The following is a 56,694-nucleotide window of genomic DNA, read 5'->3' as shown; positions in this document are numbered from 1 at the left end:
TGCTGACCCGCATCACGGTGATCGGCGCGGCCTATTTGATCATCGTCTGTATTCTGCCCGAAATTCTGATCGCTCAAACCGGCGTCCCGTTCTACCTTGGTGGTACTTCGCTTTTGATCGTGGTTAGTGTTACTCTGGATACGGTTGCGCAGATCCAGGGCCACCTCATCGCGACCCAGTATGAGGGGCTCATCAAGAAATCGAAACTCCGGGGAGGGAAGAGGGGATAATGAGGCTTATTCTGTTGGGGCCTCCGGGGGCCGGCAAAGGCACCCAGGCCCAGCGTATCGTCGAGAAGCACGGCATCCCGCAGCTTTCGACGGGGGACATGTTGCGGGCGGCCGTCGTTCAGGGGACCGAAGTCGGCAAGCGCGCAAAGGCTGTGATGGACGCCGGCAATCTGGTGTCCGACGATATCGTCAACGCCATCGTTTCGGAGAGGATCGACCAGGCCGATTGCGCCAGGGGTTTCATCCTCGACGGCTATCCGCGCACGCTGGTGCAGGCCGATTCCGTCGATGCGATGTTGTCGGCCAAGGGCATGAAACTCGATGTCGTCATCGAGATGCAGGTGGATGACACGGTGCTCGTCGAGCGCGTGTCTGGTCGTTACACCTGCGCCACCTGCGGCGCGGGCTATCACGACAAGAATCACCAGCCGAAGGTGGAGGGCGTCTGCGACAAGTGCGGCGGCCATTCCTTCAAACGTCGCCCCGACGACAACGCTGAGACCATGACCACCCGTCTTCAGGACTATTACAAGAAGACGTCGCCGCTCATCGGCTATTATCACGCCAAGGGATTGCTCAAGCCGGTTGACGGCATGGCTCCGATCGATGAAGTAACGGCAGCGATCGAAACGATTCTTTCGCGCGTGTGACATCCAAAAAACTTTTAGCGGAAGGTTGCCTTTTTAAGGCTTTTCCGCTAATGACGCGCCAACTCGCGAAAGATTTAAAGCGATCGGCGCGGATTTCCCCTGAAGTGGGAAAACCCGTTACGGTCGTTTTTGACATGAAGCGAACCGGATAAAAGGCAACAGGCGGCCGTACGCGGTCGTGAAACAACAACCGATTGCCGGATGGCAAGCGGAATGCAAGGAGAATAGGTGTGGCCCGTATCGCTGGCGTCAACATCCCGACTCAGAAGCGCGTCGTCATCGCGCTGACCTATATTCACGGGATCGGTCCGAAATTTGCTCAGGAAATCATCGAGAAGGCCGGCATCGCTGCCGACCGTCGCGTGCATCAGCTCACTGATGCGGAAGTCCTGCAGATCCGTGAAACGATCGACCGCGACTACCAGGTCGAAGGCGACTTGCGTCGCGAGACCTCGATGAACATCAAGCGTCTGATGGACCTCGGCTGCTATCGCGGCCTGCGTCATCGCCGCTCCCTGCCGGTGCGCGGTCAGCGCACGCACACCAACGCCCGCACCCGCAAGGGTCCGGCCAAGGCGATCGCCGGCAAGAAGAAGTAATTCCTCCTTGCCGCAGCCGATAGGCGGCGGATGCCGGTTCCCGGCGTCCACCGCCTAAATGCTATGGCGAGGATGGTGTAGCCGCTGGTGTTACGGCGGTGAAGAGATCAACGAAAGGACTAAAAATGGCCAAGGAAGCCGCTCGCGTTCGCCGTAGGGAACGCAAGAACATCTCGTCGGGCGTCGCCCACGTGAACTCCACCTTCAACAACACGATGATCACGATCACCGATGCCCAGGGCAACGCGATCGCCTGGTCGTCTGCCGGCGCGAAGGGTTTCAAGGGTTCGCGCAAGTCGACCCCGTTCGCCGCTCAGGTCGCCGCTGAAGACTGCGCCAAGAAGGCCCAGGAACACGGCATGAAGTCGCTGGAAGTCGAAGTCTGCGGCCCCGGTTCGGGCCGTGAATCCGCGCTGCGCGCCCTGCAGGCCGCCGGTTTCACCATCACTTCGATTCGCGACGTCACGCCGATCCCGCACAATGGCTGCCGTCCGCGCAAGAAGCGCCGCGTCTGATCATCAATAACGGCCGGTTCGGGTTTTGGCCCGGGCCGGTTTTCCTCGATGTCGATCGCCACGATTGGATGGTGGCGCGAATGGAAGGTCACATCACATGATTCAGAAGAACTGGCAGGAACTCATCAAGCCGAATAAGGTCGAGTTCACCTCCTCGAGCCGCATCAAGGCGACCCTGGTCGCCGAGCCGCTCGAGCGTGGTTACGGCCTGACGCTCGGCAATGCGCTCCGCCGCATCCTGCTGTCGTCGCTGCGCGGCGCCGCCGTCACGGCGGTGCAGATCGACGGCGTGCTGCATGAATTCTCCTCGATTCCCGGCGTTCGCGAAGACGTCACGGACATCGTGCTCAACATCAAGGAAATCGCCATCAAGATGGATGGCGACGATCCCAAGCGTATGGTCGTGCGCAAGCAGGGTCCGGGCGTGGTCACCGCTGGAGATATCCAGACGGTCGGCGACATCGAGATCCTCAATCCGAGCCATCCGATCTGCACGCTCGACGAGGGCGCTGAGATCCGTATGGAATTCACGGTCGCCAACGGCAAGGGCTATGTTCCCGCCGACCGCAACCGTGCGGAAGACGCGCCGATCGGCCTCATCCCGGTGGACAGCCTGTTCTCTCCGGTCAAGAAAGTGTCCTACAAGGTGGAAAACACCCGCGAAGGCCAGGTTCTCGACTATGACAAGCTGACCATGACCATCGAGACCGATGGTTCCGTCACCGGCGAGGACGCCGTCGCTTTTGCGGCTCGCATTCTTCAGGACCAGCTCTCCGTGTTCGTCAACTTCGACGAGCCGCAGAAGGAAGCCGAAGAAGAGGCGATCACCGAACTCGCGTTCAACCCGGCCCTCCTCAAGAAGGTCGACGAGCTCGAACTGTCGGTGCGTTCGGCGAACTGCCTCAAGAACGACAACATCGTCTATATCGGCGATCTCATCCAGAAGACCGAAGCCGAGATGCTCCGCACTCCGAACTTCGGTCGCAAGTCGCTGAACGAGATCAAGGAAGTTCTCGCCTCGATGGGCCTGCATCTCGGCATGGAAGTGCCTGCATGGCCGCCGGAGAACATCGAAGAGCTCGCCAAGCGCTACGAAGACCAGTACTGAGAAACAAAAAGGCAGGCTCGCTTGCCTTTCCCAGACAAACGGCAGGACTTGTTCCTGCTTGTGCCAGGAAACGGCAGGCTCGCAAGATCTGAGACCTGCGCTTAAAGGAGTATAGCCATGCGCCACGGAAATTCGGGCCGCAAGCTCAACAGAACCGCCAGCCACCGCAAGGCGATGTTCGCCAACATGGCGGCTTCGCTGATCGAACACGAACAGATCGTCACCACCCTGCCGAAGGCGAAGGAAATTCGCCCGATCGTGGAAAAGCTGGTGACGCTCGGCAAGAAGGGCGACCTGCACGCTCGTCGTCAGGCCATCTCGCAGATCGGCAGCTCGGAACTCGTCGCCAAGCTCTTCGCCGCGATCGCTCCGCGCTACGCCAACCGCAACGGCGGCTACCTTCGCATCATGAAGGCCGGCTTCCGCCACGGCGACAACGCGCCGCTGGCCGTGATCGAATTCGTCGATCGCGACATTTCGGCCAAGGGCGCCGCTGACCTGCAGCGCGTCGAAAACGAGAAGGCCGCCGAAGCCGCTTGATCGGTTTTGGACTGGTGTCATTCGAAAGCCGGGCCTCGCGCCCGGCTTTTGTCGTTGAGGGAGACGGATGATGATCGCCACCGAACGGCTCGTGCTGCGACCGCATGCGCTAGAGGATTTCGACGCCTATGCGCCGATGTGGTTGACGCAATCGATGAGCGGCGACATCAAATCGCCGCTGCCGGTGCTGAACGAAGAACAGGTGTTCGCCCGGTTGTTGCGATGGATAGGCCATTGGCAGTGCTTTGGTTTCGGCCCGTTTGTGGCCGTGGATCGTGAGACGGGCGCAATCTGCGGCGAAGTGGGTTTCGCCTATTTCAAACGTGGTCACGGACCGCTTTTCGATCAGGCGCCCGAAGCGATGTGGAAGATCGCCAACGGTTTTCAAGGACAGGGGCTTGCGCGCGAAGCCAAACAGGCGGCGCTGGCCTGGATGGACAAACGCCCGGAAGGAAACCGTGTGGTCTGCATGATCGACCCCATCAATACGCCGTCGATTGCGTTGGCTCAAAAGCTGGGATTCCGGGAGTTTGGCGGTAGAGATTATCATGGCGTCAATCTGGTGTTGTTCGAGCGCGTTCTGCGCTGAGCAATGACCGTAAGAGCGGCGGATGCTGATGCTGGGGAGGAGGAAGTTCAACGTGACTGTTCCGCATCGTCCGATCCGTCCTCGATGTCAGGCGTGATCTGCGGCATTCGGCCGTGGCGGATCGCCAGGATATGGCCGTTCCCTGCCCACGCTGATAATCGAAAAGATAAGCGTCCACGACGAGAGTACGCCCGCCCTTGATCTGAAGCCCGTGCATCCGATTTCCGGCTTCGTCGAAGGTCGCCGACACAGTCTTGGCGCGGCGGATGATATCCAGAAAACTCTGGGCGGCGTGTTTGTTTCGGCGGCGAAGATATACGGTTTCATTCCGAACGAAATCGGCCGCTTCTCTCGAAACCTTGATCCGGTCCCGGCGATTTCGTCATGAACGTGCTCCTCGTTGAATATGTAAGACAATGTAAGACGCAGGTCTCGCTGCGTCAGCTTGGTGATGTTTCTCGATCGCGCGCAGCTTGCCACGGCGCCCCTGCGAATGCAGGTCCGGATCGTAAATTCTCTTGTGGCGTTACGTCCCCCTCTTTCTCCGCGGCTTTATCCTCTATCCGTTCCGCCACCGGAGTGTTTCGCGAGACTTTGCGGGCAGGCGGAAACGAAGCGGTCGTTTCGGCGGGTCCTCGCCAAAGCCGAGATGACTTCGAAGCAATCGACGCCTCTGCTGGCGGCGTCGGCTGCGTCAGGTGAGCCGGTTCCCAACACGGTTCATGCTTCGAGGCCGCGCGGAAGCAAAGCCTGACTACAGACTACCAGGAATGCCCGCTTTCGCGCGGCTCTCCTTCATCACCCCGGCGGATTTCTCCGTGCGGGATTTTCGTGTTGGCGCGTTCGCGACAAATCAAAACGCCGGGGTCGTGAGACCCCGGCGTCTTAAAAAATCGGTCGATCGTCGCAGCTCAGTACACGACCACGCCGCGCACGCTTTCGCCCGAATGCATCAGGTCGAAACCCTTGTTGATGTCTTCGAGCGGCATCACATGGGTGATCATCGGATCGATCTGGATCTTGCCGTCCATGTACCAGTCGACGATCTTCGGCACATCGGTGCGGCCGCGCGCGCCGCCGAAGGCGGTGCCCATCCAGGTGCGGCCGGTGACCAGCTGGAAGGGACGGGTGGAAATTTCCTGGCCGGCGCCGGCGACGCCGATGACGACGGATTTGCCCCAGCCGCGATGGCTGGCTTCGAGCGCCTGGCGCATCACCTTGGTGTTGCCGGTGCAGTCGAACGTGTAGTCGGCGCCGCCGATCTGGTCGGCTCCGCGCTTGGTCATGTTGACGAGATAGGGGACGATGTCGCCCTCGACTTCCTTCGGATTGACGAAGTGGGTCATGCCGAAGCGCTCGCCCCAGGCCTTCTTGTCGTTGTTGATGTCGACGCCGATGATCATGTCGGCGCCGGCGAGGCGCAGGCCCTGGATGACGTTGAGGCCGATGCCGCCGAGACCGAAGACGATGGCGGTTGCGCCCATTTCCACTTGCGCCGTGTTGATGACGGCGCCGATGCCGGTGGTGACGCCGCAGCCGATATAGCAGATCTTGTCGAAGGGCGCGTCTTCGCGCACCTTGGCCACCGCGATTTCCGGCAGCACGGTGTAATTGGCGAAGGTCGAGCAGCCCATATAGTGATGGATCTTGTCCTTGCCGATCGAGAAGCGGCTGGTGCCGTCGGGCATCACGCCCTGGCCCTGGGTCGAGCGAATCGCGGTGCAGAGATTGGTCTTGCGGCTGAGGCAGGAGGGGCAGGAGCGGCATTCCGGCGTGTAGAGCGGAATGACGTGATCGCCCTTCTTCACCGAGGTCACGCCCGGGCCGACATCGACGACGACGCCGGCGCCTTCATGGCCGAGAATAGCGGGGAACAGGCCTTCGGGATCCGCGCCCGACAAAGTGAAGTCGTCGGTGTGGCAGATTCCAGTCGCCTTGACCTCGATCAGCACTTCGCCGGCGCGCGGGCCTTCGAGCTGAACGGTCATGATTTCGAGCGGTTTGCCGGCTTGCACGGCCACGGCGGCGCGAACGTCCATGGGAATCCTCCATTGGCGGATGACAATTGTTTTGCGGCTAGAGAACATATCGGAGGCCGGCCGGGCAAGCCTGAAAGCGTAAAATAACGGCGCGTCTGACGCCGCCGTCGTCACGCTGTCAAGAAGCGGTTGACCTTTACGTAAGCGAGAACAATTCTAGGGCCGGGGAGGATCACGTCATGGAGTTCGACTATGTCATCGTCGGTGGAGGATCGGCGGGTTCCGTGCTTGCGGCGCGGTTGAGCGAGAGGCCTGAGGTGACCGTTTGCCTGATCGAGGCGGGCGGCGAGGGCCGCGATCTCGCCATCCGCATGCCGCTCGGCATTGTCGCCATGGTCAGCGGCAAGCCGAAATACAACAATTGGGCGCTGTTCACCGAACCGCAGGAAAAGCTCAATGGCCGGCGCGGCTTCCAGCCGCGCGGCAAGGCTCTGGGCGGATCGAGCGCCATCAACGCCATGCTCTATGTGCGCGGCCATCCCACCGATTACGATCGCTGGGCGGAGCTCGGCTGCGCCGGCTGGTCCTGGCGCGAGGTGCTGCCCTGGTTCGTGAAGACGGAGGGCAATCAGCGCGGCGACAGCCGGCTGCATGGCGGCTCTGGTCCCTTGCAGGTGGGCGAACAGCAGACGCCGCGACAGATCTCCGCCCGCTTCATCGACGCCTGCCGGCAGGCGGGCCTGCCGCTCAACGACGATTTCAACGGACCGGAGCAGGAAGGAGCCGGCCTCTATCAGGTGACGCAATTCTGGGACGGGCCGAAAAAGGGCGAACGCTGCTCGGCGGCGGCGGCCTATCTGCATCCGGTCATGGGACGGGGCAATCTCAAGGTCATGACGGGCGCGCATGCCGAACGATTGCTCCTCGAAGGACGAACCGCGCGCGGCATGGTCGTCAGGCGCGGCGGCCAGAGACACGAAGTGAGGGCGCGGCGCGAGGTGATCCTGTGCTCCGGCGCCTTCGGCTCGCCGCATCTGCTGCTGCTGTCCGGCATCGGCCCTGGGGCCAAGCTCAAGGGGGCGGGAGTCGAGGTCGCGCATGACCTGCCGGGAGTGGGCGAAAACCTTCAGGACCATCTCGACTATGTCCACGCCACCCGCTCCAACGGCGCCGACACGGTGGGGCTGACGCCGTCAGGCCTGATGACCATCGGCCGGGAAATGCTGCGCTGGCGGAAGAATGGTGCCGGGCTCTGCGCCTCGCCGGTCGCCGAAGTCGGCGCCTTTCTCCGCTCTTCGCCGGAGGTCGCCATTCCGGACCTGCAACTCCATTTCGTCATCGGCCTCTTGGAAAATCACGCCCGCAAGCTGCATCTGCCGCAGGGCTATTCCGGCCATGTCTGCGTGCTCCGGCCGTTCAGCCGCGGCGAGGTGGGGCTGCATGGTCCCGATCCCAGACTGCCGCCCAGGATCGATCCGCGCTATCTGAGCGACGCCCGCGACGAGGCGCTGCTGATCACCGGCATCCGCCGGATGCTCGACATCATGTCCAAGCCGGCGCTCGACGCCGTCAGGGGCCGCGATCTCCATCCTTTCGCGAATCTGAGCGATGCGGAGATCCTCAGACAGATCCGGGCGCGGGCGGATACGATCTACCACCCGGTCGGCTCCTGCCGGATGGGCGTCGATGCGCTGTCGGTCGTCGATCCCGAAGCGATGAAGGTCAGGGGCATGGAGCGGCTGCGCGTCATCGACGCCTCAATCATGCCGACGCTGATCGGCGGCAACACCAATGCGCCCACGATCATGATGGCCGACCGCATGGCGGCGCGGATCGCGGCGGGGAGGTGAGGCGCGGCGGCGGTCGTCAGGCGTGATGAAGATCGGCTGATTCTGAGATTGAGGACTATTCAACGCCAGGCCGCTTTTATCGCGTGTGTCAGGCCACGGCCTTCGCTAGATTGCGCGCACGAATCCGGTTCGAGTCCCTCATGACCTCCATCACATCGTCGCCGCCAAACTCCTCCCTTATCCGCGGGCTTCTCATCATGGCCGGGGCCATGATGATCCTGCCCTGCATGGACGCCATCGCCAAATATATGGCCAATGTGCAGGCCATGTCGCCGGGACAGGTGACCTTCTACCGCTTCTTCTTCCAGACGGCGCTGACGCTGCCGCTCTTGGTGACGGTGGCCGGGCGCGGGGCCTTCGTGGCCAAGCGTCCCTGGATGAACCTGCTGCGCGGAGCCCTGCATGCCGCCGCGACGCTTCTGTTCTTCACCGCGGTCAAATATATGCCGCTCGCCGACGTCTTCGCGATCTATTTCGTTGAGCCCTTCATGCTGACGGCGATGTCGGCCTGGATCCTCGGCGAGAAGGTCGGCTGGAAGCGTTGGGTCGCAATCCTGATCGGCTTCGGGGGCGCTATGATCGTCATCCAGCCTAGCTTTCGGCTGTTCGGCCTGACGGCGCTGCTGCCGGTCGCCTGCGCCTTTCTCTTCGCGCTCTATCTGTTCCTCAACCGCGCGATCGGCGAGGCCGATCCGCCGCTCACCATGCAGACGCTGTCGGGCGTCGGAGGCTCGCTGTTCATGGGGGCCGTGCTCGTGCTCGGGGACACCGCCGGCTGGGGCGATTTTCAGATGGCGCTGCCGGATGGGCTGTTCAGTTTCGGGATTCTACTCCTGCTCGGGGGCCTGTCGGGCTATGGCCATCTGCTGGTCGTCAAGGCCTTTCGGCTGGCGCCGGTATCGGTGCTGGCGCCCTTTCAATATTTCGAAATCATTTCGGCCACCGCGCTCGGTTATCTGCTGTTCGGGGATTTTCCCAATCTCTCCAAATGGCTCGGCGTCGCCGTGATCATCGGATCGGGCCTCTACATCATCTGGAGCGCGCGACGCGACGAGATCCGGGTGGCGGTTCAGGATTAACCGAAGGTTCACCCTTTCGATTGGGTTCAAATTTACCTTCGGCTGCGAGATTGCTCGCGCTTCATGATGAAGCGGGAGCTGCTTCGATGTTGGAGTTGACGTTGCGTTATCCCGCCTCGGCGCTCGCCGGGAAACCGCGGCTGACGCGAGACGATGTGCAGATGCTGCGCAGATGGATGTTTCCGGCAGGCCTCCAGAGCGAGACGGACGCCTGGCGCATATTGTTGATTCACCGCTCCGCCCAGGAGAAGAGCCTCGATTGGAGCCGTTGGTTCGTCGAGGTCATGGCCGGATTTTTTACACGAGGCGGCGATTTCCGCCGCAATCCCGACGCCGACCGCGCCGACTGCCTGATGGCGATGATCGCGCCGGAAGGCGTGATCGGCGACGCCGACGAACTCGATCTTCTGCTGCATACGATGGAACTCGCCGGCGCTCGTGCGGACAGCTTGGCGGCGCTTGCGCTCGACCAGTTGCGCCTGGCGTTGGAAACCGGCGAGGGCGCTTACGCCGCGCAGCGCTCAGCCAAACGCAGCGGCATATCGGTCGATGACCTCGACTTCGTCTACCGCATCGTGAGAGACAGGCTGGAGCGCGGCCGTCTTTGCATGACGGAGCGTGAAGCCGCGGCCATGAGCCGGATCGACGCCGTCGTTCGCGGCCGGATGAACCATCCGGGCTGGCGTCGCCTCGTCGACAGCCTCGTCTTGAGCGACGACGACAGGCGGGCGGACCGCGGCTGGCTTCGCGTTGCGCCGACCGACGGTCTCATCCTAGAGGACGCGGCCTGATTGGCCCTTGTCGATCGCGACGCGGAAACAGACGCCGGGTCCGTCGACATCCTCGATCGTCACCGATCCGCGATGCAGCCGAGCGATTTCCCAGACCAGCGACAGGCCGAGGCCCCAGCCGCCATCCGCCTCGCTGCGGCCGGATGGGCGATAGAAAGGTTCGAACACCCTGGCGCGATCTTCGGGCGCGATGCCGGATCCATGATCGCGAACCCGCAGGATTGCGGCGTTGCCTTCGACGCCGAGCGTCACCGACACCGGCGAAGCGCCATGGCGTTCGGCATTCTGCAGCAGGTTGCGGATCAGCCGGCGCAGAAGTTTCTCGTTGCCTATCGCAATCTCGGCGTCGCCTTCCACGGCGGCGCCCGTCACGGCCGCTTCTTCGCTGACCAGCGCCAGGAGATCGACCGATTGGTCGAGCGGCGGCGGGCGCTCGCCGCCGAGACGACTCTTCAGCAGGATTTCCTCGACGATGTCGTCGAGTTCGGCCAGATTGCGGATGATCTCGTCGCGGGTCTTTTCGGTTCGCGCCAGCTCCTGCATCTCGACCGCGAGCCGGAGACGGGCGAGCGGCGAGCGCAGCTCGTGGCTGGCGTTGGCGAGCAGGCTCTTTTGCGATGTCACCAGCGCCTCGATGCGATCGGCGGCGAGATTGAAGGTGCGGGCGACGGCGGCGACCTCGTCGCGGCCATGCACCGGCGCGCGGACGGATAGGTCGCCATTGCCCCAGCTGTCCATGCTGCCCCTGAGGTGGTCGAGCCTGCGGGTCAGGTGACGGACGACGGGATAGGCGCCGAGTCCGACCAGCAGGGCGGTCAACAGAAACAGCCCGACGAGATGGCCGCGCGGCGGCGCGAAGCGGCGGGGCACATAGGCGATCAGCGTTGCGCCCTCGGGCAATTCGATCCGGAAGGCCCGGAAACGGTCGGTCTTTCGGCTCCAGGCGTCATCGGAGTCGAGCCTGGCGATGCGCTCGCCAGCCCCCTGCACGAAGCGTCCCCCGGCGTCGAAGATGGCGATATCGGCGTCGAAGGCGCGGGCGAGGCGATCGAGCATGGCCTGGCGCTGGGCAAGCGGCACATCGGCGCTCAGCACCGAAGCGGCGAGCTTGCTGACGCTCTGTTCGAGCGGGCCGCGATTGGCGTCGAGCCGGCCGAGAAAGGCCAGCGCGCTGAGCGTCACCACCACCAGCGCCAGGCAGCCGAGCACGGTCAGATAGATCTTGAGAAACAGGCGGGAGGCGACCAAGGTTCAACCCTCGTCCTGATTGCGGGCGAAGAGATAGCCCGAGCCGCGCAAGGTGAGAATGCGTCGCGGATTTTTCGGGTCTTTCTCGATCGCCGCCCGGATGCGGGAGATATGCACGTCGATGGAGCGATCGAAGGCTTCGAGTTCCTCGCCCTTGACCATCTCCATCAGCCGATCGCGGCTGAGCACGCGTCCCGCGTTTTCGGCGAGAACGACGAGCAATGAAAACTGATAGCCGGTCAGCGCCGTTTCCTGGCCGTCTATGGTGGCGATCCGGCGGTCGCGGTCGATCTCCAGTCCGCCGAAACGGAGCAACTCCATCTGCTGGACGGAGGAGCGGGCGCGGCGCAGCAGCGCCTTCAGCCGCGCCGCCAGTTCGCGCGGGCTGAAGGGTTTGCCGAGATAGTCGTCGGCGCCGATTTCCAGCCCGACGATGCGGTCGGTCTCTTCGCCACGCGCGGTGAGCATGAGGATCGGGAGGTTGGAGCGGGCGCGGATCTTGCGGCAGACGTCGAAGCCGTCGGTGTCGGGCAGCATCACGTCGAGCACCACGGCGTCCGGCGGGCGGCGGGCGATCTCCTGGAGGCCCGAAGCGCCCGTCGCCGCCGTCCGTACGGCATAGCCTGCCGATCCCAGATAGTCCGACAACATGGCGGACAACCGTGTGTCGTCGTCGATCACCAGAATTTCATCCGCCATGTCGTCGTCCTGCTGTTTGCTCGTTCAGGGAGCTTTCGGCGTCATGTCGTCCATCATGCCGGGCGGATGGTCGCCGTCCATGCCGCGTCCGCGGCCGAAGCCCATCTCGTCGAGCTCGTCGACGAGTTTCTTGCGCTGGTCGGGGTTCAGCACATCTGCGGCATCGGCGACGGCCTTGGCAATGATTTTCGACTTGGCGTCGAGCTTTTCGATCTGCTGCGCCCGGAAGGATTCGATCGCGGCGCGGTCGATGGTCGGGGCTTCCAGCAGGTCGAGAGCGCCGTCGCGCATGGCGCGACGTTCCTGTCGGTCGGGGCGAACCTGGTCCATCGCCGTCTTCAGGATCGTCTTGATCTTGGCCTTTTGCGCGTCGTCGGCGCCGGCGTCGTCCAGCATTCGGTCCATGCGATACTCCATGTAGCCGTGCATGAGCCGTTGGCGCATGCCGCCGGGCCCGAAGCCGTCCTTGCCGTCGGCGAAGGCCAGCGCGCCCGCGCCGAGCACGACGGCCGTGGTGGAGCCGATGATGACGATGCGGCGAAGCCAATTCGATTTCGGCGCTTCCACGATGCCCGTCTCGAGGTCTTGCGTCATGGCTTGGTCCTTTCTTCGCTCTGTTTTCGATGGAGCCAGAATGAACGGCGGATGTTGCGCGGTTTTTGCCGGCGCATGAAGAAATGTAAAGTTGGCGGCAGGGCGCGAAGATGCGCTGCATCAATTTGATTTCGCACGGAAAATTAACGCGGCCTCGACTAATGTTCCCGACGGGATTTTCGGTGGACCGCGCTTGCGAATTCGTCTAGCACCGTTCGGCGGCCATGGATTTGTCGGAAAGAGAAACCGTTCATGCTCAACAGCTCCTGTGCGCCGGAAGGCGCGCGCGGGTGAAGAAGGACAGGACAAGGGGAAGGGGGCGGAGCGATGTCGAAAGACAGCGAACAGGACGTTTTGGACGCCCTCGAACCGGCGGAACGCCCGGAACTCTCCGACATCTACACTGAAGACGGCTCGGTGCGGCACGATTTTCTCGCGCTGGTCGGCGCGGCGATCGCCGATCGCGACGTCATCTTTCTCCGTCGTCATGTCGGCCGCCTGCATATCTCCGAACTCGGCGACGTGCTCGAGGCGATGATGCCGGAACAGCGCATCGCGCTGATCCAGCTGCTCGGCGACGATTTCGATCTCGCGGCCCTGACCGAGGTCGATGAAGCGATCCGTCTCGAAATCGTCGAGCAGATCCCCAACGACGCCATCGCCGCGGCCATCGGCGATCTCGATTCGGACGATGCGGTCTATATTCTCGAAGACCTCGACCAGGAAGACCGGGAAGAGATTCTCGCCAAGCTGCCGTTCACCGAGCGCGTGCGGCTGCGCCGGGCGCTGGACTATCCGGAAAGTTCGGCCGGCCGGCGCATGCAGTCGGAATTCGTGGCCGTGCCGCCTTTCTGGACCGTCGGTCAATGCATCGACTATATGCGGGAGGAGGAAGATCTTCCCGAGACCTTCACACAGATCTTCGTCATCGATCCCACCTTCAAGCTGTTGGGGGCTGTCGATCTCGACCGCATCCTGCGCACCCAGCGCGGCGTCAAGATCGACGAGATCATGCGCGAGACCAGTCACTCTATCCCGGCCGACATGGACCAGGAGGAAGCGGCGCAGCTCTTCCAGCAGTATGACCTCTTATCCGCCGCCGTCGTCGACGAGAACGACCGGCTGGTGGGCGTGCTGACCATCGACGACGTGGTCGACGTCATTCACGAGGAAGCGGAAGAGGACATCAAACGCCTGGCCGGCGTCGGCGACGAAGAACTGTCCGACAATGTGCTGTCGACCGTGCGGTCGCGCTTCCTCTGGCTGTTTATCAATTTCGGCACGGCCTTCCTGTCCTCGACCGTCATCGGCCTGTTCGACGCCACGATCGAACAGATGGTGGCGCTGGCGGTGTTGATGCCGATCGTCGCCTCGATGGGCGGCAATGCCGGCACGCAGACGATGACGGTGACGGTGCGGGCGCTGGCGACCCGTGATCTCGACATTTACAACGCCGGCCGCATCATCCGCCGCGAATTGGGAGTGGGAACGACCAACGGCCTGATCTTCGCGATCCTGGTGGGTCTCGTCGCGGGCTTCATGTATCACGACATCCATCTGGGACTGGTGATCGCCACGGCGCTGTTCATCAATTTCCTCGCCGCCGCGATGGCGGGCAATCTCGTGCCGCTGCTGCTTAACCGGTTAGGGGCCGATCCGGCCGTGGCGTCGTCGGTCTTCGTCACCATGATCACCGATCTCACCGGCTTCTTCGGCTTCCTTGGCCTCGCGACGCTCTGGTTCAGCATGCGCTGAGGAAAATTGACTTTTACGTCAAGGTCAATTAATCTCACGCCGATCCTGAATCTGGCGGCGAGCATGGCAGTGAACAAGTTTTACAGTATAACCGAGTTGACGCGGGAATTCGATATTTCCACGCGCACGCTCAGGTTCTACGAGGATGAAGGTCTCATTCATCCGGAACGGCGCGGCCGCACCCGGCTCTACCGTCAGGCGGACCGGCACCTGATCGCGCAGATCCTGCGCGGCCGCCGCATCGGCTTCACCATCGCCGAGATCCGCGAGATCATTCATGTCTACAAGGAGCCGCCGGGAGAGATCGGGCAGTTGAAGTTGCTGATGCGAAAGGTCGACGACAAGCGCGACGATCTCCGGCAAAAACGCCGCGATATCGACGAGACCATCGCCGAACTCGACAGCATCGAGGAGTCCTGCCTCAACCGGTTGGCGGAAATCGGCGTTTCCACCTGATTTTCATCAAGTTATGTGAAGTCGTCCGCGGCGATCAGAGCCAGGGGCGGGTGCGCCGGCGGTAGCGTTCGAACTCGTAGCCGAATCGCGCCTGCAGGAATTGCTCCTCGCGCTTGATGACCCAGAGATGGGTGGCAACGGCGGCGCAGACCGCCAGACCCGCCGTCCAGAGATTGTTGGCGGCCAGCGCAACGCCGAGCGCGGCGATCATGTAACCCAGATATATTGGATTGCGCGTCAGTCTGAATGGTCCCGACGTCACCAGTCGCGAGGTGTTCTTCATCGAGCCGAGCGCCGTGTGGTGGCTCTTGAGCGCCACGATGGCCCAGACCGCCAGGAACAGGCCGGCTCCGATCATCAGGCTCGACGCGGCGATGCGCAGCAGCGGGACCCCGTTCAGCATATGCATGGGGGCAAACTTGTAACACAGCATGGAGAGTGGAAGGATTATCAGGAAAAACGCAGTCGGCCACGGATAGGTCACCGGTCTTGCGCGATATACATTCATCTCGTCCACCCGCCATTGTGCCCCTATTCGGAGCGAATGCTGCACTGGAATGCGATATCCTTGATCCGATCATCGCTGACCGAGATTGCGCCAGACTGGAATCGCGACAGCAAATCCGTCTTTGAAAGCTGTTCCAGCGTGCAGTCGCAAAAGGACTGGCAAAAGCCGGGCGTCTGGTTTCGTTCGCAACTGGGTCGGCAATTCTGAATATAGGCCTCGCGCGCATCCACCGCCGGGGGTGGGGCGACGAGACTGATCCCATAGAGAATCGCAATCAGCACCGGTTGGTGCGCGAGATAAAAGACGAGACTGTGTCGCCCGATTGCGGCCAGATAGGTTTTCCAACGGTTTTCGCGAGTTTTCCCCAGGTTATTGGCCGGCGTCCATCCGCGGGAACTGACGAATTTGCTGGCGGCCAGCCCGGTCAGAAACGGCGCCAGCCAGGGCAGCATGGGCACGAAGTCGAAAGAGGGACGGTTCTGGTCGGCAAGCCCCAGCCACCACAGCCAGGGCTGGTTGAAGACTCCTCCCAATGGGATGACATGCGGGGCGGCGAAGAAGGCGGCGGCGGCCGCGAGCGTCAACGCCACGGGCGCGCGAAGAAACGCCAGGCCGAAGATGCTCGCGGTCGCCATGGCGTGCAATATGCCGAAATAGATGAAACCGCCCGGCATCCAGAGATAGGTGCCCAGAGAGACCGCGCCGGCGGCGAGGCCGATCACGCCGAGGCGCTTCAGGAAATTCGTCGCCTTGAAGCCGGAGCCATGCGCCAGATAGAGCGAATAACCGGCGAGAAACAGGAATGTGGAGGCGATGGCGCGCGCATAGATCTTCGGCCAGCCGGAGGTGGGAAAGTCTGCCGCGAGATAGCCGAAATCGGCGAGGTCCCACATGAAGTGATAGCTCGCCATCGGAAACAGCGCCAGGCCGCGGGCGATGTCGAGCCAGGCCTGCCGTCTTTTCGGCGGCGCGGCTTCATGAAACGTGTCTGGATTCAAGATTCAATGCCTCGGACAATGGCGTCGCGCGCTTCGGAGAAGAACTGACGGCGGATGAGAACGAAGATGACGAAGGTGCTCATGGCCATGAAGGCATAGGCGTTGACGAACCATCCTAGGTAACCGATCGACAGAAATATGGCGCGCAGCCCGGCGTTGAAGTTCTTTGCGGCGATCACGTTCATGGCGATGACCGCCTCGGCGGCGCGGCGCGCGCCCTCCGGATCCTTCTCGGCCTCGGAGTGCATCGGCAGGCCGCCGAACATGATCGAGCAATAATTGAACAGCCGGTAGGACCAGCCGAACTTGAAGAAGGAATAGGCGAACATCGCGGCGAGCCCGCCGACCTTCATCTCGAATGCGGCGCGGCTGCTGTGAAATACGGCGGGAAGGTCGGCGAAGATGGCCTGCACCTGTTCTGTCTGGCCGAGCAGGGCGAAACAGCCGCCGAGCGCCAGAATAGAGGTCGAAGCGAAAAAGCCTGTGCCGTTCTGCAATCCCGCCATGATCTGGGTGTCGATCATCTTGAGGTCGCGATTGAGCGAATTGCGGATCCAGTTGGCGCGGTGGATAGCCATGCCGCGCGTGACGCTCATACGGCTGAAATTGCGCGAAACGCCGGTCAGCCAATTGAACAGCGCCCAGAGCAGCACGAAATAAGCGATCGCGATGTAATCAAGATGGGTCATAGGGCGGCGTCTGCCTTCGAAGTCTGGAAATCATGCCGCGTCATGGCTGGCGGCGCCGGCGCATGAAACGACGTCATGTCGCCCCCGTGCCAGTGACTGGCGGAAGTTCGGAGGCGACAAACGTCAAAACCATACTAATGTCCAGCATAAAGCTCATGACAGGCGGAAGGCGATAATTCATGTTTCTTTCGGTATTCGACGTTTTCAAGATCGGCATCGGTCCGTCGAGCTCGCATACGATGGGGCCGATGACCGCGGCCAATCTGTTTCTCGATCTCATCCTGTCGCCCGACTGGCCGCGCCCGACCGGCGCGAAGGTCGCGGCGATCAAGGTCAGCCTGCACGGGTCGCTCGCTCACACCGGCATCGGCCATGGATCCGATCGCGCGGTGATCCTCGGACTGACGGGGGCGAAGGCCGCCAGCGTCGACCCCGACAGAATGGACGCGCTCGTCGCCGAAGTCGAGACCTCGGGCCGGATTTCGCCGCCGGGACATGAGGGCTACGCTTTCCGTCCCAAGGACGACCTCGTGCTCGACAAGAAGACGCCGCTCACCGGGCACGCCAACGGCATGTTGTTCCAGGCCTTCGACGGCTCGGGCCGGTTGCTGCTGAAGCAGATCTACTATTCGATCGGCGGCGGTTTCGTCGTCACCGATCTCGAGCTCGAGAAGATGCGCGCCGCCGCCAAGAAGCCTGAGGCGATCAAGGTTCCCTATCCCTTCGCCACCGCAAAGCAGATGCTCGACATGGCGGCCCGATCCGGCCTCACCATCGCCCAGATGAAGCGCGCCAACGAAGAAGCGACGATGAGCCGCGAGGCGTTGGACGCCGGGCTCGACCGGATCTGGGACGCCATGCGCTCCTGCATCGAACGCGGCCTGCAGGTGGACGGCATCATGCCCGGCGGGCTGAAGGTGCGCCGTCGCGCCAGGCAGATCCACGACAAGCTGCAGGAGGAGTGGCGCTCCAACAAGTCCAATCCGCTGCTGGCCAATGACTGGCTGTCGGTCTACGCCATGGCGGTGAACGAGGAAAACGCCGCCGGCGGCCGCATCGTCACCGCGCCGACCAATGGCGCGGCGGGCGTCATTCCCGCCACCATCCGCTATTACGAGCATTTCCATGAGGACTGGGACCAGGACGGCATCCGCGACTATCTGCTGACGGCCGCCGCGGTCGGCGGCATCATCAAGCACAACGCCTCGATCTCCGGCGCCGAAGTCGGCTGTCAGGGCGAAGTCGGCTCCGCCGCCGCCATGGCGGCCGCCGGTCTCGCCGCCGTGATGGGGGCCACGCCCGAGCAGGTGGAAAACGCCGCCGAAATCGCGCTCGAACACCATCTCGGCATGACCTGCGATCCCGTCGCCGGCCTGGTGCAGGTGCCCTGCATCGAGCGCAATGCGCTCGGCGCGGTCAAGGCCGTCACCGCGGCGTCGCTGGCGCTCAAGGGCGACGGCCAGCATTTCGTGCCGCTCGACGCCTGTATCGAGACCATGCGCCAGACCGGGCACGACATGAGCGAGAAATACAAGGAAACCTCGACCGGCGGCCTCGCCGTCAATGTGGTCGAGTGCTGATCCGACCATGCAGTCCGGCGGACGCGGTTGTTGATGCTCCGCGTCCCGCCATTGACGCGGCGGCCTTGCTGACGGAGAAGGGGCCATGGCTCTTCATCTCATCAAACTCTGCGTCGGCGCCGAATCGATCGACGATCTCCGCGAATGGGTGGACGAGCGCGCCCGCCTCGCCGTCTCCGCCGGCCTGGAACCCCATTCCGCCCATGTCACGCGCATGGTTCCCAAACGCATGGCGGACCTGCTGGACGGCGGTTCGCTCTATTGGGTGATCAAGGGCGTGCTGTCGGCCCGCCAGCAGCTGCTCGGCATCGAGGAATTCACCGACGCCGACGGCATCGGCCGCTGCCGCCTGCTGCTCGCGCCCGAGGTGATCGAAACCATGCCGCAGCCGAAGCGGCCGTTCCAGGGGTGGCGCTATCTCGAAACCAAGGATGCGCCGGCCGATCTGATGGCCGGCGGCCAGGGTGAGATGCCGGCGGATCTCAAGCGCGAACTGGCGGAACTGGGCCTGCTCTAAAATCGAAAAAAGGCGGAGCCTCGCGGCCCCGCCATGTCTGGTCGATCCATGTTTTCCAGTCAGCGCATTCGCAACCTGACCGGTGCTTTGCCGCGCGGCGAGCGCACATGCAGGTGCAGGGCGACATGCGGTTGGTTGGCGCGCCAGGCGCGGGCGCCGTGGCTGAGCAGCATCGCCACCAGATCCTTGGTCTTGTCATGGGATCGGTTCAATCCCATGCCGGCGAGCTTGAGCGCGGCTTCGTGTAGCGGCAGAAGGCCGAGGCTCTTGCCATAGGCTTTCCGTTGCGGTTCGTCGCGCAGGTCTGAATGCGGCGTGTTGGACATGAGGGGCCTCGTACGCAATACAAAATCGAGGTTTCCGTGCGACCGCGGCGAAAACGCACGCCGCGGCCGAATTCTTCAAGCTTATTGCATGGCCGCCCAGCAGCTGACGCCCTTGCGCTTCAGCGCCTTGCAGGCGTTGACGGCGGCGTCCTGGTCGGCGAAGCCGCCGAACCGGGCGCGATAGACCTGTGCGCCGCCGTTCGAGAAGGCCATGGCGAAGGGGGTGGCGGCGCGGAGCGAGCGACCGCCCTTGTCCTTGACGCGATCGAGGATGTTCATGGCTTCCTGGCGTTCGGACGCGGTTCCGACCTGAATGACCCAACCCTTCGCATAGGATTCGGACGGGCCGGTGGAGGCGGTGGTCACGGTGTCGACCTTCTGCGCTTCGGCGACCGGACGCTGCGGAATCTCCGAGAGGCCGCTGGTGTCGGGCGCGCCGACGGAGCTGTCGAGCGAAGCGGTCTTGGTGATCTTGACGGTCTTGGCGCGGATCACCGGCACGGTGTCGGCGGCGTCGGCCTGCAGTTCCTGCGCCTGGGCGCCGTCGTCGTATCGGGCCTGCGGCACCGGACCTCTGTGCGGCAGGTCGAGGCTGTGATCGGCCGAAGCGACCTGCATGGCCGGCGCATCGTCCGAGGACGAAGCGGCGTAGGCGGTCTCCACGGCGTTTTTCGACGCCATCGACACGAAGGCTTCGCCATTGCCCTTGCGCGAGGCCTTGGGCAGATAGGCTTCCACCAGACGGCGCATTTTGGCGTTGCGGGCGCCGCCCGAGGGGCTGCCGAGCACGACGCCGACGATGGAACGGCCGTCGAGCTGCGCCGAGGTGGCGAGGTTGAAGCCGGCGGCGCGGGTGAAGCCGGTCTTGATGCCGTCGACGCCGCGGACCACGCCGAGCAGACGGTTGTGGTTGCCGATCACGCGCTTGCCATAGGTGAAGCTGCGGGTCTGGAAGTAACCGTAATACTGCGGGAAATGCTTGCGCAGCGCCAGGCTGAGACGCGCCTGGTCGCGGGCGGTGGTCACCTGGCGGGAGTCCGGCAGGCCGTTAGCGTTGACATAGATGGTGCGGCTCATGCCGAGGCCGCGGGCCTTGGCGGTCATCATCTTGCCGAAGCGCGGCTCGCTGCCGCCGAGGAATTCGGCGAATGCCGTGGCGCAGTCATTGGCGGACAAAGTCACCAGCGACAGGATGCCCTGTTCGACCGTAAACGAGCGGCCGGCGCCGATGCCGAGCTTGGTCGGCGACTGCGACGCGGCGTGTTTGGACATGGTGATCTTGGTTTTCAGCGAGATGCGGCCGGATTCCAGCGCATCGAACACCATGTAGAGCGTCATCATCTTGGTCAGGGACGCAGGGTAGCGCAGACCATCGGGGTCTTCCTGATGCATGACCTTGCCGTTGCGGGCGTCGATCACGATCGAGGCCGGCTTGGGGCCGGCGACGGTTTCAGAGGCGTTGGCGAAAACGAGGGTTGCCGCCAGAGCCATTGAGCAAACGGTTTTTGCGAGAAGGACGCATTTCCCCCTGAGGGAGGGCAACGAGAATGTGGGCTTCGACACTAGGCTACTCTTTGCTTCTGTTGCGCTGACCTGAAAAGGCCGAGAGTTCGAAACCGCAAGATAGGTCGTTAGCGTTACCAAACCGTTGACGCGTTGTTCGAAACCGGGTCCGAACGCGAGAAACGCCGCATTTTGGGACGTTTCGTGAACATTTGCGAGAGTCCGTTTTTCGGCCGGGTTCAAGGCGACGGATCGAGCCGGCGATCGGAGAATTCCCTGACGGCGCGGTCGAGGTTGCGCCATTCGGGCAGCAGTCTCGAGGAGAACCGATAAAGAAGCGTGAGATCGCGTCCGACATGGATGTCGCGCTGGCAATCGCTGGACGTCGCGTCGCCGGCGTTTTGAGGAAGGATGCAGCGGGTGACGAACGGCATGGGGCTCGTTTCGTCGCCGGTCAGGATGACCTCGGCGCCATAGCCGGCGTTGGGATCGAGCCGGTGCAGCGAAAGCCCGCCCGGGCCGGGTTGCGGCTCGCCCGAAAACAGCCGCCTGTAGATCGGCTCGAGCCGGCCGGACATGTCCCGCGACATCACGCTTTGGCTATATTGCAGGAAAAGAAGGTTGCCGCCGTCGTCGGCCTGGTTGAAACGGTCGGCGGTCGCCGCCGAATAGCCCGCCATCTCCGGCCAGGCGACGACGATGTCGACCTGATCGGCGTCGCCGCTTTTCCGTTGTTCCGGGAAACGAAACATGTTGGCTGGAAGCGCCAGCGTATCCTGGCCGATCGTCACCGCGAGAAGCTCCTCGGAGTCGGTGCGGCCGTCCTGGGCGAGCCAGGCTCCATAACGGGCTGCCCCATATGACAGCACGAGAGACGCGACCGACAGCGCCGCAAGCGCCCCGACGACTTTCCACAGGAACGAGGTCGACAGAAGCGGGGCTTCGTCAGCGTCCGAATTGTCGTCACGCATAGGGTCTCTCCAGGCGCTGGCGGATCACGCCAAGTCTCGGACCGAGTGCTAGCGCCGCAGCCCTGCGCCTGGCTGGATGCGGCGTCTGGCCCGGAATTTGCTGCGGGTCTGGAAAAGCGTCTGCAATGGATGGAAGTGGCACATGTTGGAAGCGAGCGACGTCGTCGTCAACCTGGTCATCGGATTGGCGACGCCTCTGGCGATCGTGGATTCAAGTCGGCTGATCTTCAACGGACCGCGTCCCGAGCAGGAGACGGGTGCGGGCCGATCCGGCCGCCTGTTTCGTCTTCTCCTGGCGCTGGTGGCGGGTCCCGCTCTTTTCGGCGAGCGGATCATCACGGAGATCCGCTCCGGCGGGCTGCGCGGCGCCCAGATCGGTCTGTCGATCGCCGCCGTCCTCGCCTGGTCCTGGCTCTACGGCCTGGCGCTGCTCGGACTGCTCAGGCAGGTTCATGGATAAGAAAAAGCCGGTCCCGGGGACAACGGGACCGGCAAATTGGGCTCGGTCGGACGGGGATTGGGGACGTGACCGGCCCTTGGAGGGTCATTCTGCGGCGTTGGCCGCAATCAGTTCAAGCTGCCGACCACCGGTGCGCGATCATCCTCGATCTTCACCCATTTGGCGGCGCTCAGCGTCGATTGGCGCTTGAGATAGGTATATTCGGTGTCTGCCCAAAGAAGGACCTTGTTGCGCATATTGTCGAGCACGAAGTCGCCGCGGTCCGTGCGGACCGTCAGCACGGCATGGCCTTCGCCATTCGGCTGCAGCACGACGGTGATCAGCAGGTCGGCCGGCGAAAAGCCCTTCTTGATCAGCAGTCGCTGCTTCAGAAGCACATAGTCTTCGCAATCGCCGACGTCGGTGGGATAGGCCCACTTCTCTTCGACGCCATAGATTTCCTGGTCGGTCAGCGGCTGGACCTTCGTGTTGACGTCGTAGTTCACCTTCAGGATCGTCTTCCACGCCGCCTCGGTCAATTGCATCGGTCCGGGGTCGTCCTGCTTCGCGGAGCAGGCGTTGGGGTTGTCGCGGCAGAATTCGTAATGGCCGATCGGCGGATTGGTCTTTCCGAGCGTCACCATGTTTGGCGAGTAGGCCAGAGCCGCGCCCGCCGCCGCCGTGATCGCCGCGGCGGTGATGATCGTTTTGATGCTTCTTGTGTCGAACATGTTTTTGTCTCCCCGTGTTGAGAAGACAATGGCACAAGCATTTTTACCGCTCGCGAATATACGCGGATGAATTCGATGTAAAAACGAGTAAAAAGCAAATTCATTTCGAGGTAAATCGAGTTATTGTTTGATTTATACTTGAGTAAAATGCAAATAGATTTAAACTAAAATAAGCATCGATTTCGCGCCAAATGCGCCGAAAATTTTATCGAACCTGTCTTAGGCTTTTGAAAACACGGAACAAATTTCCTGGGTCAACGCGCACTGGAAGAGCATTGTCGCCTCGATGACGTTGCTGTGCCAGGACGAAACAATCTGTCCCGCTCTGGGGCAGGGGCGTTTTCTGGACCGACCGGCGCCTCCCGCTCGAGATCTGGACCGGCTAGCGGCGAAAAAATAATTTTTCTTTTTTTGAGGCGAAAAAACCGCGCCCCGAACAATTCGGAGCGCGGTCATCCGGCCAGCGCGCGAGGGCAACGAGAAAGGCCGGGCGTCTGGCCCGGCCTCGCGTAAATCCGTCTGATCTGGGTTCTTACCGGTAGGACTCGAAATGCTCGCGGCTCAACATGCTCGCGAATTCGATCGCCACGCCTTCCTGAAACTGGCGCACGACCTTGCCGCGCATGGTGCCGAGCCGAACAGGCGTCCCGAGCGCCGGACGCACCTCGATTTCGATGGCGCAGCCGGACATCGACAGGTCGATGATGCGGCAGGGATAGGAACGGCCGTCGTCCAGGGCCAGTTCCGAACGGGCCGAACGCGGCGTGATGCGCTCGTGGCGGCGATCTTCGGGCAGGCCGAGCGCGGTCTTGTTGGCGAGCCAGGTCAGCTGCGCGGCGAGTTTCTCGCGCTTGCGGTCGGTGGCGTTGATGGTGGTGACGAAACCATGATCGACGAGTTTGATGACCGAGCCTTCGATCCGGCCGATATGATCGACATAAGCGATGATCCGGTCGCCGATCTTCGGCAGCGCGGCGCAATGGAAATGAATATCGCCCGGCGACATATCGACGGCTCTGCATTCGAGCTCGGTATAGTCCGGCAGCATCAGGCGGCCGGCCAGGCTCACGACCACGCGCTGAAACGAGCGTGCGTCGATCGTAACCGGTGATACGGCGGTTTGCGAAGCTGGCATTCTGAAACCCAATCGTTCTTGAAGCGAGAAGAATAGCCTCCCGCACCTTAACAATCTGTGTCGGTGCGGCTCACGAGAATGGGCAATCTGATTAAATGTCCAGATTTTCTGCGAATTGCGCCCGCTCCTGGATGAAGCGGAAACGCGCTTCGGGCTTGGTGCCCATGAGAGCGTCGACCGCGCCGCGCGTTCCTTCGAAATCCACCTCGTCGATATCGACGCGCAACAATGTCCGCGTCGACGGATCCATGGTGGTCTCCTTCAACTGCGGCGGCGACATTTCGCCGAGACCCTTGAATCGGCTGATCTCGATCTTGCCGCGGCCGGTGAATTCCGTCTCCATCAGCGCCATGCGATGGGCGTCGTCGCGGGCGTAGAGCACCTTGGCGCCCTGGGAAATGCGATAGAGCGGCGGCACGGCGAGGAACAGATGTCCCTTGCGGATCATATCCGGCATTTCCTGATAGAAGAAGGTGATGAGCAGCGAAGCGATATGCGCGCCGTCGACGTCGGCGTCGGTCATGATGACGACGCGTTCGTAGCGCAGGTCTTCCTCGCGATATTTCGTGCGCGTGCCGCAGCCGAGCGCCTGGATCAGATCGGCGATGGTCTGGTTGGCGCCGAGTTTCTCCTTGCCGGCGCTGGCGACGTTGAGGATCTTGCCCTTGAGCGGCAGGATGGCCTGGTTGGCGCGGTTGCGCGCCTGCTTGGCCGAGCCGCCGGCCGAGTCGCCTTCGACGATGAACAGTTCGGCGCCTTCGGCGGAATTCTGCGAGCAGTCGGCGAGCTTGCCGGGCAGGCGCAGCTTGCGGACCGCCGTCTTGCGGCTGACTTCCTTTTCCTTGCGCCGGCGCATGCGCTCTTCCGAGCGCTCGATCACCCATTCGAGCAGCTTGTCGGCTTCGTTGGGATTGTCGGCGAGATAATGGTCGAAGGGGTCACGGATGACGTTCTCGACGATGCGCTGCGCTTCGACGGTGGCGAGGCGATCCTTGGTCTGGCCGACGAATTCCGGTTCGCGGATGAAGACCGAGAGCATGCCGGCGGCCGAGATCATCACGTCGTCGGTGCTGATATTGGCGGCTCGCTTGTTGTTGGTCAGTTCGGCATAGGCCTTGAGGCCCTTGGTGAGCGCAATGCGCAGGCCGGCCTCATGCGTGCCGCCTTCGGGCGTCGGGATGGTGTTGCAATAGGAATGCAGCATGGCGTCGCCGCCATACCACGTGACCGCCCATTCGACCGAGCCATGGCCGGTCCGCTCGGTCTTGCCGGCGAAGATGTCGCGCGTGACGGTAAAATCCTTGCCGATCTGGGCGGCGAGGTAATCCTTGAGGCCGCCCGGGAAATGGAAGACGGCCTTGTCTTCATATTCCGTGCCGGCCACGAGTTCGGGCGCGCAGGACCAGCGGATCTCGACGCCGCCGAACAGATAGGCTTTCGAGCGCGACATCCGGTAGATGCGGCCGGGATCGAACTTGGCGTGGGCGCCAAAAATCTGCGGATCGGGATGGAAGCGCACGCGCGTGCCGCGGCGATTGTGGACATCGCCCAGTTCTTCCAAGGGCCCCTGCGGAATGCCGCGCGAAAAGCGCTGGCGGTAGAGCTTGCGATTGCGGGCGACCTCGACTTCGACGAAATCCGAGAGCGCATTGACCACCGAGACGCCGACGCCGTGCAGACCGCCCGAGGTCTCGTAAGCCTTGCCGTCGAACTTGCCGCCGGCATGCAGCTTGGTCATGATCACTTCGAGCGTCGACTTGCCGGGCACCTGCGGATGGTTCTCGACCGGGATGCCGCGGCCATTGTCGCTGACGGTGAGGAAGCCTTCGGCGTCGAGATGCACATCGATGAAATTGGCGTGGCCGGCCACCGCCTCGTCCATCGAATTGTCGATGACTTCGGCGAAGAGGTGATGCAGCGCCTTCTCATCCGTGCCGCCGATATACATGCCGGGACGCATGCGCACCGGCTCCAGCCCTTCGAGCACGCGGATGGCCGAGGCGCCGTAGTCGTCGCCGGACTTGGCTGCAGGCTCCTGCGGCGCGGCTTTTGGCGGCGCAGCGGCGGACCGCTCCGGCTTCGGGCTCTCGGGCATGTCGTCGAATAGGTTCAGGGCTTGGCTCATAGTGTCCTGTTCGGAAGTGATTGGTTCCGCGAATCAGCAGATTCTGCCAGAAGCCGCGGACAGGCGCGATCGGCCGAGATTTGCGTCCGAAAGCGCCGAAAGGCAAGCGCGCATGCGAAATGCAGGCGAGGGGGAAGGCAATGTCCACAGTTCAGTTGCTGAAAAGCGTCGCAATCGCTGCGATCTTCACGGTTTTTGCGACAGGATCGGCCTCTGCGCTGGAACTGAAGCCGTTCAAGGACTCGTTGTTCGCTTATCCCGCAATCCTCTCTTCCGAGGACGATGGCGACTTCGTCACCGTCGATTATCAGGAGATGCGCGACATCAACGGCCGCGATCGCGTGCCCGAGCGCGAGGTGAAGGGCGACTATGTCTCGCTCGGCGTGCGCTGGAAACAGGATTTCGAGACGAGCGAGGCCGGCGGCCGCGAAATCGAGGTTTTCCGCGCCGGCAAGCTGAAAAATGCGGCATTCGCGGTGATCTTCATCCATGGCCGCGGCGGCGATCGAAAGCTCGGGGCCAACGACAAGCGCTTCGGCGGCAATTTCAACCGGCTCAAGAATCTCGCCGTCGACAATGGCGGCGTCTATATCGCGCCGTCGGTGAAGAGCTTCGACGCCGATGGCGCGGACGAAATCGCCGCGCTGATCGGGGCGGTGAGGGCGAGCGCCCCGAAAGCGCGGATTGTGCTGTCTTGCGCGTCCATGGGCAGCTTCATCTGCTGGAACATCGCGCGGGATGCGCGGACGGTGGCTGAATTGAGCGGCATGATGGTGATGGGCGGCGTGACCGATCCCGATTACAAGGCAAGCGCCGCGCATCAGGCGAAATTGCCGCTGTTCTTCAGCCATGGCTCGCGCGACAGCGTTTACGCGGCGGAGCAGCAGGTCGCGGCCTATAAGGCGCTGAAGAAGGAAGGTTATCCGACCCGCTTCGTGCTGTTTCAGACAGGATCGCATGGCACGCCGGTGCGCATGACCGACTGGCGCGACAGCCTGAACTGGATCTTCGCGCGCTGACGTCCCTCTTGCCACAATTCGCTTGCCGGGTTTTCCCCGCCTCTGATAGAGCGGCGGTTACAATATCGGGAGAGACGAGATGACACCGGACGTTCGGCCGCTCGTGGCGGGCAATTGGAAGATGAACGGGCAGCGTGAGCAGCTCAACGAACTCAAGGCCATGGGCGAGGGCGCGCTGGCGCTCGCCGGCAAGATCGACATGCTGATCTGCCCGCCGGCTACGCTTCTCTATGTCGCGACCGCGCTTCTGACCGACAGCCCGCTGGAAATCGGCGCCCAGGATTGCCACACCGCGCAATCCGGCGCCTATACCGGCGACATTTCCGCAGACATGATCGCCGATTGTTTCGGCACGCATGTCATCGTCGGCCATTCCGAACGCCGCACGCTGCATGGCGAAAACGACGCGCTGGTGCGCGCCAAGGCGGAAGCCGCGCATGCGGCCGACCTCACGGCCATCGTCTGCATCGGCGAGACCGAAGCCGAGCGCAAGGGCGGCCAGACGCTCGACGTGCTGGAAACGCAGCTCGCCGGCTCCGTGCCGGATGCGGCGACCGCCGAGAACACCGTGATCGCCTATGAGCCGGTCTGGGCGATCGGCACCGGGTTGACCCCGACGGCGGCTGACGTGGCCGAGGCGCACGCCTTCATGCGCAAGGAGCTCGTCGCGCGCTTCGGCGACGAGGGCGGCAAGATGCGCATTCTCTATGGCGGCTCCGTCAAGCCGTCCAACGCCGCGGAACTGATGGCGGTCGACAATGTCGACGGCGCGCTGATCGGCGGGGCGAGCTTGAAATCATCCGACTTCCTCGCCATTTGCGGCGTGTATGAGACGCTGATCTCCTGATCCGCATCTGCCTGATCGCGGGGCGATCCCCGCATTTCGCTCGCCGGGGGCTTTCAAATCGGCGTGCGCTCGTGTAAGAGCGCCCGCGAAACTGGGCTTTTTCCGGAAAGAGCCCAAACAGGATAGGACTTATGCAGACCGTATTGATCGTGATCCATCTGATGATCGTGCTGGCGCTTGTCGGCGTGGTGCTCATCCAGCGTTCCGAAGGCGGCGGCCTCGGCATCGGCGGCGGCTCGGGCTTCATGAGCGCCCGCGGCGCGGCCAACGCGCTGACCCGCACCACGGCGATTCTCGCCGCGCTGTTCTTCATCACGTCGCTCGGTCTCGGCCTGCTGGCCCGGTATGAGGCCAAGCCGACCGACATCCTGAACCAGCTGCCGACCAGCACCTCGGGCTCCAACCCGAACGGCCTGCTTGACTCGCTCGGCGGCAACAAGCCGGAAGCCAAGCCCGCCGATCCCAACGCAATCCCGACCGGCGGCGACAACACCAATGCGGCGACGCCCGCCCAGAACGGCGCTGCGGCTCCCGCCGTCACTCCGGCCCAGCCGGCGGCGACCCCGGCCCAGCCCGCGGCGACGCCCGCCGAGCCTGCCGCGACCCCGGCCCAGCCTTCGGGCGCGGCCACCGCGCCGGCCGCCGGCGGGCAGCAGACGCCCGCGCAATAACGAGGCCTTCGATGGCTGACAGAACCGGCAGGCTGGACCTGCCGGTTTTTTGTTGGGAATGCGCGAGCAGTTCCAATTTCGCATGAAGTTGAAATCAGGACTGGCGGAATCAGCCGGGACGCAGTAACGGATAAAGCCCATGGCGCGATATGTTTTCATCACTGGCGGTGTGGTATCCTCTCTCGGCAAGGGGATCGCGGCCGCAGCACTGGCGGCATTGCTACAGGCGCGGGGCTACAGAGTCCGGCTTCGAAAGCTCGACCCCTATCTCAACGTCGATCCGGGCACGATGAGCCCGACCCAGCACGGCGAAGTCTTCGTGACCGACGACGGCGCGGAAACCGATCTCGACCTCGGCCATTACGAACGTTTCACCGGTCGTTCGGCCAACAAGGCCGACAACATCACCACCGGCCGCATCTACAAGAACATCATCGACAAGGAACGCCGCGGCGACTATCTCGGCGCGACCGTGCAGGTCATTCCGCACGTCACCAACGAGATCAAGGATTTCGTCGTCAGCGGCAATGACGGCTATGATTTCGTGATCTGCGAGATCGGCGGCACGGTGGGCGATATCGAGGCGATGCCGTTCATGGAAGCCATCCGCCAACTCGGCAACGACCTGCCGCGCGGCACCGCCGTCTATGTGCATCTGACGCTGATGCCCTATATTCCGGCCGCCGGCGAACTCAAGACCAAGCCGACCCAGCATTCGGTCAAGGAATTGCAGGCGCTCGGCATTCATCCCGACATCCTGCTGGTCCGCGCCGATCGCGAGATCCCGGAAGCCGAACGCCGCAAGCTGTCGCTGTTCTGCAATGTGCGCGCCTCCGCCGTCATCCAGGCGCTGGACGTCGCCTCGATCTATGACGTTCCGATCGCCTATCACAAGGAAGGCCTCGACGACGAAGTGCTGGCCGCCTTCGGCATCGAGCCCGCGCCGCAGCCGCGCATGGACGCCTGGGAAGAAGTCTCCCGCCGCATCCACAATCCGGAAGGCGAAGTCACCATCGCCATCGTCGGCAAATATACCGGCCTCAAGGACGCTTATAAGTCGCTGATCGAGTCGCTCTATCACGGCGGCATCGCCAACCAGGTGAAGGTGAACCTGGAATGGATCGAATCCGAAGTGTTCGAGAAGGAAGATCCGGCGCCCTATCTTGAAAAGGTCCACGGCATCCTGGTGCCGGGCGGCTTCGGCGAGCGTGGGTCTGAAGGCAAGATCCGGGCGGCGCAATTCGCCCGCGAGCGCAAGGTGCCCTATTTCGGCATCTGCTTCGGGATGCAGATGGCGGTGGTGGAAGCCGCCCGCAATCTCGCCGGCATCGAGCATGCGTCCTCGACGGAATTCGGCAAGACCAATGAACCGGTGGTCGGCCTTATGACCGAATGGGTCAAGGGCAACGAGCTTCAGAAGCGCTCGGCGTCGGGCGATCTCGGCGGCACGATGCGCCTCGGCGCCTATCGCGCCGCTCTCAAGAAGGGCACCAAGATCGCCGACATCTACGGTTCGACCGAGATTTCCGAGCGTCATCGCCATCGCTATGAAGTGAATGTCGACTACAAGGATCGTCTGGAAAACTGCGGTCTGGTGTTCTCCGGCATGTCGCCGGACGGCGTGCTGCCTGAGACGGTTGAATATCCCGATCATCCCTGGTTCATCGGCGTGCAGTATCACCCCGAGCTCAAGAGCCGGCCTTTCGAGCCGCATCCGCTGTTTGCGAGCTTCGTCGAAGCGGCGTTGGTGCAGAGCCGCCTGGTCTGATCGTCCAAGAGCAGAATTCAAAAAGGCCCGGAAGCGACGCTTCCGGGCCTTTCGTTTTGCATCAGGCGTAGGCGCCCTTGCGCAGGACCTTGTCCTTGGCGCGCACAGCGTAACCGGCCTGCGGCGCATGCAAGTCATAGGCGCCGTCGCTCGGATCGAGCGCGACTTTGGCGTGGGCGGCGAAATTGGGATCGTCGAGCGCCTCGCGGGCCAGCGCGACGAGATCGGCCTTGCCTTCGGTCAGCAAGGCTTCGGCCTCGCGCGCTTCGGTGATGAGGCCGACGGCGGCGGTGGGAATGTCCGATTCAGTGCGGATGCGGGCGGCGAGATCGGCCTGGTAGAGCGGGCCGGGCTTGATCGACGCGCCGTCGAAGCCGCCTGAGGAGACGTCGATCACATCGACGCCGCGCGCCTCGAGTTCGCGGGCGAGCACGATGCTGTCCTCGATCGTCCAGCCGTCCGGATGCCAGTCGGTGGCGGAGATGCGGCAGAACAGCGGCTTGGACGCCGGCCAGGCGGCGCGGACGGCCTGGGCCAGTTCGAGCAGCAGGCGCATGCGGTTTTCGCGCGAGCCGCCATACTCGTCCGTGCGCTTGTTGGCGAGCGGCGAAAGGAACTGGTTGAGAAGATAGCCGTGCGCGGCGTGGATCTCGACCACGTCGAAGCCGGCTTCCTCGGCCCGGCCGACGGCGGCGACATAGGCTTCCTTGAAGCTCTGGATGTCCTCCAGCGTCATTTCGCGCGGCGTCTTGTAGCCGCGTGCGGACTCGGAATGGATGACCGGGCTCGGCGCGATCGGCTCCCAATCCTCGTAACCGATCGACAGCTTGTCTTCGTCCCTGACCTCGGGACGGAACGGCACGGGAGACGAGGCCTTGCGACCGGCATGGGCCAATTGAATGGCGGCGGCTGCGCCCTGGCTATGGATGAAGGCGACGATGCGTTCGAGCGGCGTGATCTGGAAATCCGACCACAGGCCAAGATCGGCGTAGGAGATGCGCCCCTCGGGCGAAACGGCGGTCGCCTCGACCATGACCAAGCCGAAACCGCCGATGGCGAAGCGGGCGAGATGGGCGAAATGCCAGTCGTTGGCCGCGCCGTCGATGGCCGTATATTGGCACATCGGAGCAACCATGAGGCGGTTCTTGAGCGTCAGACCGCGCGCCTGGAAAGGAGAAAAAAGCATGCTCATCGGAAGATCCTTGTAAAGCTCCGCGCCCCTTTCGGTCCGAGACCACAGCGCGGCTCCCGGCATATCGGCGCCATGGTCGAAGAATGCAAGGCGCTTAAATGTGGACGCGGTCGGATTTTATCCGCGCCGAGCAAGACAATGTCGCAAACGAACTCGCCGTGTCGCATGAGCCGTGGTGATATCCGGACATCGAGGCGCCTCGCGGTCTAGGCCAAGGGGTTAAATGGGAAGCCGGTGTTCGAACCCGGCGCTGCCCCCGCAACGGTAAAGACGCTGAATTCGCGACGGGAGCCACTGGGCCATAGGCCTGGGAAGGAGATCGCGAAAGTCCTGGAAGGGACGGCGTCTGAGCCCGGACACCAACCTCGACGACATAACCCGACTGATCGCGGTGGGCGATCAAAGGAAGACCGGCGGATCGTCCGCGCTTTCGCGCGCGGCGTTTGGCGGTATTCCGCGCGCGTCCACCATGCCCAGCCCTTGAATTGACGAGGATCGACCATGGATATTCGCGCCGACATGCTCTCCAGACTCCGCGCCCGCAAACCCGGTTACAGCCTGGACCAACCCTTTTATATCGATCCCGACTATTTCAAGCTCGATCTCGAAGAGATCTGGTATCGCGACTGGCTTTTCATCGGCCATGATTGCGAATTGACCACGACCGGCGCCTATATGACCGTGCAGGTCGGCGCCTATCCGGTGGTGATCGTGCGCGGCGAAGACGGCCGCATCAACGCCTTCCACAATTCCTGTCGCCATCGCGGCAGCCGCGTCTGCACCAAGGAGCGGGGACAGTCCAACAAGCTCGTCTGTCCCTATCACCAGTGGACCTATGAGCTCGACGGCTCGCTGGCCTTCGCGCGCCAGATGGGCGAGAATTTCGACACGACCAATTTCGGCCTGAAGCCGGTGGCCTGCGAAACGGCGGGCGGCTACATCTTCATCTGTCTCGCCGACCAGCCGATGGATTTCGCGCCGTTCCGGGCGATGATGGAGCCCTATTTCCTGCCGCACCGGCTGCGCGACGCCAAAGTGGCCTTCGAGAGCACGATCATCGAAAAGGGCAACTGGAAGCTCGTCTGGGAAAACAACCGCGAATGCTACCATTGCGCCGGCAATCATCCCGAACTCTGCAAGACCTATCCGGAAGCGCCGACCGCTTCGGGCGTCAGCGGCGCAGAGGATGATCCGGAGATCACCGAACATTGGGCGAAGTGCGAAAACATCGGTCTGCCCAGCAAATTTGTGATCGACACCGACGGCCAGTACCGCACTGCGCGCATGCCGCTGCTCCGCGACGCCGTCAGCTACACGATCTCCGGCCGCAAGGCGGTGCAGATGCGACTGTCCGACAATGTCAACATGGACCGGATCGGAACGCTGCTGCTGTTCCATTATCCCACCACCTGGAACCATGTGCTGAGCGACCACGCGATCAGCTTCCGCGTCATGCCGATCAGCGCCACGGAAACGGCGGTCACCACCAAATGGCTGGTGCACAAGGATGCGGTGGAAGGCATCGATTATCGTCTCGACGAATTGACGCATGTCTGGACCGAGACCAACGACCAGGACCGCCAGATCGTCGAGGAAAACGCCTTTGGCATTCACTCGCCGGCCTATGAGCCCGGCCCCTATTCGGAAATGCATGAGGGCGGCGTGGCGCAATTCGTGGACTGGTATTCGAGCTTCATGGAAAAGCGGCTGACGGATGCGGGCAAGCCCGCGCTGCGGTCCGTGGCCTGATCGGAGGACGCGCGCGATGATGCTGATGGGCGCAACGCCGACCCCGCTTCCGCTCGACGAGCTGAAGCCCTGGAATTCCGCAAGGCAGATGCTGGTCTGCACTGGCGTCACCGACGAGGCGCCGGAGGTGAAGACCTTCACCTTTGCGGTTGAAGGCGGCGGCTGGTTTCGCTACCAGCCCGGCCAATTCATCACGGTCGAGTTGCGCGCCGAGGGCGGCGATCTGCACCGCACCTACACCATCTCGTCATCGCCTTCGCGCCCCTACGCCATTTCGATCACGGTGAAGGCGCAGCCCAACAGCGTCGGCACGCGCTGGATGTTCGAGAATGTGAAGCCGGGTTCGCGCGTCCGGGCTTACGGTCCAAGCGGCCATTTCACGCTGGGGCGGGATCTCGGGCGGAAATTCCTGTTCGTCTCGGCCGGCTCCGGCGTGACGCCGATGATGTCGATGCTGCGCTGGCTCGCCGATTGCGCTCCAGGCACGGATGTCGTCTTCGTCAACAGCGCCCGGCGACCGGAAGAGATCATCTTCCGGGAGGAGCTCGAACTGCTCGCCACGCGGATGCCGAATCTCAAGCTGGCTTTCCTGCCGGAGCATCGTTCCGGAGCCGCGCCCTGGGCGGGGCTGATGGGGCGCATCGACATGCGCAAGCTCGAAATGCTCGCGCCTGATTTCCTGAAGCGCGACATTTTCTGCTGCGGGCCGGATCCGTTCATGAAGCTGGTCAGCGACATGGTGCGCGGCGAAGGCTATGACATGAACCGCTATCACCAGGAAAGCTTTGGCGCGGCGGCTGTGACCGACATCGCCCAGAAGCCGGCCAATGACGATGGCGAAGCGTCGGTTCGCGACGAGACGGCGCTGGACGTCGCCTTTGTCGGCACGGGCGAGACGGCGTCCTGCCAGCCGGGCCAGACCATTCTGCAGGGCGCGCGCTCGGTGGGCGTGCGCATTCCGGCGGCTTGCGAGTCGGGCCTGTGCGGCACCTGCAAGGTGAAGAAGCGGGCCGGCGAGGTGGCGATGAGCCACAATGGCGGCATCAGCGAGGCCGAGATCGCCGAGGGCTTTGTGCTCGCCTGCTGTTCGCGGCCATTGAGCCGGGTCGAAATAGAGGCCTGAGCCGCTTCAAAGATAGCCCGCCGCCTGGAGACGCTCCCATGTCCAGGCGGCACCGGCCGCTGCGATCGCCAGCGACAGCGGCGATACGACCCAGGCGCGATACCAGCGCCGGCTGCGGGTCCAGAAGCCGACCAGCAGGATATAAAGGCCGATCACGGCCATCTGCCCAAACTCCACACCGAGATTGAAGCCGATCAGCGCCGGGACAAGATCGGCGGATACGGGCGCCGCCTCGCGCAGCGCGCCGGCAAAACCCATGCCGTGCAACAGGCCGAAGGCGAAGACGATCAGCGGGCGCCGGGCCGTTGCCCGCGGCTGGGCGAGGTTTTCGACCGCCACATAGGCGATCGACACGGCGATCATAATTTCCACCAGGCTCGACGGCGGGCGAATGACGGACCTCATAGTCAGCGCCAGAGTAATGGAATGGGCGAGCGTGAAGGCGCTGGCTTGCCACAACAACGGACCGAGACGCGGCGCGTAGAGGCACAGCGCCAGGATGAACAGGATGTGATCGAGCCCGAGCGGCAGCACATGGGTGAAGCCGAGGCGGATGTAATCCGCCACCGTTTCTGCGAGCCCTTTTTCCTTCGCCGCCGTGAGTGAGAAGGGCAGGCTCGCCGCATCGCCGTCCACCCAGAGGAGAGACGGCTCGGTCCGACCGGGACGATGGATGGAGAGCGAATAGGCGGTGGCGACGAGATCGAATCGCCAGGTCGCATCCGTCGCCTCGGCCGGCAGAAGGCCCTCGGCGAGAATCTCGATAACGGCGGGGCGATCCTTGTCTTCGGCCTCGTGGCGAACCACACCGAGCAGCCTCGTTTGCGATGGATGGCCGCCGACCGCGAGGCTGATGGCGGCTTCGAGCGCCGGGCGATAGGCGTCGATGTCGGCGCGGCGTTCGACGTCCGGCATCCGTGCGGCGAGACGGGCGATGAGGGCGGAAGGCGGCGTGGCGATCAGCGCCCGCCATCGGCCTTCGGTCGAGATGTCCAGGCGAACGCGGGTCGTGCCGATTTCATGTGCGGAGAGGTGAGACGCGCCGATCATCAGCGTCAGGAAGATCAGGAGGAGGCGGATCATGGCGTCATGCTCCGCCAATCGAAGATGAAGGAAGCCCAGCGGCTTTCCCAATCGCAGGAGGAAAAGAAGCCGGCGCGGTTGATGGTGACCGCCATGACTCCCCAGAGACCGGGGCCGGGGAGAGGGACGGCGAAGCCGCCGTCTGCGTTGCTGCGCGCTTTCAGGTCGAGCCTCGAATCGCCCTTGCGATAGAGGCGCACCAGCGCGCCGGCGACCGGTTCTCCTCGTGACAGAAGCCTGCCGCCGACGACGCCGCTCTTCGCATTCGGAAGCGTCGAGAGCGTGATCTCGAACGCCCAGTCCTGCGCTGCGGCCGACAAATGGCCCGCATCGGCTCCGCCGATCGCGCTTTTGGCGTAGCGATAGAAGCATTCGCGGAACGGTCCCGGCTCGCTCCAGCCGCCTTGCGCCTCGATCGCTTCTCTGAGGCCGTAGGCGTCGGCATAGCGGTGGAAATCGGCGAGCGACAGCTCGACCGATGCGCCGCCGCCGACATAGACGAGCAGCCCCGTGGCCGGAGACGGAACAACGACGATGCCGGCGGGAACCTCGCCCGCGCCGCCCGTCACTCTGCTGACGCCGCCCGGATACAGGAATTCGAACCGGTCGACGCCTCGAGCCGGCCGCGGCAGCGGGTCGCCGATGAAACGCTCGCCGACCGCGAGGCCGACGGGCATGACCTTGCCGGCGAGCGGTTTCGTCTCATGCGGCTCCAGCCAGAAATCATGCCCGTGGACCGGGTCCGCGAACAGGACAAGGGGCAGGGCGGCCAGCCGGCTCAATGAGCGGAGATGACGAAACGCGTCCATAGCCGCCAGAGACGTTTGATGAGGAAGCGCAGGGCTTCGCCGATCAGCCAGAAGACGAGGCCGATGGCGACGAGCAGGCCGATGGCATAGGGCCAGATGCTGCCGGTCGGCGGCGTTTCCTTCGCCGACGGCCAGGGCGGCGCCTCATAGGGCCATACGCTCAGGAACGGTTTGTCGTTGGTGGTCGAACGCGGAAAGTCGCCCTCTATGAAGGACAATTCCTGCAGCAGGCAGTCGCCGAAGGCGCAGGTCTGCGCCACCACGTCGTCCGTCAGCAACCGTCCGTTGGGATAGCCGACCGGAAAGCGATCCGAATAGATCATCACGTCGGGCTCGACGTCGTATTTACGCAGGAGCACGGTGAACTCCATGAATTCGGCAAGCGCCTGCGACCACCATTCGCGGTTGCCCCTCAGGAAATTGTAGATGTCGTCCAGCGTGCCCTTTCGGTCTTCCAGCGCCGCTTTCTGAGCCTTGGGCTCCAGCGTGTTGAGAAAGCCGAAGCGCGGCAGCTGGGTGCGGATCGACCGGCCGACATGGTCGATCTTCTCGCCGTTGCGATAGGTTCCGCCCCAGAGAATGAAGTCGGAGGGATTGCCCGGAAAGGCGGCGCGGGGAATGCTCAACACCATGGTGACGGCGTTCCTCTTGTAGAAGCGTGGGAAATTGAAGGGATCGTCGCGGACCATCGCTTCGTAGCGAATGGTTTCCGGCGCGGTGAAGCCGGGGAACTCCACCTTGTCGATCGTGGCGTCGTTCTTCAGTCGCAGGACGACGGAGGCGGTGGGCGCGATGCTGTCCGTCGTCAGCACCGTGCCGCCATAGCGGGCGCGGTTGGCGGCGTCCTCGAAGGAAACCGGCGTTTTCAGGTCGAAATCCACCCGGTAGACGAAACTCGCGAGATTGTAGGGCGGTGGATTGAGAAGCGCGCGCCTGACGTTGAAGATCAGCGTCATGCGGTCGCCGTCGGGGAATAGGAACAGGTCGGTGATGTTGCTTTCCGGAGCGAGCAGGCGCGTGGGGTCCGCGTGATCGGAAGCAATCGTATTGGTTGTGGAGACGCCCAGCCAAAGCAGCAAAACCAGGAGAAGCGCCAGACGTGAATTTGGCGCCAAGAAAAATCTCCATGTCGACCGATTTGCAAAAATCGGTGACCGACCGCTGAAAGATGTCCGTCGGTCGGAGTCTTCATCACTGTACATCGCATGTCTCCCGTGAAAACCGCTCTCTGTCTTCGGTGTGAGGATCTGTGTTTCGGTCATGAGAATATGCTCCGCGAGACGACTGCCTTACCGCGCCGAACATCTTGATGAATATTTGGTCCCATCTTTTCGACTACGATTATGTCTTGTGTTTTGGAAAAATCAATAATAGGTTGTGTTGCATTGGAAATAAATCTCAAGTAGCAACTCGATACAACTCCTAGAATGTAGAGGGGGTGTGGCATGTGGCGTGATGGACGCGGAAGCGTCGTCGCGATGGCGGCGGCTTGTCTTTTTCTGACGGCGTGCGGTGACGATGTCGTGGTGGACGAGGCCAAGAAGGCCGGCCGCTCGGCCGCGACCTTTCCGGCGGCGGCGGAAGATTACTTCAAGGGCATGGACGGCGGCGTCGAGCTCAGCCGCGACGAAGTGATCGGCCGCAACAACTGGCTGGTCTGGACGGCGGGCAACGATCGATTCTGGAACGAGATCACCCGCAGCGCCTTCGGCAATTTCGATCTGCTGAAGACGATCTCCAGCCATCCCTCGCTGGCTTTCGGCCGCAGCAATCGTTTCCGCGAGTTGGGTTTGATCAACGAGCCGTGCTACCAGGCGCCGACGAAAGGCGCGAACGATAAATTCGGCCTGTGGCTGGATGTGCGCCGCAAGGACGATCCCGCCTGCGACGCGCCGGATCCCTTCGCCGATGCGAACAAATATCCGGGGGTGAAAATCGGCGCGCGCGGCGGCGCCGTGCCGGTCGGCTCCTTTTACGGCGAAGCGACGGGCGTCGTCGGCCTCAGACTGTTTCCCAATCCCGATTTCGACGAGAAGGCGAAAGCGCGCTGGGACGCCGACCGCTATTACACCGATCCCAGCTATTACAACGACAAGGACCTGGTGCGGCCCTATCGCGTCGGCATGGCCTGCGGCTTCTGCCATGTCGGACCCGACCCGGTGCGGCCGCCGCTCGATCCCGAAAATCCCACCTGGGACAATCTCAGCGGCGTGGTCGGCGCCCAATATTTCTGGATCGACCGGATCTTCGGCTGGAACTACGGCGGCGAAAAGGATCGCAAGCGCTGGGAGGAGAACGAAAAGAACTATCTGATCCAGCTGGTGCACACGTCGCGGCCCGGCGCGCTCGACACGTCGCTGGTGTCGACGGACTACATCAACAATCCCCGCACCATGAACGCCGTCTATGCGCTCGGGGCGCGGCTGGGCGTCGCCAAGCAGCGCGGGCGGGAGACGCTGGCGGGCGGCGAAGTCAACAACAAGCAGCTGCCCGACTATTTCGACCCGCCGAACACGGTGTTCACGCCGCGCGTGCTGAAAGACGGGGCCGACAGCGTCGGGGCGCTGGGCGCGCTCAACCGCGTCTTCATCAATATCGGCCTGTTCAGCGAGGAATGGCTGAGGCACTTCAACCCGCTGTTCGGCGGCAAGCCCAACACCGCGATCGAAATCGACGTCGGTCGCAAAAATTCCAGCTATTGGGGGGCGACCGAGGCGCAGACGCCCTATCTCGCGGCCTATTTCCTGAACCCGAAAGTGCAGGCCGGCCATAGGCTGGCGGATGCGCCGGAGGGCGCCGCGCATCAGACGACCGACCCGGCGACGCTGGACAAGGGCAAGGAGCTGTTCGCCGAAAACTGCGCCGCCTGCCATTCCAGCAAGGCGCCGCCGCTGCCGTCGAGCATCGATCTCAACGCCTGCAACGGCTCGGGCTATCTGGATTGCTGGAACGAATATTGGCGCTGGGCGCAGACGCCCGACTTCAAGTCCCAGATGGTGGAGATCGTCAAGGCTCCGGATTTCCTGGACGGAAACTATCTCTCGACCGATATGCGGGTGCCGGTGACGCTGCTGGAGACCAATGCCTGCAGCCCGCTCGCCACCAACGCCATCGCCGGCAATGTCTGGGACAATTTCTCATCGCAATCCTACAAGGACCTTCCGTCGGTCGGTGAGATCACGGTGCGCGACCCATTCAACGGCAAGGAGAAAAAATTCAAGATGCCGGCGGGCGGGCGCGGCTATACCCGTGTGCCCTCGCTGATCGCGCTCTGGTCGACCGCGCCCTACCTGGTCAACAATTCGGTGGGGCCGTTCACCGGCGATCCCTCGGTCGCGGGTCGCATGAAGGCCTTCGACGCTTCGATCGAGCAGATGCTCTGGCCCGAAAGGCGCGTGCGTGACAGCGAGTTCGGCAAGGACGGGGTGTTCCTGATCGACCGCACCACGGCCTCCAGCTATCTCATCGTGCCCGGCGGCTTCCTGCCGGACGGTTTGCAGGCGCTGATCGATCCGCTCAGCCGCTGGCTGCCGTCGATCTTCGGCGAGGGCGAGTTGCGCATCGGCCCGATCCCCAAGGGAACGCCGGTCAACCTGCTCTCCAACACGGAACTCTACAAGGACGACGTGACGCTGGCCGAAAACCTGCCGCGCTACGCCGAACTGATCAGCCTGCTGAAGACGGCGCTCAAGGATCTCAAATCGCTGCCCGCCAATGCCGGCGACGAGGAGGCGAAGGAGGCTTTCGCCAACCTGGCCATGCCTCTGCTCGATCTCAGCAAATGCCCGGATTTCGAGGTCAATCGCGGCCACTATTTCGGAACCGGCAAGGTCGCCGGGACCACGGCGCTCACCGACGACGACAAGAAGGCGCTGATCGAATTTTTGAAGACGTTCTGACCTCGCCTCGCCGGCGCTCACGCCCGCCGGCGTCTCCATCTTCATGTGCAAGAAGAAGGGCATGCTCATGACAGACGCAAGACGACAAAAGTCCGGATCGTGGGACGCCGACTACGACTATATCGTCGTCGGCTCGGGCGCGGGCGGCGGCACGGTGGCCGCGAGGCTCGCCGAGGGCGGCCAGAAAGTGCTGGTGCTGGAGGCGGGCGGAGATCCGCACAAACTCAGCGGCGGCGATCCCGCTTACCCGGTCGAAAACCGTCTGCCGGATGACTACGACGTGCCCGCCTTCCATCCCTTCGCCTCGGAGAACGAGGCGATGCGCTGGGATTTCTTCGTGCGTCACTATGAAAATGAGAAAAAGGCCGCGAAGGACCCGAAATATGTCCGCGAATTTCAGGGCCGCACGGTCGACGGCATTCTCTATCCTCGTTCGGGCACGCTCGGCGGCTGCACGGCGCACAACGCTCAGATCTTGGTCTATCCGCACAATCAGGACTGGGATTTCATCGCCGACCTCACCGGCGACGCCAGCTGGAGCGCCAAGCGGATGCGGGCGCTGTTCCGCCGGCTGGAGAATTGCGATTACCACTGGCCTTACCGGCTGCTGTTTCTGCTGACGGCGGGTCTCTTCAATCCGAGCGGTCATGGATTCGGCGGCTGGCTAACGACCCAGAAAGCCCTTCCGCTCAGCGCCTTCAAGGACCGGGCGCTGGTCGCGACGCTGCTCGACAGCGCAGGCGAAATCCTGCGCGGCGATCCCAATGCCGACGAGACGGTCGAATGGTTGTTCGAAAGCCAGGGCGACCCCAACGACTGGCGGCTCGTCGAAGCCGAGGCGACGGGGCTGCGTTACCCGCCGCTGACCAATCGCAACCATGCGCGGCTGGGCGCGCGCGAGCGACTGCTGGAGACGCGCGACAAACATCCGGAACGGCTGCATATCGAGCTCGACGCCTTGGCGACCCGGGTGCTGTTCGACGGCAAGACGGCGATCGGCGTCGAGTTTCTCAAGGGCGAACGGCTCTATCGCGTTTCCGGGCTCCAGGCGCGGAGCGAGGGCGAGTTGCGGCAGGTCTACGCCCGCAAGGAAGTCATCCTCTCGGGCGGCGCCTTCAATACGCCGCAGCTGCTGATGCTGTCCGGGATCGGCGACCGGACGGATCTCGCCAAATTCGAATTTCCGGTCGTCCACCATCTGCCCGGCGTCGGCAAGAACCTGCAGGACCGCTACGAGGTCGGCGTCGTCACCGAGATGACCCAGGATTGGGAAGTGCTGAAAGGCGCCAAATTCGCCAAGGGCGATCCGCAATACAAGGCGTGGGCGTCGGCGCGCGAGGGCGTCTACACCACCAATGGCGCAGTGCTGGCTTCCATCAGCCGCTCGGCGTTGGAGCGCCCCTTGCCGGATCTCTTCTGCTTCGCGCTGCTCGGGGAGTTCAGGGGGTATTTTCCCGGCTATTCCAGGCTGTTTCCCGAGCGCCACGACATCCTGACCTGGGCTATCCTGAAGGCGCACACCCTCAATCGGGCCGGGACGGTGACGCTGAAAAGCGTCGATCCGCGCGACCCGCCCGACATCGATTTTCGGTATTTCGATGAGGACAGCGACCCAGATGGCCAGGATCTGAAAAGCGTGGTCGACGGGATCAAGTTCGTGCGCAAGGCGACCAGGGCGCTCTATGAAAAGGGCATCGCCAAGGAGGAACTGCTGCCGGGCGATCAGGTCCAGAGCGACGAAGAGCTGATGGACTTCGTGCGCAGCCAGGCCTGGGGCCACCATGCTTCCTGCACATGCCCGATCGGCGGCGAATATGACGGCGGCGTTGTGTCCTCCGACTTCCGAGTGCATGGCGTCAAGAATCTGCGGGTCGTCGACGCCTCGGTCTTCCCACGCATTCCGGGCTTCTTCATCGTCAGCTCGGTCTACATGATCGGCGAAAAAGCCGCCGACGTCATCCTCAATTCCCGCTCCTGACGCCCGATATCACGGAGGCTCCCATGTCCCTTCCGCTCAGCACCACCGACATTCTCAGAGAAGAAGCCTGCCGGATCCACGGCGAACATGCGCTCGACGACTACGAGGACGCCCGACTCGCCGTCGGCCTCAACCAGTTGGAGTCGAGGGCGCTCTGCCTGTCCGGCGGCGGGGTGCGCAGCGCGGTCTTTTCGCTCGGCGTCATCCAGGCGCTGGCGGATCACGAGGACGCCGAAGGTGACCTGCTGTCGCGCTTTCATTTTCTTTCCACCGTTTCGGGCGGCGGCTTCATCGGGGCCTGGCTCACCGCCTGGCTGTCGCGGCAACCTTACCAAAGGGTGCGACGGCAATTGACGGGGCGGACCGCGCGGATCAATGCCATAGAGCCGACGCCGATCGGCGACCTTCGCCGCGACAGCAATTACCTGACGCCCAAAGTGGGCCTGCTCTCGGCCGACACCTGGGCGGCGCTGTCGATGGTGTTCAGGAACATGGCGCTGAACTGGATCGTGCTGCTGCCGATCCTGCTGCTCGCCGTGATCGCGCTGAAATTCCTCACCATCGGCGTCGCCTGGCTGCCGCATTCCTTCGGGTCGCAATCGACGGGGCTGGCGCTTCTCGTGCTCGGCGGGGCTTCTCTGGCGCTCGTGCTGCTGGCCTTGCGGTTCACGCTCAAGGAGCAATCGCTGAGCGGGCCAGCCAGCCCGACCCAGAACGACTACCTGCGCGGCAATCTCATTCCGCTCTTCCTCGGCGGCATCGCCTGGACAGGGATGCTGCACACGGTGCTGGCCTATCGGACCCTGATCGTCTTTTCGCTCGGCGATCTCGTGGTGATCGGGGCGCTCGCCGGCCTTCTCGTCTACGCGTTCGCGCAACTGCTCACGCTGCTGACCACGGCGCGGCTGGTGACGGTGGCGCTTTCGCCCAGCAACTGGAGCAAGCTCAAAGACAAGCGCGTCTGGGGCTGGGTGCTGTCCGGCCTCGTCTATGGCGCGGTGTTGGCGGTGGGGGCGCATCTGCTCGGCGCGGGCAGCGACACGGCGCTCCGGCTCGTGCTGCTGCTGGTGTTCGGACCGCCCTGGCTTCTGCTGGCGCAGGTGACGGCCGAGACCGCCTATGTGGCGCTGACCAGCGCCAGCCCGAATTCCGACGAGCAACGGGAATGGTTCGCCCGCGCCGCCGGCTGGTGCATCGCCGCGGGCGTTTTCTGGATCGTGGTGGTGGGGTTGGCGCTGTTCGGCTCGCTGTTGGTCGGCAAGGCGGACGAAGGCTTCGACCGCTTGATCGACTGGATCGCCGCCGCCGGCGGGATCAGCGCGGTGATCGGCGTCGTCACGGGCGCCAGCAGCAAGAGTTCGGCGCTGGGAAAATATCAGTCGCGGTTCATGTCGATCGCTTATGATGTGGCCGCCAAGCTGTCGGCGCCGTTGTTCTTCCTGCTGCTGATCACGCTCGGCTCGGCGGTGATCGATCATCTCGTGCTCGGCAAATCCTTGTTCGCCTATCTCGTCTCCTTCGACGACTATCCGCTGTTCGAGCAAGGCTTCGCCGCCGATTGGGGACAGAGCAAGATTGCGGTGAGCGAACTGCCCGCCGGCGTGCGCACTTTGCTCACGGCCACCGTGATCCTCGCCGTGATCGGCTATATCGGCTCGACCTTCGTCAACATCAACCGATTCTCGTTGCATGGCCTCTATCGCAACCGCTTGATCCGCGCCTTTCTCGGCGCCTCGCATCTCGGTCGCAAGCCGGATCGCTTCACCGGCTTCGACCGCGACGACAACCCCGACATGGCCGAACTCTGGCCCGATGCGGGCGAGATTCCTCGGGGCGTAAACTGGCGGCCGTTCCACGTGCTCAACATGGCGCTCAATATCGTGTCGACGCGCAATCTCGCCTGGCAGCAGCGCAAGGCGCTGTCCTTCACCGTCTCGCCGCTGCATAGCGGCTCGGGGGCGCTGAGCGGTCTGCGCGACGAGCCGGGAGGGCTGGTGACGGCCTATCGCGGCGCCTATCGCCGCTCGGATGAATATGGCGGCTCGGATCTGAGCCGTTGGCGCTGGAACAAGCGCACGGATAAGGATGCGGAGAAATCGGGGATCTCGCTCGGCACGGCCATGGCGATATCGGGCGCCGCGGTCAATCCGAGCATGGGGTATCACTCGTCGCCGACCGTCTCGCTGTTGCTGACGCTGTTCAATGTCCGGCTCGGCTGGTGGCTGGGCAATCCGGGGCCTGCGGGCGAGCATTCCTGGCGCCACAACGGCCCGCGCCACGCCGCCTTTCCGCTGATCATGGACGCCTTCGGACTGACCACCGATCGCCGTCCCAATGTCAGCCTGTCGGACGGCGGGCATTTCGAAAATCTCGGCCTGTATGAAATGGTCAGGCGGCGATGCCGATGCATCCTGGTGATCGATGCGAGCTGCGATCCCGATTTCACCTATTCCGATCTCGGCGACAGCATCCGCAAGATCGAGATCGACTTCGGCGTGCCCATCGTCTTCGACGATCTGCAGGCGCTGAAGCCGAGACCGTCGGCGCTGGGCGTCACGATCGAAGCGCCCTATCACGCCGTCGCCCGGATCGATTATTCGGCCGCCGATGGAAAAGACGCGCCCGACGGCATTCTCGTCTATGTCAAGGCGAGCTTCCACAACGACGGCGAGAGCGCCGGCGTCAAAGCCTATGCCAACGCCAATCCGGCCTTTCCGCACGAGCCGACCACCGATCAGTGGTTCACGGAATCGCAGTTCGAGAGCTACCGCGCGCTGGGCTACGACATCATGCGCCACGTGTTGAAAACGGAGCACTGCTTCGGCAAGGCCGGGACGGAAGAGCCGCGGAGCGAAGCTGCTCATGTTGTGCGTGAAGATGCTGTTTCTTAAGGTTAAGGAATATATTTAACACATTGATTATATGAGGCGAAGCCCCTTCAGGCTGGCGTGGCCGTCCTTGCCGATGATGATATGGTCATGGATGGTGATCCCCAGCGGCTTGGCCGTCTGGATGATCGTCTGGGTCATGTCGATATCGGCGCGCGACGGGGTCGGATCGCCGGAGGGATGATTATGGACGAGGATGATGGCGGTGGCAGAGAGCTCCAGCGCCCGCTTGACCACCTCGCGCGGGTAGACGGGCGTGTGGTCGACCGTGCCGCGTTGCTGCACCTCGTCGGCGATCAGTTGATTGCGCTTGTCGAGAAAGAGAATGCGAAACTGTTCCGTCGTCTCATGCGCCATGGCGGCGCGGCAGTAATCGATGACCGAGGACCAGGAGCCGAGAATGGCGCGGCCCTTGATCTCGCTGCGTAGCGAGCGATGGGCGATGGCGCCGACCAGTTTGATGTCGGTGGCGACCGCTTCGCCGACGCCCTTCACTTCCTGAAGGAGATGGGCGGGCGCGCCGAACACGCCGGCGAGCGTGCCGAAGCGCTCGATCAGCGCCTTGGCGATCGGTTTGGTGTCGCGGCGGGGAATGAGGCGGAAGAGAAACAGTTCGAGGATTTCGTAATCGGCGAGGGCGCCGTCGCCCAAGTCGCGAAATTTTGCGCGGAGCCGATCGCGATGGCCGTGGTAATGAGCGGGCGCCGGTTGCGGAGGCCCGGGCGGCCGCGCTTGAGAGCGCGGCGCGCTTTCGTAAAAGAAGCCCCGCTCGTCGGGCGGATCGCCGTCGCCCGTGTCGTTGAGGTCGCGTCCAGTCTCGGGGTCGATCGGAAGCGCCATGGGAGGTCCCTTATTTGAGGCCGGGTCTGTCGAGGCCGGTGGGCGACAGCGTGAAGACTTCGCAGCCGTCCTTGGTGACCCCCACCGTGTGTTCGTATTGGGCCGAGAGCGAACGGTCGCGGGTGACGGCGGTCCAGCCGTCGGACAACACCTTCACATGCGGGCGTCCGAGATTGATCATCGGCTCGATGGTGAAGATCATGCCTTCCTTGATTTCCGGGCCGTCCTTGGCCGAGCCGTAGTGCAGGATATTGGGCGCGTCATGGAACAGCGCGCCGACGCCGTGGCCGCAGAAGTCGCGCACCACCGAGCAGCGCTCCTTTTCGGCGAAGGTCTGGATGGCCTCGCCGATCGCGCCGATGCGCGCGCCGGGCTTGACCGCGGCGATGCCGAGCAGCAGGCATTCGTAGGTGACTTCCATCAGCCGTTCGGCGGCGCGCTTGACCTCGCCGACCGGATACATGCGGCTCGCATCGCCATGCCAGCCGTCGAGGATGAAGGTGACGTCGATATTGACGATGTCGCCGTCGCGCAGCGGCTTGTCGTCGGGAATCCCATGACAGACGACGTGGTTGATCGAGGTGCAGGAGACCTTGCGATAGCCGCGGTAGTTCAGCGTCGCCGGCAGCGCGCCATGGGCGAGGCCGAATTCCAGAACGAACTGGTCGATCTCATTGGTGGTGACGCCCGGCTTGACCATCGGCCAGAGCGCGTCGAGGCAGCGCGCCGTCAGCTGGCAGGCCCGGCGCATGCCTTCGAAGGCGTCGGGGCCATACAGTCTGATCACGCCGGTGTTCTTCATCGGCGCGGCGGCGGCTTCAATATAATTCACCATAGAGGGCTGCTTTCCACTTCATTTCCGGCTCCCTTCATAAAACAGCCATGGGCGCTTCGTCCATCAAGAACTGCGCCGCCCACAGTGCGCGTATAGGTTTTGGAAAACGAGACGCGGCTAATCGCACAGCCTGGAGAATTCGCGGGCTGCGGGGCTCAGGCCCCGTTCCTTGTGGCGCAGGAAGGTGAAATCGCGGGCGGCGAGCGAGACGGGGGCGACGCTGAGGCGGCCAAGGGCGAGATAGGGGGCGGCGGCGGCGCGAGACAGGCAGGAGGCGCAATCGCTGTCGATGAGCGCCGAGATCACCGCTTCGTTCGAGGGCAGGACGAGCGCGATGCGGATGGCGTCCGGGTCGATGGCGCGGCGGGCGAGCGCCGCCCTGAGCGCGGCGCGGGTGCCCGAGCCCTGTTCGCGCATGACCCAGCCCGTCGCGCGCAGGAGATCGTCGACCTCCGCCGCTTTTGCGGAGGCGAGCGGATGGCGCGGCGCGCAGAGGATGACCAGTTCGTCGCGCGCCACGCGCTGGGAGGCCAGCGCCGGCTCGTCGATCTCGCCTTCGATCAGGCCGATTTCGCTGGCGCCCGAGAGCACGTCGCGGGCGACGGTGGAGGTGTTGCCCACCGTCAGATCCACCTCGACGCCTGGATAAAGCATGCGGAACCGCATCAGCCGGGGCGGCAGCCAGTGGCTGGCGGTGGTCTGGCTTGCCGACAGCCGGAGCACGCCGCGCTTCAGACCGCCGAGATCGCTCAACGCCAGCGCTGCGGCCTGGGCGCGGGCCAGCGTGGCGCGGGCCTCCTCGACGAACAGCCGCCCCGCGTCCGTCAGTTCGATGCCGCGGCCGACCCGGGAAAACAGCGCGACATTGTAGAACCGCTCCAGCGCCTTGATCGAGGCGCTGACCGCAGACGGCGTGAGGCCGAGCCTCTCGGCGGCGCGGGTGACATGCTGCGCCTCGGCGACGGCGAGAAAGATCGTGAGCTGTTCGAGGGTCAATCGTGAAATCCTGTTGCATGATATTGGCAACATTATTCGATGGATTTGGATTGTTGGTAAAGGGATATTTGGACGCAGGAGTTGATCATGCTGTCCATCGCCCACAAAACCTCTTTATTGCCCGGCGCGGGCCTCTGCGTCACGCTCGCCGTCACCTCACTCGCTGCGGAGCATCTGTTTCCGCAGGCTCGCGCTTTCGGTCTCGATCCCATGATGCTGGCGATGCTGGCGGGGGTGGTGCTGCGCAGCGCCGGCCTGCCGCTGGCGGGTTTCGACGCCGGCATCCGGGCGATGGCGCGCAGACCATTGGAAATCGCCATCGCCGCCATGGGCGCGACGATCAGCGCCGCCACCATCGCGTCCATGGGCGCGACGCTGCCTTTGGTGGTCTTCGCCGCCGTCGCCGCCTCGATCGCCGCCTCTTATGCGGCGGGTCGGATGCTCGGGCTCGAGCCGAGGCTGGCTGCGCTGGTGGCGTCGGGCAATTCCATCTGCGGCAATTCGGCGATCATGGCGGTGGGGCCGGCGATCGGGGCCAAAGCCGACGAAACGAGCCGCGCCATCGCCTTTACCGCCTCGCTCAGCATTCTGGTGATCGCCGCGCTGCCGGCCTTCGGCTCGGCGCTCGGCTTCGATGCGCTGCATTTCGGCGTCTTCGCCGGCATGACCGTTTACGCCGTGCCGCAGGTGCTGGCGGCGACGTCCTTCATGGGGCCTGTCAGCGCAGAGATCGGCGCGGTGGTGAAGCTCGTGCGGGTGCTGACGCTCGGTCCGGTCCTGATGATCCTCGGCCGGTTTTTTGCGGTCGAGGGCGCAAAGCCCGCTTCGCTGTCGCGGATTGCGCCCTGGTACATCCTCGGCTTCTTCGTGATGATGGCTTTCAATCTCGCCGGCGCTCTGCCCGAACAGGCCGTGACGCTCTGTCGGTTCACGGCGGCGGTGCTGCCGGTGGTCGCCATGGCGGCGCTGGGACTGTCGGTGGATCTGCGCGAACTGGCGCGATCCGGCGGACGCATCGCCGCCGCCGGCGTGGTCTCGGCGCTGATGCTGATCGCGATCTCGGCGGTCGTGGCGCTGGTGGTCGTCCGCGCCTAACCGTAAGCGCGGTCTATCACACCCGCACGCGCACGAAAGCGCCAGGCGCTTCCTCGATCGGGTTCAGCTGGTCGCCGCCGGGTTTGCGCGGGGCCACGGTGCGGGCGTCCTGGTCGAGGATCCAGCCATGCCAGTTTGGCCACCAGGAGCCCGGCGTTTCCTCGGCGCTCGCCAGCCAGTCCTCGTATTCGCCTTCGACCTTGCCGTTGGTCCAGAACTGGTACTTCTTCTTGTCGGGCGGATTGACGACGCCTGCGATATGGCCGGAGCCGGAGACCACCAGCTTGACGTCGCCGCCGAACAGTTTCGAGCCTGTGAACACCGATTTCGCCGGCGCGATATGGTCTTCGCGGGCGGCGAGGTTGTAGATCGGGATCTTCACCTTCTTGAGATCGAGCTTTTTGCCGTCGAGCACCATTTCGCCGCGCGCCAGCGTGTTGTTGAGATAGCAGTTGCGCAGATAGAAGGAGTGGTTGGCGGCCGGCATGCGGGTGGAATCGGCGTTCCAATAGAGCAGGTCGAAGGCCATAGGCTCCTGCCCCTTGAGATAGTTGTTGACGAAATAGGGCCAGATCAGCTCGGAAGCGCGCAGCATGTTGAAGGCGAGCGCCATTTTCGTGCCGTCGAGATAGCCCTCGGCTTCCATGCTCTTTTCGATGGTGCGGATCTGCTCCTCGTCGGCGAAGACCTTGAGATCGCCGGCATAGGTGAAATCCACCTGGGTTGTGAACAGCGTGGCCGAGGCGATGCGCTTGTCCTTTTCCAAAGCATGCCGGGCGAGCGTGGCGGCCAGCAGCGTGCCGCCGACGCAATAGCCGATGGCGTTGACCTTGTCCTCGCCGGTCGCTTTCTTGATCGTCTCCAGCGCGAAATCCACGCCTTCGCGGGCGTAATCGCCCCAGTCCTTGTCCGCATGGCGTTCGTCGGGATTGACCCAGGAAATCACGAAGACCGTGTGGCCCTGGTCGACGCACCATTTGATGAAGCTCTTCTGCGGATTGAGATCGAGCACATAGAATTTGTTGATCCAGGGCGGGCAGATGAGGAGAGGGCGCTTGAGCACGGTCTCCGTCGTCGGTTCATACTGGATGATCTGGCAGATATCGTCCTCGGCGATGACCTTGCCGGGGGTGACGGCCATGTTCTCGCCGACCTTGAACTTGGTCATGTCGGTCTGGCGGATGCGCAGGTCGCCGCGGCCGGACTGAATGTCTTCGGCGAGCTTCTTCATGCCCTCGACGAGATTGGCGCCGTTCTGCGCCACGGTCTCCTTGTAGAGCACGGGGTTGGTGAGCACGAAATTGGCCGGCGACAGCGCGGCGGTGATCTGCTTCACGTAAAAGGCCGCCTTGTGGCGGGTGTGGTCGTCCAGCCCGTCGGCCTGGGTGACCAGCTTGTCGGCCCAATCGGCGGTGACGGTGTAGACCTGGCGCAGGAAGTCGAAGAACGGATTTTTCTTCCATTCCGCGTCGGCGAAACGCTTGTCGTCGCGCACGACGGGAGCGGGAGATTCGCCGGCCGCCTTCTGCAGCGACGACATCCAGATCTGGGCGTAGGTGGAAAACAGCAGCGTTTGCGCCTGAAGCGCGCGGTTTGGATCCGCGACCCAATATTCCACGACTTTTCCGAGCGTGCGGACGAGGTCGGTGACCGGCTCGGCGATCAGATCCTGCTTTTCGCCGCTCTCGCGAGGGCCGAGCCATTCGGACGCCGCCTTGCCGAGATTCTCCAGCGAACGCGCGAGATTGACGGTCAGCGCTTCGGGATTCTTGATGATGAACGGCTCGAGATCGGCCGGATCGAGGCCGGGAATGGCGCGGCGTTCCTTATCCTGAGTTGCGCCGTCATTGCTCATCGCGCCTCGCTCCCCGATGCATCGTCTTTTGCTTGCAGACCACTGTGCATGAACCGGATTGCAATTTCCAGCGTTTCGGCCCACTACTCCGCACAAAGAACTAGGCCCGTGTTGTCGCAGGCGAAGCCTGCGCGCAAGACCAATATGGGGATGGCGGATATGCGAATGGTGAATGGCGGCTTGAAGACGCTGGCGGTGGTCGCCCTCACGGTGCTGACGGCGGTCGGTTCCGGTTGCGCCTCCAAGGTCAGCGACGAAGCGCGCGCGATTCCCGTCGATCCCGGCCCCTATCCGGATTTTTCGCGTCCTCTCAACTCCGCCATGGAGCAGATGAGCGACGAGGACGCCAAGAAGATGGAGACACAGCTCACGGCGTTGGCCGGCCAGCGTCGCGCCGGCGCGATCAGCGAAGCCGAATATCTCCGCCGCGTCGAGGAGTTGCGGGCTCTGGGCAAGGCCACGGCGACCAACTGACGCTGCGCGCGCGCCAGCCGGTCCGATCGCGGAAATCGCAGGCCGGCGAGCGGGCTTTTTGCGCTTGCCTTTCTCGGCATTTGGTCGCAAAGCGTGATTTGCGGCATGACGTGGCCGCATTTTCGTCAAGAGGACAACCATGGAAGAGTTTCACAAGGTCCGGCGCCTTCCGCCCTACGTGTTCGAACAGGTCAATCGCCTCAAGGCGGCGGCCCGAGCCGGCGGCGCCGACATTGTCGATCTCGGCATGGGCAACCCGGATCTTCCGACCAACAAATTCATCGTCGACAAGCTGATCGAGACCGTGCAGCGGCCCGACACGCATGGCTATTCCTCGTCGAAGGGCATTCCCGGCCTGCGCCGCGCCCAGGCCAATTATTACGAGCGCCGTTTCGGCGTGAAACTCAATCCCGACACGCAGGTCGTCGCCACGCTCGGCTCCAAGGAAGGCTTCGCCAATATGGCGCAGGCGATCACGGCGCCCGGCGATGTGGTGCTGTGCCCGAACCCGTCCTATCCGATCCACGCCTTCGGCTTCCTGATGGTGGGCGGCGTGATCCGCTCCATTCCGGTCGAGCCGAACGAGGAATTCTTCCGGGCGCTCGAACGCGCCGTGGCCCATTCCATCCCCAAGCCGATCGCGATGATCCTCTGCTATCCGTCCAACCCGACGGCGACGGTGGTGGAGCTCGACTTCTACAAGGACGTGGTGGCCTTCGCCAAGAAGCACGGCGTCTATGTGCTCTCCGACCTCGCTTATTCGGAAATCTATTTCGACGGCAAGCCGACGCCGTCGGTGCTGCAGGTGCCGGGCGCGATGGATGTCGCGGTCGAATTCACTTCGATGTCCAAGACTTTTTCCATGGCCGGCTGGCGCATGGGTTTCGCGGTCGGCAACGACCGGCTGATTTCGGCGCTGACGCGGGTGAAGTCCTATCTCGATTACGGCGCGTTTACGCCCATCCAGGTGGCCGCCGCCGCCGCCCTCAACGATCCCGATCTCGACCAGCATATCGACGAGGTGCGCCAGACCTATAAGCGCCGCCGCGACGTGATGGTGGAAAGCTTCGGCCGCGCCGGCTGGGAAATCCCGCCGCCTTCAGCCTCGATGTTCGCCTGGGCGCCGGTGCCGGAAAAATTCCGCCATCTCGGCAGCCTGGAATTTGCCAAGCTCCTGATCGAGAAGGCCGATGTGGCGGTCGCTCCCGGCGTGGGCTTCGGCGAGCATGGCGACGACTATGTGCGCCTCGCGCTGGTGGAGAACGAACACCGCATCCGCCAGGCCGCCCGCAGCATCAAGAAATTCTTCGGCACGGCCGACGAGACGCTGCACAATGTGGTGGCGCTCAAAACCGCTGGCTGAATGATCAAGACAAGACAGGAATGATAGTATGGCTGATGCCCTGAAGATCGGCATTGCAGGACTGGGAACCGTCGGCGCTTCGCTCTTTCGCATTCTCGGCGAGCGCCACAATATGCTGGCCGTGGCCTGCGGCCGCGATATTCGCGTCACCGCAGTGTCGGCCCGCAACCGCAGCGCCGATCGCGGCGTCGACATCACGGCGACGGCCTGGTTCGACAATGCCGTGACCATGGCCGCCGAGGCCGATATCGACGTTTTCGTCGAACTGATGGGCGGCGCGGGCGATCCGGCCTATACGGCGGTCAAGACCGCGCTCAATCGCGGTCTCCATGTGGTGACCGCCAACAAGGCGTTGCTCGCCAAGCATGGCGTCGAACTCGCCGCGCTTGCCGAGGAAAAGGGCGTGATCCTGAATTTCGAAGCGGCGGTGGCCGGCGGCATTCCGGTGATCAAGGCGCTGCGCGAATCCCTGACCGGCAATACGGTCAGCCGCGTCTATGGCATCATGAACGGCACCTGCAACTACATCCTGACCCGGATGGAGAAGGAAGGCCTGTCCTTCGAAGCCTGCTTGAAGGAAGCGCAGCGTCTCGGCTACGCCGAAGCCGATCCGGCCTTCGACATCGAGGGCAACGACACCGCGCACAAGCTGTCGATCCTGACCACGCTGGCCTTCGGCACCAAGATCGCCGCTGACGACATCTATCTCGAAGGCATCACCAATATTTCGCTCGAGGACATCCTGGCGGCCCGCGATCTCGGCTACCGGATCAAGCTGCTGGGCGTGGCCCAGAAGACTGCCTCCGGCATCGAGCAGCGCGTGCATCCGACCATGGTGCCGCAGGATTCGGTGATCGCCCAGGTCGACGGCGTCACCAATGCGGTGGCGATCGAATCCGACGTGCTCGGCGAACTGCTGATGGTCGGCCCCGGCGCCGGCGGCAACGCCACGGCCTCGGCGGTGATGGGCGATATCGCCGATATCGCCAAGAGCCGGCCGGGCTCGCAGCTCGTGCCGAGCCTTGGACGGCCGGCGACCATGCTGGACGCCTATATTCGCGGCGAAATGCAGAGCCATGAGGGCGGCTATTTCATTCGCCTGACGGTGGAGGATCGCGCCGGCGTGTTCGCCAGCATCGCCACCCGTATGGCGGAAAACGCCATCTCGCTGGAATCGATCGTGCAGCGGCCGCAGGCGGCGACGCAAGGCGACGACCGCAAGACGATCATCCTCGTGACGCACGCCACCACCGAATCTTCGGTGCGCAAGGCGGTTGATACGATCGAGACCGAGGGCTATCTGATCGGTAAGCCGCAGGTGATCCGCATCGAACGGCCGAAGGCGGCGTGACGCCGGGGATGCCCTCAACATCCCTTGCGCCGCTCCGTGTGACGCGCAAGGGAATGATGTGACGATGTTCGAGCCCGTAGATCCCGTCGACCGCGCCTTTCTCGGCGTCGAGCGCTCCGTGAGCGGTCAGCGCTGGGCCTCGCGGCTCGACCAGGCCGGGCTCAACCGCGCGCTGGCGATGAGCCAGCAGCATGGCATCCCGGAACTCATCTGCCGGGTGCTGGCCGGGCGCGGCGTCGGTGTGGACGATGCGCCGGCCTTTCTGCAACCGACCATCCGGTCGCTGATGCCCGATCCCTTCACATTGACCGATTGCCGGCCGGCGGCCGAGCGCATCGCCCGCGCGATCGAATTGCGCGAACACGTGGCCATCTTCGGCGATTACGACGTCGACGGCGCGGCCTCGGCGGCGCTGATGCATCGGGTGTTGTTCCACTTCGGCATCGATGCGACCATCTATATTCCGGACCGAATTTTCGAAGGCTATGGCCCCAATCCCGGCGCGATCGGCAAGCTGATCGACGACGGCGCAAAGCTCATCGTCACCGTCGATTGCGGCTCGACCAGCATCGAGGCGCTGAAGGTTGCGCATGAGCGCGGCATCGACGTGGTGGTGATCGATCATCACCAGGTGGGGCATGCGCTGCCGGAGTGCCATGCGCTGGTCAATCCCAACCGCGAGGACGATCTGTCGGGGCAGGGCCATCTCTGTGCTGCGGGCGTGGTCTTCCTCGTCATGGCGGGGCTGCATCGGCTGATGCGCGAGCGCCGCGATCCCCGCGCCGCGAGCCTCGATCTTCTGGCGCTGCTCGATCTCGTGGCGCTCGCCACCGTCTGTGATGTCGTGCCGCTCAAGGGGCTCAACCGCGCTTATGTGGTGAAGGGTTTGATCGCCGCCCGACACCAGCAAAACCCCGGGCTGGCGGCGCTGTTCGTCAAAGCGGGCGTCGGCGGTCCCGTCACCCCCTATCATCTCGGCTTCCTCATCGGGCCGCGCATCAATGCCGGCGGGCGAATCGGCGATGCAGCGCTCGGATCGCGGCTGTTGACGCTAGAAGACGCCGGCCACGCCGCCGAGATCGCCGCCAAGCTTGACGAACTCAACCGCGAACGCCAAGCGATGGAGCAGGCGATGCTGGCTGAAGCCGAGGCCGAAGCGCTTGCAGAATATGGGACGGGCGAGGGGACGCCCGTCATCGTCACCGCGCGCGAGAACTGGCATCCGGGCATCGTCGGGCTGATCGCGGCGCGGCTGAAGGAGAAGTTCAATCGCCCGGCTTTCGCCATCGCGCTCGACCCCTCGGGCAAGGGCACCGGCTCGGGCCGCTCGATCAACGGTTTCGACATGGGCAAGATGGTGCGGGCCGCGGTCGATCAGGGCCTGCTCGTCAAAGGCGGCGGCCACGCCATGGCGGCGGGGCTGACGGTGGAGCGATTGCGGTTGGGCGCGCTTCGCGCCTTCTTCGAGGAGGCGGCGCGGGACACCGTGTCGACGCTGACGGCCAATCGTGTTTTGAAGATCGACGGCGCGCTGGGGGCGAGCGGCGCCACCTTCGAGCTCATCGACCAGCTGGAGGCGGCGGGCCCCTATGGCTCGGGCCACTCGCAGCCAATTTTCGCGCTGCCGATGCACAGGGTGAAGGACAGCCGATTCGTCGGGACCAACCATATCAAGGTGACGCTGGAGGGGCTGGACGGCGGTCGCCTCGACGCCATGGCCTTCCGCGCCGGCGACACCGATCTCGGCCGCCTGCTGACCGGCTCGCGCGGCGACAATCTGCATGTGGCGGGCACGCTGTCGGGGGATTTCTGGCAGGGGACGCGGCGCATCCAGTTTCGGATCCTGGATGCGGCGAAGGCGTAGACTTCGCGACAATTGCGCGCGGAGAGGCTGACTTTACGCCGCTCCACGTATAGTTTGACGGAATGAAGAACACTCGACTGTCATATCACACGGATTTTCCCTGCACCCCGATGAGTGGACGCGCCGGCGCGAGATATGACGGCTGGGTAATTGAGCGCACGCCATCAGGTCAGTTCCGTCGCCCGACTCGGATTATCCATCCATTTCCATATCAGCGGAAACGCTGGTGCCTGTTGCGGGTTCACTTCAATGGCGTCGACCTTCGCTTCGCCATGCCCAGCGAGTTGGACCTGTTTATCAGCGTCATGTCACAGAACCCTTTGCCGTCTGGACGGTCGCTTGCACCGGAGTGCCCGATCGGGCGGCCCAAGAATCACTGGCTTGCGACACTACCGGGAAAGGCGAAGCCCTGGAAATTCAGGCAGGCTATCTGCAAATATCTACAAGACAGCGACGATGTGAGACGCTTTCGGGAGTTCTATCAAGAGCAGCCGCCCGCAGTTCAGTTTAACGGCATTTATGGAAGTTTTTGGGAAGCGCATGTCGCCTATCGGATGAAGACCGTCCGTTCCGGTGTCGCATTGGCGGATAGCGCTTGAAGCGTGGACGGACGACATATCTGAGAGTGTGACGCGTACAAACGATCTCTGCAACGGCTCACGGGCTATACTCGCACCACAATTGCAGATCGGCTTTGTCTGAGGCTTTGAAAAGAAGTGGCACGCCCTAGGGGAGTCGAACCCCTCTTCCCAGAATGAAAATCTGGTGTCCTAACCGATAGACGAAGGGCG

General features: G+C 63.4%; 52 protein-coding genes and 1 riboswitch (1 of these 53 only partly in view). Of the genes, 31 read left to right on the top strand and 21 right to left on the bottom strand.

What is annotated here, in order from left to right; genetic code table 11:
* From secY to OCK01_RS23835, 8 genes are all read left to right on the top strand, one after another.
* Positions 1-230 carry the final stretch of a preprotein translocase subunit SecY gene (gene secY / locus OCK01_RS23870; RefSeq protein WP_263826126.1) on the top strand. 1,108 nt of this gene lie to the left of the window's left edge, so only the last 230 of its 1,338 coding nucleotides appear in the window; the start codon falls outside the window, past its left edge; its stop codon occupies positions 228-230.
* Positions 230-880, top strand: a complete 651-nt coding sequence (locus OCK01_RS23865) for an adenylate kinase (protein ID WP_182826463.1) — start codon at positions 230-232, stop codon at positions 878-880. Before secY ends, OCK01_RS23865 begins: the two co-directional genes overlap by 1 nt.
* A gap of 230 nt (positions 881-1,110) precedes the next feature.
* Positions 1,111-1,479: a 30S ribosomal protein S13 gene (gene rpsM, locus OCK01_RS23860; RefSeq protein WP_137156058.1), complete on the top strand. Its 369-nt coding sequence runs from the start codon at positions 1,111-1,113 to the stop codon at positions 1,477-1,479.
* Between the two features lie 125 nt (positions 1,480-1,604).
* A complete protein-coding gene (rpsK, locus tag OCK01_RS23855) occupies positions 1,605-1,994 on the top strand; it encodes a 30S ribosomal protein S11 (RefSeq protein WP_137156057.1) in 390 nt (129 codons plus the stop codon).
* Positions 1,995-2,091: 97 nt separating this feature from the next.
* Positions 2,092-3,102 (top strand): DNA-directed RNA polymerase subunit alpha, encoded by a 1,011-nt coding sequence (locus OCK01_RS23850; RefSeq protein ID WP_263826125.1) that lies wholly within the window; start codon positions 2,092-2,094, stop codon positions 3,100-3,102.
* A 117-nt stretch (positions 3,103-3,219) separates the two neighbouring features.
* Positions 3,220-3,642: a 50S ribosomal protein L17 gene (gene rplQ, locus OCK01_RS23845; RefSeq protein ID WP_182826461.1), complete on the top strand. Its 423-nt coding sequence runs from the start codon at positions 3,220-3,222 to the stop codon at positions 3,640-3,642.
* Between the two features lie 70 nt (positions 3,643-3,712).
* Positions 3,713-4,231 (top strand): GNAT family N-acetyltransferase, encoded by a 519-nt coding sequence (locus OCK01_RS23840; protein WP_263826124.1) that lies wholly within the window; start codon positions 3,713-3,715, stop codon positions 4,229-4,231.
* 211 nt (positions 4,232-4,442) lie between these two features.
* On the top strand, positions 4,443-4,619 hold the full coding sequence (locus OCK01_RS23835; protein WP_263826123.1) for a hypothetical protein: 177 nt from the start codon (positions 4,443-4,445) through the stop codon (positions 4,617-4,619).
* Positions 4,620-5,142: 523 nt separating this feature from the next.
* Here the strand turns inward: OCK01_RS23835 and OCK01_RS23830 are convergent.
* Positions 5,143-6,270, bottom strand: coding sequence for an S-(hydroxymethyl)glutathione dehydrogenase/class III alcohol dehydrogenase (locus tag OCK01_RS23830; RefSeq protein WP_263826122.1), 1,128 nt, complete (start codon positions 6,268-6,270; stop codon positions 5,143-5,145).
* A 179-nt stretch (positions 6,271-6,449) separates the two neighbouring features.
* On the opposite strand from OCK01_RS23830, the gene OCK01_RS23825 reads away from it, so the two are divergent.
* From OCK01_RS23825 to OCK01_RS23815, 3 genes are all read left to right on the top strand, one after another.
* Entirely contained in the window at positions 6,450-8,060 is a 1,611-nt protein-coding gene (locus OCK01_RS23825) for a GMC family oxidoreductase (RefSeq protein WP_263826121.1), read from the top strand.
* Between the two features lie 140 nt (positions 8,061-8,200).
* Positions 8,201-9,139, top strand: coding sequence for a DMT family transporter (locus tag OCK01_RS23820; RefSeq protein WP_263826120.1), 939 nt, complete (start codon positions 8,201-8,203; stop codon positions 9,137-9,139).
* An 86-nt stretch (positions 9,140-9,225) separates the two neighbouring features.
* On the top strand, positions 9,226-9,930 hold the full coding sequence (locus OCK01_RS23815) for a hypothetical protein (protein WP_263826119.1): 705 nt from the start codon (positions 9,226-9,228) through the stop codon (positions 9,928-9,930).
* Here OCK01_RS23815 and OCK01_RS23810 read toward each other — a convergent pair.
* The 3 genes from OCK01_RS23810 to OCK01_RS23800 are packed head-to-tail and all read right to left on the bottom strand — an operon-like array spanning position 9,913 to position 12,471.
* Complete coding sequence (locus OCK01_RS23810) at positions 9,913-11,178, bottom strand: sensor histidine kinase (protein WP_263826118.1); 1,266 nt, start codon at positions 11,176-11,178, stop codon at positions 9,913-9,915. The genes OCK01_RS23815 and OCK01_RS23810 overlap by 18 nt on opposite strands.
* A gap of 3 nt (positions 11,179-11,181) precedes the next feature.
* The gene (locus tag OCK01_RS23805; RefSeq protein ID WP_182826453.1) at positions 11,182-11,877 is read right to left on the bottom strand and encodes a response regulator; all 696 of its coding nucleotides are present in this window, start codon (positions 11,875-11,877) and stop codon (positions 11,182-11,184) included.
* 24 nt (positions 11,878-11,901) lie between these two features.
* Positions 11,902-12,471, bottom strand: a complete 570-nt coding sequence (locus OCK01_RS23800; protein WP_182826452.1) for a Spy/CpxP family protein refolding chaperone — start codon at positions 12,469-12,471, stop codon at positions 11,902-11,904.
* Positions 12,472-12,798: 327 nt separating this feature from the next.
* Between OCK01_RS23800 and mgtE the strand changes: the two genes are divergently transcribed.
* Positions 12,799-14,226 carry a magnesium transporter gene (gene mgtE / locus OCK01_RS23795; RefSeq protein ID WP_263826117.1) on the top strand — a complete coding sequence of 476 codons (1,428 nt, stop codon included), beginning with the start codon at positions 12,799-12,801 and terminating at the stop codon, positions 14,224-14,226.
* 63 nt (positions 14,227-14,289) lie between these two features.
* The gene (locus OCK01_RS23790) at positions 14,290-14,682 is read left to right on the top strand and encodes a MerR family transcriptional regulator (RefSeq protein ID WP_182826450.1); all 393 of its coding nucleotides are present in this window, start codon (positions 14,290-14,292) and stop codon (positions 14,680-14,682) included.
* Between the two features lie 34 nt (positions 14,683-14,716).
* Here the strand turns inward: OCK01_RS23790 and OCK01_RS23785 are convergent, their stop codons facing one another.
* From OCK01_RS23785 to OCK01_RS23775, 3 genes are all read right to left on the bottom strand, one after another.
* The gene (locus tag OCK01_RS23785; protein ID WP_263826116.1) at positions 14,717-15,091 is read right to left on the bottom strand and encodes a methyltransferase family protein; all 375 of its coding nucleotides are present in this window, start codon (positions 15,089-15,091) and stop codon (positions 14,717-14,719) included.
* A 122-nt stretch (positions 15,092-15,213) separates the two neighbouring features.
* Positions 15,214-16,188 (bottom strand): heparan-alpha-glucosaminide N-acetyltransferase, encoded by a 975-nt coding sequence (locus OCK01_RS23780; RefSeq protein WP_263826115.1) that lies wholly within the window; start codon positions 16,186-16,188, stop codon positions 15,214-15,216.
* The gene (locus tag OCK01_RS23775) at positions 16,185-16,877 is read right to left on the bottom strand and encodes a DUF599 domain-containing protein (protein WP_182826447.1); all 693 of its coding nucleotides are present in this window, start codon (positions 16,875-16,877) and stop codon (positions 16,185-16,187) included. Before OCK01_RS23775 ends, OCK01_RS23780 begins: the two co-directional genes overlap by 4 nt.
* 179 nt (positions 16,878-17,056) lie before the next feature.
* On the opposite strand from OCK01_RS23775, the gene OCK01_RS23770 reads away from it, so the two are divergent.
* Both OCK01_RS23770 and OCK01_RS23765 read left to right on the top strand, forming a co-directional pair.
* On the top strand, positions 17,057-18,457 hold the full coding sequence (locus OCK01_RS23770; protein ID WP_263826114.1) for an L-serine ammonia-lyase: 1,401 nt from the start codon (positions 17,057-17,059) through the stop codon (positions 18,455-18,457).
* Positions 18,458-18,542: 85 nt separating this feature from the next.
* Positions 18,543-18,974, top strand: coding sequence for a DUF1489 family protein (locus OCK01_RS23765; RefSeq protein ID WP_263826113.1), 432 nt, complete (start codon positions 18,543-18,545; stop codon positions 18,972-18,974).
* 59 nt (positions 18,975-19,033) lie between these two features.
* Here the strand turns inward: OCK01_RS23765 and OCK01_RS23760 are convergent, their stop codons facing one another.
* From OCK01_RS23760 to OCK01_RS23750, 3 genes are all read right to left on the bottom strand, one after another.
* The gene (locus tag OCK01_RS23760) at positions 19,034-19,300 is read right to left on the bottom strand and encodes a hypothetical protein (protein ID WP_263826112.1); all 267 of its coding nucleotides are present in this window, start codon (positions 19,298-19,300) and stop codon (positions 19,034-19,036) included.
* Between the two features lie 81 nt (positions 19,301-19,381).
* The gene (locus OCK01_RS23755) at positions 19,382-20,791 is read right to left on the bottom strand and encodes a D-alanyl-D-alanine carboxypeptidase (RefSeq protein WP_182826443.1); all 1,410 of its coding nucleotides are present in this window, start codon (positions 20,789-20,791) and stop codon (positions 19,382-19,384) included.
* A gap of 251 nt (positions 20,792-21,042) precedes the next feature.
* Positions 21,043-21,774, bottom strand: a complete 732-nt coding sequence (locus OCK01_RS23750; protein WP_263826111.1) for a hypothetical protein — start codon at positions 21,772-21,774, stop codon at positions 21,043-21,045.
* 142 nt (positions 21,775-21,916) lie between these two features.
* Here OCK01_RS23750 and OCK01_RS23745 point away from each other — a divergent pair, with 142 nt between their 5' ends.
* Positions 21,917-22,234: a hypothetical protein gene (locus OCK01_RS23745; RefSeq protein WP_263826110.1), complete on the top strand. Its 318-nt coding sequence runs from the start codon at positions 21,917-21,919 to the stop codon at positions 22,232-22,234.
* Positions 22,235-22,341: 107 nt separating this feature from the next.
* Here OCK01_RS23745 and OCK01_RS23740 read toward each other — a convergent pair whose 3' ends face one another.
* The 3 genes from OCK01_RS23740 to parE all read right to left on the bottom strand — a co-directional run bounded on the left by OCK01_RS23740 (position 22,342) and on the right by parE (position 26,204).
* On the bottom strand, positions 22,342-22,926 hold the full coding sequence (locus tag OCK01_RS23740; protein WP_412179064.1) for a transglutaminase-like cysteine peptidase: 585 nt from the start codon (positions 22,924-22,926) through the stop codon (positions 22,342-22,344).
* 550 nt (positions 22,927-23,476) lie between these two features.
* A complete protein-coding gene (locus OCK01_RS23735) occupies positions 23,477-24,079 on the bottom strand; it encodes a PilZ domain-containing protein (RefSeq protein ID WP_246697275.1) in 603 nt (200 codons plus the stop codon).
* A 91-nt stretch (positions 24,080-24,170) separates the two neighbouring features.
* Complete coding sequence (gene parE / locus OCK01_RS23730) at positions 24,171-26,204, bottom strand: DNA topoisomerase IV subunit B (protein WP_263826108.1); 2,034 nt, start codon at positions 26,202-26,204, stop codon at positions 24,171-24,173.
* Between the two features lie 140 nt (positions 26,205-26,344).
* On the opposite strand from parE, the gene OCK01_RS23725 reads away from it, so the two are divergent.
* The 4 genes from OCK01_RS23725 (at position 26,345) to OCK01_RS23710 (ending at position 30,509) form a co-directional block, all read left to right on the top strand.
* Complete coding sequence (locus OCK01_RS23725; RefSeq protein ID WP_263826107.1) at positions 26,345-27,223, top strand: hypothetical protein; 879 nt, start codon at positions 26,345-26,347, stop codon at positions 27,221-27,223.
* A gap of 79 nt (positions 27,224-27,302) precedes the next feature.
* Complete coding sequence (tpiA, locus tag OCK01_RS23720; protein ID WP_263826106.1) at positions 27,303-28,070, top strand: triose-phosphate isomerase; 768 nt, start codon at positions 27,303-27,305, stop codon at positions 28,068-28,070.
* Between the two features lie 131 nt (positions 28,071-28,201).
* A complete protein-coding gene (gene secG / locus OCK01_RS23715) occupies positions 28,202-28,741 on the top strand; it encodes a preprotein translocase subunit SecG (protein ID WP_263826105.1) in 540 nt (179 codons plus the stop codon).
* Between the two features lie 139 nt (positions 28,742-28,880).
* Positions 28,881-30,509: a CTP synthase gene (locus tag OCK01_RS23710; RefSeq protein ID WP_263826104.1), complete on the top strand. Its 1,629-nt coding sequence runs from the start codon at positions 28,881-28,883 to the stop codon at positions 30,507-30,509.
* Between the two features lie 61 nt (positions 30,510-30,570).
* Here the strand turns inward: OCK01_RS23710 and OCK01_RS23705 are convergent, their stop codons facing one another.
* Positions 30,571-31,701, bottom strand: a complete 1,131-nt coding sequence (locus OCK01_RS23705; protein ID WP_263826103.1) for an NADH:flavin oxidoreductase/NADH oxidase — start codon at positions 31,699-31,701, stop codon at positions 30,571-30,573.
* Between the two features lie 175 nt (positions 31,702-31,876).
* A riboswitch (cobalamin riboswitch) is annotated at positions 31,877-32,084 on the top strand.
* Between the two features lie 118 nt (positions 32,085-32,202).
* On the opposite strand from OCK01_RS23705, the gene OCK01_RS23700 reads away from it, so the two are divergent.
* Entirely contained in the window at positions 32,203-33,450 is a 1,248-nt protein-coding gene (locus OCK01_RS23700; protein ID WP_263826102.1) for an aromatic ring-hydroxylating oxygenase subunit alpha, read from the top strand.
* Between the two features lie 16 nt (positions 33,451-33,466).
* The gene (locus OCK01_RS23695) at positions 33,467-34,573 is read left to right on the top strand and encodes a hybrid-cluster NAD(P)-dependent oxidoreductase (protein ID WP_263826101.1); all 1,107 of its coding nucleotides are present in this window, start codon (positions 33,467-33,469) and stop codon (positions 34,571-34,573) included.
* Between the two features lie 6 nt (positions 34,574-34,579).
* Here the strand turns inward: OCK01_RS23695 and OCK01_RS23690 are convergent, their stop codons facing one another.
* From OCK01_RS23690 to OCK01_RS23680, 3 genes are read right to left on the bottom strand one after another with little or no spacing between them, the layout of a single operon-like run.
* Entirely contained in the window at positions 34,580-35,656 is a 1,077-nt protein-coding gene (locus OCK01_RS23690) for a HupE/UreJ family protein (RefSeq protein ID WP_263826100.1), read from the bottom strand.
* Positions 35,653-36,465 carry a DUF4198 domain-containing protein gene (locus OCK01_RS23685; RefSeq protein ID WP_263826099.1) on the bottom strand — a complete coding sequence of 271 codons (813 nt, stop codon included), beginning with the start codon at positions 36,463-36,465 and terminating at the stop codon, positions 35,653-35,655. The genes OCK01_RS23690 and OCK01_RS23685 overlap by 4 nt, the downstream gene beginning before the upstream one ends.
* Positions 36,435-37,580, bottom strand: coding sequence for a DUF4331 domain-containing protein (locus OCK01_RS23680; protein WP_263826098.1), 1,146 nt, complete (start codon positions 37,578-37,580; stop codon positions 36,435-36,437). The genes OCK01_RS23685 and OCK01_RS23680 overlap by 31 nt, the downstream gene beginning before the upstream one ends.
* A gap of 330 nt (positions 37,581-37,910) precedes the next feature.
* On the opposite strand from OCK01_RS23680, the gene OCK01_RS23675 reads away from it, so the two are divergent.
* The 3 genes from OCK01_RS23675 (at position 37,911) to OCK01_RS23665 (ending at position 45,233) form a co-directional block, all read left to right on the top strand.
* Positions 37,911-40,364, top strand: a complete 2,454-nt coding sequence (locus OCK01_RS23675; RefSeq protein WP_263826097.1) for a c-type cytochrome — start codon at positions 37,911-37,913, stop codon at positions 40,362-40,364.
* A gap of 61 nt (positions 40,365-40,425) precedes the next feature.
* Positions 40,426-42,342, top strand: coding sequence for a GMC family oxidoreductase (locus tag OCK01_RS23670; RefSeq protein WP_263826096.1), 1,917 nt, complete (start codon positions 40,426-40,428; stop codon positions 42,340-42,342).
* A gap of 23 nt (positions 42,343-42,365) precedes the next feature.
* On the top strand, positions 42,366-45,233 hold the full coding sequence (locus OCK01_RS23665) for a patatin-like phospholipase family protein (RefSeq protein ID WP_263826095.1): 2,868 nt from the start codon (positions 42,366-42,368) through the stop codon (positions 45,231-45,233).
* A gap of 27 nt (positions 45,234-45,260) precedes the next feature.
* Here OCK01_RS23665 and radC read toward each other — a convergent pair whose 3' ends face one another.
* The 3 genes from radC to OCK01_RS23650 form a co-directional block, all read right to left on the bottom strand.
* Positions 45,261-46,070 (bottom strand): RadC family protein, encoded by an 810-nt coding sequence (gene radC, locus OCK01_RS23660; protein ID WP_263826094.1) that lies wholly within the window; start codon positions 46,068-46,070, stop codon positions 45,261-45,263.
* Positions 46,071-46,080: 10 nt separating this feature from the next.
* Positions 46,081-46,905, bottom strand: a complete 825-nt coding sequence (gene map, locus OCK01_RS23655) for a type I methionyl aminopeptidase (RefSeq protein WP_263826093.1) — start codon at positions 46,903-46,905, stop codon at positions 46,081-46,083.
* A 117-nt stretch (positions 46,906-47,022) separates the two neighbouring features.
* Positions 47,023-47,901: a LysR family transcriptional regulator gene (locus tag OCK01_RS23650; RefSeq protein WP_263826092.1), complete on the bottom strand. Its 879-nt coding sequence runs from the start codon at positions 47,899-47,901 to the stop codon at positions 47,023-47,025.
* An 87-nt stretch (positions 47,902-47,988) separates the two neighbouring features.
* Here OCK01_RS23650 and OCK01_RS23645 point away from each other — a divergent pair, with 87 nt between their 5' ends.
* Complete coding sequence (locus tag OCK01_RS23645) at positions 47,989-48,996, top strand: YeiH family protein (protein WP_263826091.1); 1,008 nt, start codon at positions 47,989-47,991, stop codon at positions 48,994-48,996.
* Positions 48,997-49,012: 16 nt separating this feature from the next.
* Here OCK01_RS23645 and OCK01_RS23640 read toward each other — a convergent pair whose 3' ends face one another.
* The gene (locus OCK01_RS23640) at positions 49,013-50,851 is read right to left on the bottom strand and encodes a PHA/PHB synthase family protein (RefSeq protein ID WP_263826090.1); all 1,839 of its coding nucleotides are present in this window, start codon (positions 50,849-50,851) and stop codon (positions 49,013-49,015) included.
* 108 nt (positions 50,852-50,959) lie between these two features.
* Between OCK01_RS23640 and OCK01_RS23635 the strand changes: the two genes are divergently transcribed.
* From OCK01_RS23635 to OCK01_RS23615, 5 genes are all read left to right on the top strand, one after another.
* A complete protein-coding gene (locus tag OCK01_RS23635) occupies positions 50,960-51,325 on the top strand; it encodes an SHOCT domain-containing protein (protein ID WP_182826425.1) in 366 nt (121 codons plus the stop codon).
* A 139-nt stretch (positions 51,326-51,464) separates the two neighbouring features.
* Positions 51,465-52,688, top strand: a complete 1,224-nt coding sequence (locus OCK01_RS23630; RefSeq protein ID WP_263826089.1) for an LL-diaminopimelate aminotransferase — start codon at positions 51,465-51,467, stop codon at positions 52,686-52,688.
* Positions 52,689-52,716: 28 nt separating this feature from the next.
* Complete coding sequence (locus tag OCK01_RS23625) at positions 52,717-54,039, top strand: homoserine dehydrogenase (protein ID WP_263826088.1); 1,323 nt, start codon at positions 52,717-52,719, stop codon at positions 54,037-54,039.
* 64 nt (positions 54,040-54,103) lie between these two features.
* The gene (gene recJ, locus OCK01_RS23620) at positions 54,104-55,903 is read left to right on the top strand and encodes a single-stranded-DNA-specific exonuclease RecJ (RefSeq protein ID WP_263826087.1); all 1,800 of its coding nucleotides are present in this window, start codon (positions 54,104-54,106) and stop codon (positions 55,901-55,903) included.
* 110 nt (positions 55,904-56,013) lie between these two features.
* Positions 56,014-56,502 (top strand): hypothetical protein, encoded by a 489-nt coding sequence (locus OCK01_RS23615; RefSeq protein WP_263826086.1) that lies wholly within the window; start codon positions 56,014-56,016, stop codon positions 56,500-56,502.
* Positions 56,503-56,694 lie beyond the last annotated feature (192 nt).

Source organism: Rhizobium sp. TRM95796, assembly GCF_025779995.1.
Lineage (GTDB): Bacteria > Pseudomonadota > Alphaproteobacteria > Rhizobiales > Rhizobiaceae > Rhizobium_E.
This window is presented reverse-complemented; position numbering and strand designations above follow the sequence as displayed.

Coding starts and splice junctions, on each gene's coding strand:
- OCK01_RS23685 (WP_263826099.1), bottom strand. CDS start 36,465: ATGGACGCGTTTCGTCATCTCCGCTCATTGAGCCGGCTGGCCGCCCTG.
- OCK01_RS23725 (WP_263826107.1), top strand. CDS start 26,345: ATGTCCACAGTTCAGTTGCTGAAAAGCGTCGCAATCGCTGCGATCTTC.
- OCK01_RS23760 (WP_263826112.1), bottom strand. CDS start 19,300: ATGTCCAACACGCCGCATTCAGACCTGCGCGACGAACCGCAACGGAAA.
- OCK01_RS23615 (WP_263826086.1), top strand. CDS start 56,014: ATGAGTGGACGCGCCGGCGCGAGATATGACGGCTGGGTAATTGAGCGC.
- tpiA (WP_263826106.1), top strand. CDS start 27,303: ATGACACCGGACGTTCGGCCGCTCGTGGCGGGCAATTGGAAGATGAAC.
- OCK01_RS23625 (WP_263826088.1), top strand. CDS start 52,717: ATGGCTGATGCCCTGAAGATCGGCATTGCAGGACTGGGAACCGTCGGC.
- OCK01_RS23820 (WP_263826120.1), top strand. CDS start 8,201: ATGACCTCCATCACATCGTCGCCGCCAAACTCCTCCCTTATCCGCGGG.
- OCK01_RS23785 (WP_263826116.1), bottom strand. CDS start 15,091: ATGCATATGCTGAACGGGGTCCCGCTGCTGCGCATCGCCGCGTCGAGC.
- OCK01_RS23825 (WP_263826121.1), top strand. CDS start 6,450: ATGGAGTTCGACTATGTCATCGTCGGTGGAGGATCGGCGGGTTCCGTG.
- mgtE (WP_263826117.1), top strand. CDS start 12,799: ATGTCGAAAGACAGCGAACAGGACGTTTTGGACGCCCTCGAACCGGCG.
- OCK01_RS23705 (WP_263826103.1), bottom strand. CDS start 31,701: ATGAGCATGCTTTTTTCTCCTTTCCAGGCGCGCGGTCTGACGCTCAAG.
- OCK01_RS23700 (WP_263826102.1), top strand. CDS start 32,203: ATGGATATTCGCGCCGACATGCTCTCCAGACTCCGCGCCCGCAAACCC.
- secG (WP_263826105.1), top strand. CDS start 28,202: ATGCAGACCGTATTGATCGTGATCCATCTGATGATCGTGCTGGCGCTT.
- OCK01_RS23775 (WP_182826447.1), bottom strand. CDS start 16,877: ATGACCCATCTTGATTACATCGCGATCGCTTATTTCGTGCTGCTCTGG.
- rplQ (WP_182826461.1), top strand. CDS start 3,220: ATGCGCCACGGAAATTCGGGCCGCAAGCTCAACAGAACCGCCAGCCAC.
- OCK01_RS23755 (WP_182826443.1), bottom strand. CDS start 20,791: ATGGCTCTGGCGGCAACCCTCGTTTTCGCCAACGCCTCTGAAACCGTC.
- OCK01_RS23830 (WP_263826122.1), bottom strand. CDS start 6,270: ATGGACGTTCGCGCCGCCGTGGCCGTGCAAGCCGGCAAACCGCTCGAA.
- OCK01_RS23675 (WP_263826097.1), top strand. CDS start 37,911: ATGTGGCGTGATGGACGCGGAAGCGTCGTCGCGATGGCGGCGGCTTGT.
- recJ (WP_263826087.1), top strand. CDS start 54,104: ATGTTCGAGCCCGTAGATCCCGTCGACCGCGCCTTTCTCGGCGTCGAG.
- OCK01_RS23690 (WP_263826100.1), bottom strand. CDS start 35,656: ATGATCCGCCTCCTCCTGATCTTCCTGACGCTGATGATCGGCGCGTCT.
- OCK01_RS23800 (WP_182826452.1), bottom strand. CDS start 12,471: ATGACGCAAGACCTCGAGACGGGCATCGTGGAAGCGCCGAAATCGAAT.
- OCK01_RS23665 (WP_263826095.1), top strand. CDS start 42,366: ATGTCCCTTCCGCTCAGCACCACCGACATTCTCAGAGAAGAAGCCTGC.
- OCK01_RS23765 (WP_263826113.1), top strand. CDS start 18,543: ATGGCTCTTCATCTCATCAAACTCTGCGTCGGCGCCGAATCGATCGAC.
- OCK01_RS23630 (WP_263826089.1), top strand. CDS start 51,465: ATGGAAGAGTTTCACAAGGTCCGGCGCCTTCCGCCCTACGTGTTCGAA.
- OCK01_RS23805 (WP_182826453.1), bottom strand. CDS start 11,877: ATGGCGGATGAAATTCTGGTGATCGACGACGACACACGGTTGTCCGCC.
- OCK01_RS23750 (WP_263826111.1), bottom strand. CDS start 21,774: ATGCGTGACGACAATTCGGACGCTGACGAAGCCCCGCTTCTGTCGACC.
- OCK01_RS23865 (WP_182826463.1), top strand. CDS start 230: ATGAGGCTTATTCTGTTGGGGCCTCCGGGGGCCGGCAAAGGCACCCAG.
- OCK01_RS23770 (WP_263826114.1), top strand. CDS start 17,057: ATGTTTCTTTCGGTATTCGACGTTTTCAAGATCGGCATCGGTCCGTCG.
- OCK01_RS23695 (WP_263826101.1), top strand. CDS start 33,467: ATGATGCTGATGGGCGCAACGCCGACCCCGCTTCCGCTCGACGAGCTG.
- OCK01_RS23735 (WP_246697275.1), bottom strand. CDS start 24,079: ATGCCAGCTTCGCAAACCGCCGTATCACCGGTTACGATCGACGCACGC.
- OCK01_RS23670 (WP_263826096.1), top strand. CDS start 40,426: ATGCTCATGACAGACGCAAGACGACAAAAGTCCGGATCGTGGGACGCC.
- OCK01_RS23645 (WP_263826091.1), top strand. CDS start 47,989: ATGCTGTCCATCGCCCACAAAACCTCTTTATTGCCCGGCGCGGGCCTC.
- OCK01_RS23640 (WP_263826090.1), bottom strand. CDS start 50,851: ATGAGCAATGACGGCGCAACTCAGGATAAGGAACGCCGCGCCATTCCC.
- OCK01_RS23745 (WP_263826110.1), top strand. CDS start 21,917: ATGTTGGAAGCGAGCGACGTCGTCGTCAACCTGGTCATCGGATTGGCG.
- radC (WP_263826094.1), bottom strand. CDS start 46,070: ATGGCGCTTCCGATCGACCCCGAGACTGGACGCGACCTCAACGACACG.
- OCK01_RS23710 (WP_263826104.1), top strand. CDS start 28,881: ATGGCGCGATATGTTTTCATCACTGGCGGTGTGGTATCCTCTCTCGGC.
- OCK01_RS23815 (WP_263826119.1), top strand. CDS start 9,226: ATGTTGGAGTTGACGTTGCGTTATCCCGCCTCGGCGCTCGCCGGGAAA.
- map (WP_263826093.1), bottom strand. CDS start 46,905: ATGGTGAATTATATTGAAGCCGCCGCCGCGCCGATGAAGAACACCGGC.
- OCK01_RS23850 (WP_263826125.1), top strand. CDS start 2,092: ATGATTCAGAAGAACTGGCAGGAACTCATCAAGCCGAATAAGGTCGAG.
- OCK01_RS23840 (WP_263826124.1), top strand. CDS start 3,713: ATGATCGCCACCGAACGGCTCGTGCTGCGACCGCATGCGCTAGAGGAT.
- rpsK (WP_137156057.1), top strand. CDS start 1,605: ATGGCCAAGGAAGCCGCTCGCGTTCGCCGTAGGGAACGCAAGAACATC.
- OCK01_RS23790 (WP_182826450.1), top strand. CDS start 14,290: ATGGCAGTGAACAAGTTTTACAGTATAACCGAGTTGACGCGGGAATTC.
- parE (WP_263826108.1), bottom strand. CDS start 26,204: ATGAGCCAAGCCCTGAACCTATTCGACGACATGCCCGAGAGCCCGAAG.